Source organism: Lysinibacillus sp. 10T31 (assembly GCF_056394365.1).
In genome coordinates, this window is sequence record NZ_JBFTHS010000008.1 from 1 (window position 1) to 57,224 (window position 57,224).

Below are 57,224 nucleotides of genomic sequence, written 5' to 3' on the forward strand. Positions count from 1 at the left end.
GATTACAGTTTAGTTGTTCTTGCTCTTTTTTAGTAAATAATCTTTTCGTCATTTCATTTCGCTCCGACATCTTTTTTCTCATTATAAACAAAAGTACCCTATAGGATAGACTTTTTTCAAAGTGTCTATCTTATAGGGTACAGTTTAAAATAGGATGAGATTTGATTTTTTGGTTAGAATAAAAAAAGAAATAATACACTAGAAAGTATTGGAAAAATTCGGTGTTTTTCGTATGTAGTGGAGCCGGTGCAAAAACAAGACTGGTTCCATATTTTTATGTTATTATATAGATATAATATTTAAAAAATCCTCATTATTATATGAAAATGCTAGCCAATTTTAGGTCAATTATTCCATAAAACTTAAATAAAGGTTAGTCTTATTTGTGGTGGAATAGGAGGTTTTTCTCTTGATTTATTAAGGAAAAGGCTCGAAAAATGCACATAACTCTCATATAGATAGTTGATATTTTAATCTTTATGTAATTATGATACACTGCAATAAGGTAATAATTGATACAGAAAAGGTGTACTCCTAGGTTACTCTAAGGCTTACTGTGACATCTAAGTGGGAGAGCTTACATCCTTTCTGCAAATCTTAATATATAAGGAAGGTAAAAATGAGTAACAGACAAATTAAATCAGATGTTATCTTAATTGGTGCCGGAATCATGAGTGCAACTTTGGGGACAATGCTCAAAGAATTAGCGCCAGATTGGAAAATTACAGTGTTTGAGCAGCTTGATAAAGCTGGTGAAGAAAGTTCTCACGAATTAAATAATGCGGGAACTGGACATGCTGCACTTTGTGAGCTTAACTACACTTCAGAGAAAAAAGACGGATCAATCGATATTAGCAAAGCGATTAAAGTTAATGAGCAGTTCCAACTTTCAAAACAGTTCTGGTCTTATCTTGTGAACAACAAACTGATCAGTAATCCACAGGACTTCATTATGCCTTTACCTCATATGAGTTTAGTACAGGGGAAAGACAATGTAGAGTTTCTAAAAAAACGTCATGAAACAATGACAAAAAATCCTTTATTCCAAGGTATGGAATTTTCTGATAACCCAGAAAAACTAAAGGAATGGATTCCTCTTATTATGCAAGATCGTCCAGCAGATGAAGCTATCGCTGCGACAAAAATTGACACTGGTACAGACGTTAACTTTGGTTCATTAACACGTATGTTATTCGACCACTTAAAAAATAAAGACGTTGACATCAACTACAACCATAGTGTTGAAAGCATGAAACGTACTAGCGATGGTTCATGGGAAGTACGAGTGCACGACAAAAATGGCTGTAAAATGGAATACCATTCAGCAAAATTTGTCTTCCTTGGTGCTGGTGGAGGAAGCCTAGAATTACTACAAAAATCAGGTATTCCTGAAGGAAAACATATTGGTGGATTCCCAATCAGTGGATTATTCTTAGTATGTAAAAACCAAGAAGTTGCTGAACAACATCATGCGAAAGTATACGGAAAAGCTAAAGTTGGTGCTCCACCAATGTCTGTTCCGCATCTTGATACACGCTATATTGATAACAAAAAATCATTACTATTTGGACCGTTCGCAGGTTTCTCACCTAAGTTCTTAAAAACAGGTTCAAATATGGATTTATTTGCTTCTGTAAAACCGCATAATATTACAACGTTATTAGCGGCAGGGGTTAAAGAAATGGGATTAACAAAATATTTAATCCAACAACTTATGTTATCTAAAGAACAACGTATGGAAGAGCTACGTGATTTCATCCCGAATGCTAAGAGCGATGATTGGGATATTATTGTAGCTGGTCAACGTGTACAAGTTATTAAAGATACTGAAGCTGGTGGTAAAGGAACGCTTCAATTTGGTACGGAAGTTGTAAGTGCTTCTGATGGCTCAATCGCTGCATTACTTGGAGCTTCTCCTGGTGCTTCTACTGCTGTTCACGTTATGCTTGAGGTAATCAATAAATGCTTCCCTCAACATGTTAACGAATGGGAATCTAAACTAAAAGAAATGATTCCATCTTATGGCAAGTCATTAGCAGAAAACCCAGAGCTTCTTAAGGAAGTTAATGAATCAACAGACGAAGCGCTTCGTTTAAATTAAAATCTGATGTACTAACAAAGCATCTAAGCGTTTGTTTCTACAAAATATAATAAGAACCTTCATTCTAATTTTGGATTGAAGGTTCTATTTTTTTATTTCAATCATGTTTTTGCCAAAAATAGGGCTCTTCACCGTAACGTGCAGTTGATTTCCATTCAGACTGGGCGCTTCTCTGAAGTGTCCGATGAGCTGCTAATCCTCAAGGAGTCACCCGGTCTCCACTCCAATCGCTTTATATTCAACGGCATATGCTTTAACAATTTTCATCCCAAATTTTGATGATGAGTTAAAATAAGCTGTAGTAGGAATTTCCGAACATATTAACTAATATATTTAAATAGGCATTAATTAATGACAAAATCACAATGATCTAACGAAAAAAATTGAATGGAGAGTAAGATGAGAAAAATACTGATGAAGTATATGATGAAGTATTCGACTCTTAATGAAGAACAACAACAAGCGATTGTTGAAGAGATACAAATAGAGGAATTTAAAAAAGGAACAATCCTCCTTAGACAAGGAGACGTTCCAACTAAATGTTATTTTGTATTAAAGGGATGTATTAGGCAGCATGCTGTAGATGAAGCTGGAAAGGAAGTCACATCTAATTTCTATACAGAAGAACAAGCCATTTCGAATATGAATCATCATAAACAGGATAAGTCATCCTCGTACACCTTCTCCTGTTTAGAGAACTGTATATTGGTCGTAGGTGATCTTGAAACTGAAAAAGATATGTATCACAAATATACCCAATTGGAAGCAATGACTCGCATGATGATTGAGCATAGCTTTGGTGAGATGCAAGATGAATTAGCTTCATTTATTGCATCTACACCAGAAGAACGCTATAAATCATTATTACAGAAGCGACCTTATTTAGCTGATCGTGTACCCCAACATCAATTGGCGAGTTACCTTGGTATTACGCCAGAATCTTTAAGTAGAATTAAGAAGCGAATTAAATGTTAGAGGATGTTATACAGATTTAGAGACTTTTCCTCCTCTAATTAGCAACCATATACCAAAGCCCAACTCTCCTAAAATCATGGGTACATTAAATATAAATTTAAGAATTGAAATAACCTCATCATATTGTGAAAAAAACGAGATAAAAACATTAATAATGATATAGCCTATTGCGGCAAGCAACAATAAGATGCTAATGACTTTAGGGATTTCGGATGATTTGAAAGCAATAAGGCCAATAACCAGAAGATGCCCTCCAAAAATAATCAAATCAATAGCCCAAATTGTTTCAAATGCTTTAAGAAAAAGCATGACATGTGCCTGAAGTTGATCACTATTAAATGAAAAATTATCTGTGCCATTAGAAAGAAGTAATACAAAGACTAAGTTTAGAATGGTAACGCCTAATATAGTCGTGTAGGTGAGGCGGAACCATGCTGCGAGCAATGCAAGGCTTCTATTAATGGGCTCTAAAAAAGTATAAAACGCCCAGGTAACTATAATGTCAGTAATTAAGATGATCACCCAACCGAAAATTTCAGCTTCGAAAAGTGTATTTGATGACTTTAAGTTATTAAAAGTAGCAGTGGCATCTCCTTGCAGCACAAGGTTTTCATGGACAAATCCATAGGAAAAAAATGCGGCAAGTGCCAGGATGATGAGAGCAGTTCCTCCAATTAAAGCCGATTTTCGTCGGTTGGAATGTCCGAGTAGTATTGTATCCATATCAAATCCTCCTTTTAGTGTTGTTTTAATTTTAAAAGGATGATCATGATGCAGCATTGACTTAAATCAAGGAATAAAAATATTAAGATTCTTGCAATCACAACGGCAAGGGGCACATCTTTTGATTAACCAAAAGATGTACTTTTCGATGTTAATACCTAATCTTCGAAAGGCAGAATAGGGCAGAGCGTTTAACATATATTGAGCAACAAAACAGGAGTAAGGATACAAGGAGGGCTAGGGGAATGCTGAAGATGACTGGAAGCTCAACGCCATACCAAATGCCCATCTTTATTTGTTCAAGGCCAAATGTTCGCAAAATACCTGCTAGTATTGATAATAATGCACTTAAGACCAAACCAACATAGAGGACAGATAACACAAGAAGTGCCAGCGAGCAAAAAAAGATCTGAACGAATTTTTTTAAAATCATTCCTTCTCCCTCCGTACAATTTGTTGCACTTTAGCATTGGGAGCGATTGAATAGCTATCCATATAATAAAGTGTTTTTATTCTACAATTACTTCCCACGATGACAACATCTCCTTCCACAATTTCCGCATTTGTATCGGAAAGACGTACATTTTTTCCTTTTATACAATGACAAATTAATTTTTTCTTTAATAATGGAAGGACAGAGATTTTATCCTTTTCTATGCATATTTCATCTGCTATAAGTTCCCCAATTTTACTTTCACCAGACGTTTTTAAATGAAAAAGCTTGGCTAGTATTTCTGTTGCTTTCACAATACCGATTGCATCTACAGTTTCAGCCTCTAAATTTTGTTCAATGGTCAACTTCCCAGAACTATTCAATTTTGTTACTTGCCCATTACGCATATTTAAGCTCCCGGCACTTTTCATCTCATTAATTTCACAAAAATCTTTTAGAGTACAGGATCCTGTACTATTTAAAATCTGTGCTTTAACGCGGGAATGAAAAGAGCTATGACCATGAGTAGAGATTTTTTTTACACGTACCTCTTGATGTAAAGTAACGAATCCACGGATATTTAATTGCTCACAATCTGCTGCTAAATCTGTAATATGGCCATTTGTAAGAGTTACCGTGCGTTGTTTTTGAATCAAAAGAATCACCTCGTATAATTTAATTGTTATATATTTTAATTATTAAAACATATATTAATTAAAGTATATGTAACTTCATTTTGTCAAGAACCTAATGCGTTAAATTAGTTCTCGCATATTTTCTGGGCAATAAAAAAAGGACTTCAATTTTATGAAATCCTAAAAATTTTTTTTCATTAACTGATTAACCTCACGCAATATTGTTGCCATGTCTATCAGTTTTTCCTGTGGAAACTTTAAAAATAAATCTTGAACCTTCAATTCACCGTTATTAGTTAAAATCATTTTTACAACACGACGATCTTCTTTCTCTCTAACTCTCTCTACTAATTCTAATTTTTCCAGCTTATCGCACATCGATGTAACGGCTCCTGGTGTCACACTAAAGAATTCAGCAATTTCTGTTGCTTTCATACCACCATTAATCTTTAGTTGAAGTAGGAGGATCAGCTGGTTTTGAGATAATGATTCTCCCTCAGATAAAAGATTTACAAACATTTTCGATGTATACTGTATTTCAAGCATCTCTTTCATAATGATTTCCACATTGTGCAATTGATCATTTTTTGACATAGTATCACAGCCCATTAAAATATTTAATAACTAAATTATATAGTAAATAAATAATGTGAGCTACTATCGATATCCTTAAGGGAATTGATTTCTCGTCATTGTAAAACACAGAAGCGACTCTTCGGATGCCCCCAGGAAGCTTTGCTCTGTGCGAAAGCGAAGCGTCAGCAACAAATGTTTTATCTGTGCGAAAGCGAAGCGTCAGCAACAAATGTTTTATCTGTGCGAAAGCGAAGCGTCAGCAACAAATGTTTTATCTGTGCGAAAGCGAAGCGTCAGCAACAACAAAACACTCAGTCGGAACAGAAATCAAACACACGTTATGGTGCCATTTATTTCAAAAATGTATCGCACATCCATTCATAAAATTTTTCCTTCTCTTCAAATTGTGGATAATGAGCTGATTGTTCAAAGTCAATAAATTCTTTTTTATCGGCTTCAATCATATCAAAGTATTTTTTTGCTGCATTAGATGAAGTGTTATAATCATATTTACCCATAACAAAATAGAATGGTAATTCAAGTTTTTTTACTTTAGTAGGTAATGGGTTTTGCATTACTTCCTCTAATAGAGTTTTTTGAGAATTGGAAAGCCCATAGTTGTAACGAATCAAATCTAATAAGTTATACTCACGACTGAATAACATATTTATGATATTCCCATCAGGGTTATCAATAAGTCTCGAAGATCCACCATATTTTGCAACATAATTCCGTGGAGTTAACAGCTCACCATTTTTAATTTGTTCAGTTAACTCTTGTAAATATTGAACATCATCTGTATTGCCAGCTTTTTCTGCTTGCTGAATAACGTAGTTCAAACCGTCAATTTCGCTTCCTACTATATCACTCATCTGTCCAATTCCAACATAGGCTGTATATTTTTCAGGAGCTTTAGAGGCAGCTTGCGTTGCAATATACGTACCATAAGAATGGCCAATTAATATTACTTTTTCTTTGCCAAGACGATCTGATATATAATCCGTCAAGGCCAATAAGTCATCTACGAGTAAGTCTGACGAAAGATTAGAATAATCCTCAAAAAAATGATATGATTTTCCGCTTGCTCTTTGGTCGTAATTCACGACCGTAAAATTGTTTTCCAATAAGTTTTGATACTTACTGGCATACGGTATTTCCGAACATCCGGGCCCTCCATGGACAAAAATAATAACGGGATTATCTTTATCTTTGCCACGAATCATAACTTCATGATTACTTCCATTTATCTTCACTTGCTCTAATGCACTTACACTGTTATTACCTTTAATATGGGAAGTCCATGTAGGGAATAAAAGCGCTGTTATGAGTAATACGATTGTAATTATTACAGTGTATTTTATAAATTTCATTATCTTTTTCATCTAATTACCTCTGTGAAAGTGAAATATAATCGAAATTTTTAGACTTTTTTAGGAAGAGTTGTTGAATTGTACATTTTTCTTTTATAAACATAAAAGTACATGCTAAGGGGCCACCATAGGACTACAAATATTGGATAAAACGCCCATATTACGCCTGGTGAAGAGACAATATTTACTGTAATAAAAAAGATACTGATAAGAACTGTAGCGGTAACAGAGAATGCTACAAACGTTTTGCGTTGCGCGTGGTATAAAGCTAAGGGCCACCAAATTACTAAAAATGATGGATAGATCGCCCAAGGGTATGGATGGGATAAAATAATATTTAATAAGGAGTAATAAATAATGGTACTTGCACAGCCTATCAGTGCAATTTTTAATGTTTTTGCTTTTTCCTCTAAATACATAAGAATTGGCCACCAGATGATTGGATAAACCGCATAAATGAACCATATATAATCGGGTGAGTATAAATAATTTTCAATGATCAGAAAAGCAATAATCATGGCACTACAAACAAGAGAATATTGTTTATACATTTTTTTAGACATAAAGAATAGCGTTATTGGCCATAGCAAAACAAGTAAGCATGGGTAAATAAACCAAAGCTCCTGAGGTGACGTCGTATAATTAACGATTGCTAAAAAAATCATTGTCATCAAACTACCTACAATCGAAAAGCTAATAATGTTTTTCATGTTTTATTCACTCCATTTCTTACGTGACCAAACGAAGTACATAGATAATGGCCACCATAATATTGCGAAGATCGGATAGATTGCCCAAATTGTATTTGGTGTATAGTAAAGATTAATAAAAACAAAAAATGCAATAATTAAGCCACTACCCCATATAGAGAATTCTAAATTTAATTTAGACATGTTTTTCTTTCCGGGCTCCTTCACGCCTAATTCCTTTTTTAAATCCTCAATATCTCCAAACTCCACGATGGCTTTGTTGATGGCATCCTCTTGTTCTTTCCCTTGATCCATTAAATAAAATACTTTTTCTTCAAGGTTTTGAATGATTTCTTGTTTCACCATCTCTGTTTCTTTATTACGAGGAATGTCTTTAAAAAGCTCATCAATATGATTTTTTATTTTTTTCATTCTAAGCCCTCCATAAATAAGTCGATAATTTCTTTTACTTCCGACCACTCTTTTACTAGCTCATTTAAATAAGCTTTACCTAACGGGGTAATACGGTAATACTTTCTTTTGCCTCCGTGTGAAACATCACCATAATAGGCTTCAATAATTTCCTTTTTCTCAAGACGTTGAAAAACTGCGTATAAAGTTGCTTCTTTAATTTGAAATCGATTATTTGTGCGGATACTTATTTCCTGAGAAATTTCATAACCATAACGGTCTTTCTCTGAAATTAACCTTAAAATAATGGAATCCAAGTGTCCGCGGATGATGTCACTTCGAACCATAAGTCACCTACTTAATTTTTATTGCTCTATCTGTTAGAGTAATATTAGCAAACATTACTCTACCTGTCAAAGTAATTTTTCCAAATACGTCCAGTTTTTTGTCGGGTGTAATTATTAGGGGTTAAAAAATCCCCATTCACTTTAGAAGTAAAAGGGGATTGGAGATATTTATTTAGCATTGAATTGTGATGGTTACTTCGATTTCATAATTTGTTTTCACACGGCTCATTTTATTACATATACAATGCTGCAAGGAATATACCTAATGTTTCTTCATAGATGTCGTCGAATTGGCTGAGTGGAAGTGGATTTGTACCACTACCTAACTCAACAGTAAAGCCAGGTCTACGCCAATCTTGAATAAACCAATCTTTATAGCCCGCATAACTGCCTGCTGAATTGATAGGCTCGTAGCCGCTGACCCGGCTAAACTCATTAACAAGGATTTCTGACTCTGGTGGTTCGAGATTTTCGAAACCCCAATAAATCACTCTACCTTGTGTATGAAACGCAAGAACTCTGGCGAAATCGCGTTTTTTTGTTAAGTCAGCCATAGCAATGGCCTCTGGCTCGGACAAAGGTCGTTGTCCACTGAAATCTCTTGGTCCAGGTGCTTTCGGATTTCGTGCACGTTCGAGCTCCCATTTTGCAGGAAACTGATCGTTCAAATCGACACCATTTATATTAGCCTTCCAACCTGAGAAATCGGTGCTACCGTTATTCCAAGTAATAAGCTGATTTCTTAATGCGTCGTCATTAGGTGGTCCTTGTAATACTAAATCGACACCATCGGGATTGACCATTGAAACTATAGAAAGGGTTGTTTGCTGGTAAAGTGGTAATGGAGATAAACCGCGAATTGTACTTTGATTGGTGAGTGAGAGTAGGTAGTCGTTTATAAAAGTTAAAATAATCGGAGTCGTAATCCATTCATTCGCATGAAAGGAGCCGTTATAATGGACACGCTTAGTTCCGTTCCCGATAAGAAGCTCTGGAATTTCATGCTGTAAAACAGAATGTCCTATCGTAGAGCTTTGTAGAAATGGATAAGCATCGAGTAGCTTTTTGATATCATTCATCATAATCGTGTAAGAATAATTTTGTTTACCATTGACGAGCCTCCATGTGATTCGTTGGGGAATGCGAATTGTCTGTCCAATGTGTAATTGATTTGGATTAAGACCGGGATTGACAAGCAAGATAGCTCCTAATGGGAGATTTCTACTTTGGGCTATTTGCCAAAACGTATCTCCTTGTTTGATTTGATAATTGACTGTCACAAACCCTGGAATTCGAATGCGTTGTCCGACCCTTAAAAATTGAGATTTAATATTTCGATTCGAATCTATAATTAGTTGAAGAGGTATTTTAAACACTTCACTGAAACGCCAAAGAGAATCCCCTGGTCTTACGTAAATGTCCACAATTGTTCTCTCCTTAATATCAATTATGCCTTGGAAAAATTGGCCAATATAATATGTATATGAAAAGAATATGAGACTTATTAACTTTTAATGGATCATTACCGGAAGTTAGGTATGACATTTGTTAAAACGTATTCAATGAATAAAAGTTGATCTTCGTTCCGACTGGGCGACTCCTTGGGGATTAGCGTCACAGATGAGACCCTGCAGCGAAGCGGCTCATCGTACGCCCCCAGGAAGCTCTGCTCTGCGCAAAAGCGAAGCGTCAGCAACAAATGTTTTCTGTAGCGAAAGCAAACCGACAGCTACAAAGCGCCCAGTCGGAACGGAAATCAACCCCACGTTATGGTGATGAACTCTTTCAAAGTAAATTTTGTTAAGTATTTCTCGGAAAGAGATTACTCTCTTAACCTAAGAGGAAGAAACTTTGTTACTTTTTGATGTACAATGATACTAGTTATAGAGTTTATGACAGATAAAGGTAGGAAAACAAATGTTAAATAAATTTAAGATAGGTATACGAACTAAAATTACGTTAGGCTATATTGTTATCATACTTTGTTTACTTGCATCAGTGATCATCTTAAATAATCAAATTACCTCTCTACAAAAAGAAAGAAATTATATTATTAAGAATGACTCAAATGTACATGCTCTAACCAATCGCATTGAAAAAAACATTTTAGATATGGAGTCGAGCCTTAGGGGTTTTATTATTACAGGTGAATCAAGCTATTTAGAGCCTTATAACAAAGCTAGTGAAAGTTGGAAATCTGATTTTGATGAACTTTATCAGCTTTTAGAAAATAAACCAACACAACAACAGGAGTTAAATGAGATAAAGGCGACAATAGAGCATTGGATTACAACGTCAGAAGAGCCTTCTATTAAATTTAAAAAAGAAAACAATACAGAAGCGTTATATGAACTCTATAAAGTGGATATGGGTCGCAAAGATATGGCAACCGTACGAGATCAGTTTGAATCACTCCGTTCAGCGGAAATTGCAACTATGCAAGCTAAAGTAAATGAGTTGGACAAAAGGAATGGTATTGTAACACTTACACTGCTTGGCATACTTGTATTTATTTCAGTTGTTGCGATTATCATTGCAAGTGGTATTTCTCGTTCAATCGTAAAAACGTTAACAAAGGTTACGCAAACGATTCAAGAAATCGCAGCTTCTAAGAGCAGTCAGAAAGGAAGGATTCATGTTAGAACAAATGATGAGATCAATGACCTTGCAGCTGCTACAAATGAGTTGTTGGATACGCTTGAGAGAAGAGAATGGCTACAGCTGAATATCGCAGAAATTGTCACGAAATATCAAGGTATTTCAGCCATCACCAAATTAGCTGAAACCTTTCTTTCGGAAATAGCGCAAAAAACGCAGTCTTCTCTTGGTGCATTTTATGTTCGTGAAACTACTGATAATAACATACAGTTTGTAAAAAAAGCTGCTTTTGCTGATACAAGGGATGACGTTGGAATTGAGAGCTTTAAACTGGGACAGGGCTTAATCGGACAATGTGCTTTAGAAAAAAAGATTTTAATTTATAACGATATTCCAGAAGAGTTCCGTTTAATAGGCACTGGTTTAGGGGAAGTACCACCAAAAAGTATTTTTATCGTCCCTATTATATTTGAAAATGAAGTCATAGCTGTCGTTGAATTAGCTACAATGACTGGCTTTAATGAGTTACAGCAGCAATTAGTGAAACAAGTTATCGAAACCTTTGGATTAACGATCAATAGTGTCCTAGGGCGTATGGAAATTGTCCGTTTATTAAATGAATCAAGAGCTATGACAGAGGAATTACAGGTGCAATCTGAAGAGCTTCAGGCACAATCAGAAGAGTTGCAGATGCAAACAGAAGAACTGACAATGATTAATGAACAATTGGAAGAAAGAACAAAAGAGGCAGAGTTAAAGTCGAGAGAATTAGAACAAGCTAAAAAAGAATTAGAGGAAAGTACGGAACAGCTATTACTAAATTCAAAGTATAAATCTGAGTTTTTAGCCAATATGTCACATGAATTACGAACACCACTGAATAGCATATTAATTTTATCTGAAATGTTAGCCGAAAATAGCCAAAGCAATTTATCAGAAGAGGATGCTGAATTTGCACAGGTTATCCATTCTTCGGGAGAAGATTTGCTTGTGTTAATTAACGATATTTTAGATTTATCAAAAGTTGAGGCAGGCAAGCTAGATATTAGTTTTGGTGAAATGAATATGAGTGAGGTTCCTGTTCAAATCGAGCAAACCTTTGCACCCGTAGCAATGAAAAACAATCTGCAATTCCATATTTCGAAAGATAAAAATGTAACGGATGTTTTCTATACGGACGAAAAAAGATTCCAGCAAATATTGAAAAATTTATTATCAAATGCCTTTAAATTTACAGAACAAGGCTCTGTTAATCTTAAAATTAAACAGCTTGGTCAAGAACAGCTAACAAATAATATGCAGGATATTAGTGCTGACTGGTTAGAAATCACAGTTTCAGATACAGGTATAGGGATTCCGAAGGATAAGCATCAGCTAATTTTTGAATCATTCCAACAGGCTGATGGGGCAACAGTGCGTAAATACGGTGGAACAGGTCTTGGTTTGTCCATTTGTAAAGAGCTTGCAAGATTACTTGGTGGCTGGATTTCTTTACAAAGTGAAGAGGGGCAAGGCAGTACATTTACACTGACAATCCCAAGCTTGCCAAATGGAATTGAGGAGCAAAAATACCTTGAACTTGCTATTCATGAGGTAGGGGCTACTAATGAAGAACTTGAGTTAGAAGAGCAAGAGCAGCTATCGGAAATTCAGGAATTCTCTCAACATGAGGTAGAAGTTTTTCAAGGGAAGAATATTTTAATTGTAGATGATGATTATCGTAATATATATGCATTAAAAAATGCACTCGAAAAACGAGGCATGAATATCTTAGTTGCAAAAAATGGAATAGAGTGTTTAGATATTATGCAATCTAATGATGAGATTGACCTTATTCTGATGGATATTATGATGCCAAATTTGGATGGCTATGAAACGATGTCGATTATACGCAAACAACTGGAGATTACGGATTTACCGATTATCGCTTTAACAGCAAAGGCCATGAAAAATGATCGAGATAAATCATTAGAGGCTGGTGCTTCAGATTATATTAGTAAGCCATTAAATTTAGATCAATTAATATCCGTTTTAAGAGTATGGCTAGTTTCTAAAGGGAGTTAATAAGATGGACCAATTTCCTTTGCAGCAAAAAACGCAGACAGATTTAGAAATTGATTTATTACTCGAGGCAATTTATCGTTTGTCAGGATTTGATTTTCGACAGTATAATCGCTCTTCTATATCACGAAGAATTGATAATAGGATGAGGATGAATAATATCCCAACGATTTCTCGTGTACTTGAAAAAGCAATACACGAAAAAGGATTTTTAGAGCAACTATTGAACGATTTTTCTATAAATGTTACTGAAATGTTCCGTAACCCTAGTTTTTTTAAGGCTTTTCGCCAAGAGGTTGTACCGTATTTAAGAGATTACCCTGAAATTCGGATATGGCACGCAGGATGTGCCACAGGAGAGGAAGTATTCTCTATGGCTATTATGCTACAGGAAGAAGGGTTAATGGATAAAGCCGTTATTTACGCTACGGATATGAACGAACAAGTATTGGAAAAGGCAAAACAAGGAGTATTTCCGATTAATAAAATGCAGGCATATACTAAAAACTATATGCTTGCTGGTGGCATTCATGCTTTTTCCGAATACTATAAAACAGATTATCAATATGCTTATTTCCATCCGTCACTGTTAAAAAACATTATATTTGCACAGCATAATTTAGTAACAGATCAATCGTTTAATGAATTTCATGTCATTATGTGCCGAAATGTTTTAATTTATTTTTCATCTGAGTTACAAAACAAAGTTCATCATTTGTTTTCCGAAAGCCTAAGTAATAATGGTTTTTTATGCTTAGGAGATAAGGAGACGATACGATTTGAAGATATTATTCCAAAATATAAAGAAATCGTAGGCAATGAAAAAATATATCAGAAGATAGAGTGAGATGAAAAATGGGCTGTTACCAAGGTTTCTCCACAGTAGAGACTTAGGTAACAGCCCTATCTTATGTAGTTTTAAGCCTGTGCTTGAATATTTAATACACACATATCCTCTGATTGATTCTCTTGTTTCTCCTTAGGTAATAAATTGTCGATCAGACGTTGAGAATAATCCCATTTCGTAGATATTAGCGTTTGTAAATGCTTCTCGGATTCCATTTCACATGGTCCCATTGCCTCTAACACACCATCCGTATATAAAATAATTTGCACATCTTCATTGTATTGAATAAATTGCTTTTGCACGTCAATCTCATCGAAAAAGCCGACTGCACAGCTTCCTCGTTTTAATGGTACGAGCGTCATTTTATCAACTAGAGCATAGCCAGAAGGATGACCAGCGTTCACATATTCAATTATTTTTTGTTCAGTATCTATAACTAAATAAATAGCTGTGAAATAAAATAGATTGTCCTCATTTCCGTTTCGCAAAAGTGTCATATATCGGTTTAACTCTTTTATAACTAATTCAGGATCTACTAATTGTTTAACGGCTTCTCTTAGGACAGAGGAAATAAACATACAAACAAGTGCTGCAGGGATACCATGTCCCATCATATCAAGCAAAATGATGGCGTATCGGTGATCGTCTATTTTATGCCAATAATACATATCCCCTGCTAAATTAGAAGAAGGTAGATATGATACTTCTATTTGAATATTAGCCTCATTTAAAGGAGCGCTCAAAAGGCTTCTTTGTACGTGTGTTGCTAGATCTAATTCGTATTGTATTTTCTTTTCTTGCTGAGTATGCCAATCTAATTCAGCCTTCAATCGTAAAGCAACTCGAATTCTAGCAAGAAGCTCGGTTTTATTAATCGGCTTTGTAATATAGTCTACTCCTCCGATATCAAGTGCTTCTGCGAGTTTGTTTTTATCTTCTAGAGCTGTGACAAAGATAATTTGAATATCTTTTAATCGTTTATTTTGCTTAATACGTTTACAGGCTTCAATGCCATCGATTTCAGGCATCATAATATCTAATAAAATCAAATCCACTGAATTTCCTGTTGGATTTGGTGCATCTAACTGTAAATAATCAAAAAGCTCATAGGCAGATGTTAGAGAAACACAGTTATCATAACCTGCATTTTTTAATACTTTTTCAATGACAAATAGATTGACCTGATTGTCATCTACAAGAAGAATAGTCATAATTATTTCCCCTTATTCTGTTTGAATTAGTGCAGATTATTATGAATGTATTAACATTATTATTATACAAAACATTAGAGAATAACGGTATTTTAACTTCCTTCAGCAGAAGTCTCCCACCTCTGTAAGTATGAGATGAATGCGGGTTTATGTTACTTTTCAGCGGGTGCCTAAACACTTGTACCTGTCGCTACGCTTTGTCACGGAAATCGGAAAGGAGTACTTAAAGGATTTTAGGCTAACTGACCTGCATCATGCTGCTGACGCTACGTTAGCACTACGCTTTCGCGCAAAAGACATCTGCAGGCCTAAACACAAAGCCGAATCCGGACGCAATTAGGCGAAGCATAATTGATGAAGTATCTTAGTAGGGCGATAAATATATGAATAAGTAAAGAGCCAACAAAAAAGAGTCAGCTCTCAAAATTTCTAGTTCTTTTCAAATTCTAGCCTTTTTAAAGCCATTATAAATATCAAATGCATTTGCGATGATGGCAATAGCAATGCTTATGAATAAAATTCTGTCTATAGCAAACAAAATCTTAGCAGAGGTCGTTCCCGTAATTGCAGCAATATAAGGTACGGCTGGACTGTGTATGAGGTCAGGATGAATAGCCATGAGGATAAAAACAATGACTCCTGTACATTGAAGAAGTGCATTAGTTACGGCGATTAACATTGTCCATTGACCAGCCTTCAATTTCCATAATGTTAAAGCGACACTTAAAACGATACAACATAAAACGATTGGAGCGAAGGACAGTAAGACATCCTGATTGAATATAGGCATAACAAATTTCAACCCGCCTTTATTGGGAGAAGTATAGATTCCTAAAAGGTAATTAGCATTAAAATAGGCAAAGGAGAAAATAGCAATGCCTAAGAAGCTTAAAATATTATCATTCAGTGAAATCGTTTTTTCTTTAGGGATTATTTTAACTTTTGCTAAATCATCCGGTGTCCATTCTGGATTATTTTTAATAAGGGGGATTCGAACGTTTTTTCCTTCAGATCGTTCGATGACAATGAAAGCAACCGTAATCCAGAACAGTACGTAAATGATTACTGAAATAATATGAGAGATAGTTATAGAAATAGTGTTAATAATAGCAGTTAGGAGTGCACCTTCTCCGTTATAAAGCACAATACTTTCTATCATCTGTACAATAATTGTAATTAAAATTGCCCAGGGAATAACTATTTTTATTGTCCTAATATAAGTGTCAAACACTTCTGGACCAATTATAAAGCGTGGTGTTTTTTGATAGCTTGCTGCAACTTCTACAGGATTACCGAGTTTATTAAGAACGTCCTTTATATCTGATTCTGAATAATCTTCAGGTAACATATCTTCAATAGTAGATTTTAGTTCTAGACTGATTTTATCACGCTTATCCTTGCTTATCCTTTTAGTTACTTCATGAATATATGCATCAATCAGATTCACTCTTTCCGTCTCCCTTCAATAATTCATGCAGTCCATTCCTTTTTTAGTTGAGCCATATGTGTGCTCACATCATTTTTCTATGCTTTACCTTTAGTTGTATCCCACTTTGTAATCACTCCCTGATGCCCTAATCAACGAGCTAACGAGAATAGTGTACTCAGTTACTGCCGACTTGCTCGAGAAGCTGAAAGGGTATAGCTAAAAAAGGTATGCAAAACCAACAAGCACTAATATTCCACCAGCCTACCTCAAGTTTTAATACTGTCAACATACAGTACCATTTGTATGTGGTAATATATGTTATTATCAAGAGCTGAAATTAATGTAAAAAAATTATGAAAAGACGTGCCTTAAAATAATTTTAGTGTAGGATGGGGATGTACATGAAAGTCGTTGAAAAATTATTGAAGGAAGAGGATTTTTTACATTTTGTTGATATTGTGGTTGGTGCTTATCCAGGAAGGATGGGTAGTTCACAGCCAACTTTCTTCTTTGTCCTTGATAAACCAACTTGCATTACAGCATTTTAGGAAGATTAATAGTATAAAGCTATTGTTCTTTTTTCATAAAGAGTGATGAGCGTACAGGTCGTTCCAGCGGCGTAATATTAATAATAAAATAGCTTACAATTAATATTAAAATAATAAGTGAATAAATTAAGGTGTTAATGGGATGATCATGTTCTACGATAATTAATCGAATCATGGCCGTAATCCCTATATATATAAAGTACCTTAGTGGAAAATGATAATTCTCTTTAAAATATTTAATAATCATAGTGATAAATTCAAAATACAAAAAGAAAATAAGAATATTAGCGAGGAAAAGCTTATAGTCTCCGCCATCGTTGTTGAAAATTAAAATTTTAAGAAATTGGATGAGTTCTTTGCAAAGTAGGAAGGATAAAATAAGTGCTAAAAGTACAAGGCAAACATTTAAAAACAATTGTAAAGACTTAGGTATAGCCTTAATTAATTGTAAATAAGTCGTGTTCTTTTGGTTCATCGAAATCCTCCAATCTTGTAAATCGTTTTAATTGAATATAAAAAACTAAATAACACATAATCATATGGTTGAGCGTCATCGTTTTATGATTTGAATATAACATTTTATCGTAAATGTATTAGGTTTAATTTGTAAAGGTTTGGTATATATTGGATTATCACCAAAAGCTGTGGATGATATTTGTTAAAACGTATGTTAAGTATATAGGTTGATTGGAGTGAAGGCTGGGCGACTCCTTGGGGATCAGCGATATAGAGGAACAAAGGCTAAAAGCATCACGTCCTGTGATAACGCCTTCGTGACCAACATCCTGCTGTTGCTGACGCTACGTTTCACTACGCTTTCGCAAAGTCAAAACATGTTGCTGACGCTACGTTAGCACTACGCTTTCGCGCAAAAAAACATCTGTTGCCCCAAGCGGCTCATCGGACGCCCCCAGGAAGCTCTGCTCTGTGCGAAAGCGAAGCGTCAGCGGCAAATGTTTTCTGTAGCGAAAGCAAAGCGACAGCTACAAAGCGCCCAGTCGGAACGGAAATCAACCACATGTTATGGTGATGAGCCTATATAATCGCGAAAGAAAGTTTTCAAAATAAATTAGCTGTATGCTAAAATAGATGTGCATGAATATAAAATTCAAAAGGGGTTTTTAAAATGGCTAATGCAGCAAAAAAAGGAAAAATTACACCAGAGCGTTTAGAGGAAGCATTGATCGTACGTGATCGTCTTGTTATCGAGTTACTAGTACAAGTTCTTGATGAAAAGCTTGTAATTGAACGTCCAGTATTACGTGAGCGTGTAGCAAACCTTGTAGACCTTTCTGATCATGATGCAGAATTAAAAGAAACGATCCACGCTGTTATTAACAAGCTATAATCTTTAGGAAAATGCTACTCTTAATTGGTAGCATTTTTTCTTTTGTTGGAAAGCTACATTTTAAAATAAAGAACAGTCAGCCAAGAGTCAAAACTGCTCGGGTAGCCTGAAGAACTGATCAGGTAAAAGTCAAAACTGCTCAGGTTAGCCCGAAGAACTGATTAGGTAAGAACCAAAATCGCTCAGTATTTGCCCTATATAAAACTCCTACAGAATAGAAAAACGAAACCAAAAGAAAAACCCAACCAAGAATATGCTCCATTCTTGGTTGGGTTTCCTTAGTTGTTAATATACTTTATCTCCATTAAAAATAGAGTTTTTCACAATTACATAATCTACATTTCGAATGGCATCAAGTTTATTGCCACCTGCGTAGGAAATAGATGATTGAAGGTCTTGCTGCATTTCGATTAAAGTATCTTTGATGCTGCCTTTATGTTCAACAAACATCTTTTTACCTTCAACATTTTTACGCTCGCCTTTTTGGAATTCAGAAGCAGATCCGAAGTATTCCTTCACAGTTTTACCTTCGATTTCAATTGTTTCGCCAGGTGACTCTTCATGACCTGCAAATAATGATCCAATCATCACCATTGAAGCACCAAAGCGAACAGATTTTGCAATATCACCATGTGTACGAATACCACCATCAGCGATAATAGGCTTCGTTGCAGCTTTTGCACACCAGCGTAGTGCGGCTAGCTGCCAACCACCTGTACCGAAACCAGTTTTGATTTTAGTAATGCATACTTTACCTGGTCCAATACCAACTTTTGTTGCATCTGCACCAGCATTTTCAAGTTCACGTACTGCTTCAGGTGTTCCTACATTACCAGCAATCACAAAGCTATTTGGTAGATGTTTTTTGATATGTTGAATCATACGAATGACAGCATTTGAATGACCATGTGCAATATCGATTGTAATAAATTCAGGCACTAAATTAGCAGCCGCTAATTCTTCAATAAAAGGATATTCCTCATTTTTTACACCAACACTAATAGATGCAATTAATCCACGACCTTGCATATCTTTGATGAAATTGATACGTGTCTCTGGATTAAAACGGTGCATGATATAAAAGTAACCGTTTTCAGCAAGCTTCGCAGCAAGACTTTCGTCGATAATTGTTTGCATGTTTGCTGGTACAACAGGAAGTTTGAATGTATGACCGCCTAAAGTAACAGAAGTATCACATTCTGAGCGACTTTCTACAATACATTTTGCGGGAATTAGTTGAATATCCTCATAGTCAAATACGTTATCCATTATAAACACTCCTAAAATACGAATATTTTTTAAGTTTTGATTTAAATCGTTCGTCATTTGGTAATTTACATTATTTTTGAGCAAATGTCAAAGCTTTTATCTAAATAAATAAAAAAACGGCAGGAAAGAACAGGAATTAAGCGAAATATAAGGATATACTATTTTGTTGTTATAGTATGGAAAATAGGGTAAGCGAATTATTTCAAAAGGAAAGTATTTAGTAAAAATCCGCAATCTTTGTAGGAAGGTAAACTATTATTGAGTGTTTTAGCTAAAATTTGTATTATTATTTGCTATCCATGTAAAATAGAATTGTTTCGGAAAATGACAAAGGGAGTGTTGGAAATGGCAGTAGAGGTCTACTTAATTTTTAATGGAAATTGTCGAGAGGCTGTATCTTTTTATGAGAAAGTTTTTAATGCGAACAAACCTGAAATTATGACATTTGGAGATTCACCACAAAATCCAAGCTATCCATTACCAGAGGAAGCAAAAGATCTTGTGATGCATACACGACTTTCGATTTTTGGTAGCACGGTAATGTTCTCAGATACATTTCCAGGCAATCCATTCACGACTGGAAATAATATAACGTTAGCCGTTGTTTCTGACGATGAGGCTCAGATGCGAAAAGCTTTTGACGGTCTTAAAGATGGTGGCAAGATTAAAATGGAGCTGCAAGAAACGTTTTGGAGTAAATGTTATGGCTCCCTTACTGATAAATTCGGTATTGAATGGCAATTTAGTTATGAGGAAAATAAATAAAGATCAATTATGCCTCGGCATAACATTGTTAATATCGAAAAGCACGATGTTTGGAAAATCTCCATTAACATCGTGCTTTTATTTTTAGTATTTAAAACGATTTACATAGCTTTGTAATTCATCAGCCATATCGAGAAGTGCTTTTGAGGCTGCAGCCATTTCCTGCATCGAGGACAACGTTTGTTCAGTTGAAGCGGCAACTTCCTCTGACGCTGCAGCATTTAATTTTGCATGATCTGTTAGCTCGATAGCTGTTGCAGAAACTTCTTCGACTACTGCTGACATCTCTTGAGCAGATGCAGATATATCCTCCATTTTCGGAGCAATATCGTGTAGGCTCTTAATAATGTTTGCAAATTTTGTACTTGTATTTTCTGTTAGCTGTAAACCATCTTGGACATCCGCTGAAGCCTTAATCATTGTTTGAACAGATTTAGCGGTATCTTGCTGAATGCCGGTAATTAGTGTAGAAATTTGCTCTGCTGATTGATGGGATTGCTCTGCTAACTTCCGTACTTCATCGGCGACTACTGCAAATCCTTTCCCATGCTCTCCAGCTCGCGCCGCCTCAATAGCAGCATTAAGGGCAAGTAGATTTGTTTGGTCTGAAATAGCACTAATAATTTCTAAAATAGATCCAATTTCTTTTGTTCGATCATAGAGAGATTTAATCATTGTATCTGATTGTGTCACAGATTCATGGATAGAAATCATTTGATTCACAGTTTGTTCTACTGCTTGCCCACCTTCATCGGCCAATTTTATAGCATGGCTAGATAAATCTGAAACCTGCATAGAGCTATCGGCTACCTCGACTACGCCTTTTGCGATTTCTTCAATAGAAACAGCATTTTGGTCAATACCTGTTGTTTGTTTTTCTGTACTGATAGCAACCTGTTGCATAGCTTCTGTAACTTGCTCTGAAGCAGCTATATTTTGTTCGGCATTTGCAGATAATCCATGCGCAGAAGTCTGTACGTGTTGGGAGCTTTGATCAACGTTACGAATAAGGTTTATTAAATTAACCTTCATTGCGATAAAGGCTTCCCCGAGCTGTCCAATCTCGTCTTTAGAATGAATGTCAATAAACTCTGTTAAATCACCCTCGCTAATTTTTATAGCGCTTTGTTTAAGTCGATTGATCGGATTAACGATCGATTTTATCATGAATAGCATAAAAATAATGCCAATAATAATAGAAACAGCAATGATTATTAAGTTGATATTAAAGGTCGAAGCAGCGGCTTTTGCGGCTTCGGCTGTAAACATTGTACCAACAACTTTCCAGCCTGTTAGCTTATTTGTAACAAATTGTAGCTGGCGATCTTTTTCTATAATGGTACCACTATCTTGTTCATAGATTTTAGTAATATAGCTTTCTGTTGCTTCAGAGCCACTTTCTTTATCTGGTTGTGCAATATAAGTTTTATTGCTATCTAAAAGTGAAGCAAAGCCCGTTTCTCCAATGCGTATATCATTCGTGATGGTACTAAGTTTAGATATATTTAAATCTAACCCTATTACCCCTGAGCCATCTGGTAAAGCTTGAGTAATCGTAAGAACGATATCACCTGTAGTTTGTGTAATATATGGAGCTGTAATAGATACTTGGTTTTTGTTATCTAAAGCTTGCTTATACCAAGGTCTCGTACGCGGATCAAACCCACTAGGGTATTTTTGAGCAGGCTCATCTAGTAGTCTGCCATCAGAGGTTCCAATATAAATTAGCTCCACCTCTGGATGCATATTGATGTATTCGTGGAAAAGAGATTTAAGTTCTGGAATTTTACCTTCTTGTAAATAAGATTGATTGAGCTTTTTTGAAAAATATTGAACGTCCTTCACTCTTGGCTCAATCGTGTTAGTAATATTCGTATTAAGCATACGCACACTTTCGGCTGCGCTTGCTTGTTGTTCTTCTGAAATTTGCTTTCCCGCACTTTGGTAAGACAGAATTCCAATTAACAGTGTTGGGATGATAAGCATTGCTAAAAATGAAAAAATGAGCTTTTTTCTTAAACTTAGTTGTTTCACTTGAATGATCCTCACTATAATATTAGTATTTTAAAACTTTGTTTTATCACCGAAAATCGAGTATATGATGATGCCTTAGTGACCAATCTCTTGTCGCTTCGCTTTCGCACAGAAAACATTTGTTGCTGTCGCTTCGCTTTCGCACAGAAAACTTTTGATAATATGCTCCTATGTTATGGTGATAAGTCTATACTTTACCGTTTGAGGTAAATAATAGACAACTAGGCTCATTTTATCAGAAATAAAATAAAAGTTAAGTATTTTGTAATAACTGTTCTTTAATTGTAGATATCATCAACTTATAATCAATTATGCCTCGGCATAATTCGTCCGGAATCGGCTTTGTGCTTAGACTAACATCCTTTATGAACTCCTTTTCGATTCTGTGACATCCGCTGAAAGAAGTTAAAACGATAACCGTTAGATATGACATATAAAGCTACTTTTTGATATATACTAATGCTCAAAAGAGGAGGGAATTGTTTCATGATTCGACAAATTGGACAAGTGATGTTATATGTAAATGATCAGGAAACTGCCGTGAAGTTTTGGACAGAAAAAGTTGGATTTGTTGTAGTTGCTGACCAGGAAGAGGGAGGAGTACGTTGGATTGAAATTTCTCCAACTAAAGAAGCCCAAACTACCTTTGTCTTACACAATAAAGAAATCATTGCGAAAATGCAGCCTGAATTAAATTTAGGGACACCTTCTATTATGTTTTATGCCGATCATATAGAAAATTTATATCAGGATTTTCAAGCAAAGGGCGTTAAAGTAGGAGATTTAGTAATGATGCCAATGGGTAGGGTTTTTAATTTTGCTGATCACGAAAATAATTATTTTGCATTAGTAGAAAAATAAACCTTGTCCTATTAGTAGGAAAAGCAAGTTCGAATCTGTCCAATTTCGATTGTTCTGCATGAAAATCGGACAGATTCTTGCTTTTTCCCCTATATAAGTGCATGCAACTTACTTTAAATCTTCTCCAAAAATCCCTACAGTTTGACGGTCAACTATAAATTCATTGCCATCCCATTTCAAAATATTTTCTATATAACCTAATCCATCGGCATGAAATCGGCCTGCTATAGCTTGATAAGCTAAAATCTCATATATTCCATCACGTTCATAGTCAACGGGATACAATCCGCTGATTGGATCTACCCATCCTTCAATAGGCTGCTTTAGTGTACCGTCTTGATTATAAATTTCTGCTAAATAATCCGGACCTTTGTATTGTAAATCAATGATATATTGTTTTTTTGGATTCATGCTACGAACGGCTACTTTGTATTGATTTTGATGATTAACGCTGTACTTTAACTTATTATTAAAAGAAACTGCATCAAAAATTGAGCGTATTTTGCCGTTTATTGAGGCAAATATTTCACCGTTGATAATGCCTCCACTACCTCCTGTGTCAGAAATAGCTAGAATATCTTCTAGATGATTGCCTGTGAAGTCACCTAAAAAAATGGTTGGGTTATAGCCGACGCTTTGTTTTAGCATTATTTTTTCGAATTGGTGCGTCTGTCCATAAAAAATAGCAAGCGTTAGTTTTTTCCACAAAGGGCTATCTGGAGTTTTAGTTCCCATCAAAAGAACAGTTTCAAGTAAGCCATCTCCGTTAATATCTCCAAATTTCGTTTGAATAACCTGAGGGGTCATAGGTGAAATGGGCATATTATTTAAGGATGGATTTATATTATTAGTCATACATGCACCTCTTTCTTTAGTGTTAGCATATGTTGTAAATATGGCTTGGTGAAAAAAAGAAGACGTATTAGTAATGGATATAAAGCTTATAAAAAAACTTGTAATTAACCCATTGACATTTTTAAATGCGAAAAGTATTATAAATGTCAACGAATCAGAAAATTCAGTACCACTCATCCTCTCGCTACTAAAATGTAGTTAGAGATTTTTTTACAACTTTAATTCTTAGTAAATATATATGTTTTATATATTTTAGGAAGAAGGAGATTTTCTTGAAGAAATTATTTGTTAAAACAAAGCAACAGCAGTATTGGCTAGATCAGCTAGCATCTATTTCTGAGCCAATCAAGGCTGAGGCTAAAGAAGTAGATGAACAATCTCGTTTTCCATTCGAAGCACATAAACTACTTCTGCAAATTGGTTATCCAAAACTAACTTTACCGAAAGAATATGGCGGTGAAGGTTTATCAGTCTATGATATGGTACTCGTTCAAGAAACGTTAGCAAGCTATGACGAGAATGCTTCACTCTCACTAGGATGGACATTAGGCGTTGTAGGCGAAATATATGAGAAAAAGCTTTGGTCAGACGATTTACTAAGGTCATTTGCTCAGGAAATAAAGAACGGTGCCATTATAAATAGGGCCGTGAGTGAAGCGGCAACTGGGAGTCCAACACGTGGAGGGCGACCAGGAACATATGCTGTTTCAAGAGAGGAAGGGTGGCTCTTAAACGGACGTAAAATCTTTACGACAGCCTCTCCGGTGCTAGATTATTTCTTAACATCAGCGTGGATTGAGGAAAAAAATCAAATTGGTTTTTTCCTTATTCATAAAGATGCTCAAGGGCTTTCAATTGAAGAAAACTGGGAAATGTCTGCAATGCGAGGCACAAGTAGCCACGACCTAGTTTTAAAGGATGTAATTGTCCCTGCAAATCATTTAGTAGAGTTACCGAGTCACCCAAGTGGTGGAAAGATAAATGGTTGGATTCTACATATCCCAGCAACATACTTAGGTATTGCGCAAGCAGCTCGTGATTATGCACTGTATTTTGCAAATCATCATCAACCTAATAGCTTGAATGCTCCGATTAGTACATTACCAAATGTGCAGCAGCTTCTAGGCGATATTGAATTGAAGTTACAACAAGCACGTTTTGTACTATATGGAGTTGCCGAGGCTTATGATGACCCATCTAGACGTGAGCTTTTAGCAAATGAAATGGCAGTTGCTAAGCATACCGTAACAAATTTGGCGATTGAAATCGTCGATAAGGCAATGCGTGTAGTAGGTGCGAAAAGCTTACAATTAACAAATCCATTACAGCGCTATTATCGAAATGTTCGTGCAGGACTTCATAATCCACCGATGGATGATATGACAATTATTAAATTGGCAAATGCTGCAATAGAACAGCAAAAATCGAATGAAAATCAATGACAAAACCATGGAGAAAAAGGGGACATGATATATGTTTAAACATAAGAAAAAGATTTTTCAATTGGCAGCAATCGGGTTGGCTTCACTTGCTATTTTAGCGGGCTGTAATTCAGGTGAAGCTTCAGATAAAAATTCAGAGGATGGCGCGAAAGTACGTACAGTGAAGGTTGCATTTGACCAGGCGTCTAAGCCAATTAGTTATCTAGATGATAACGGAAATCCAACAGGCTACGATGTGGAAGTCATGAAGCTGGTGGATGAGATGTTACCTGAATATAAGTTTGAATTTGTAGGCACGACTAGTGATGATTTACTAATTGGCGTTGAGCAGGGGAAATATCAAGTAGGAGTAAAAAATGCCTTCTTTACGCAAGAACGTACAGAGAAGTTTATTTTCCCTAAAGAATTTTTAGGCTTAAGTAGTGCGGGTTTAGTATTACGTAAAGAAGATGAAGGTATAAAAACTTTAGCCGACTTTGCAAAAAAAGGTTATTCATTAGCACCAATTGCTGCGAATAATGCTCAATACACAATTATTGATGAATATAATAAAGCAAATCCAGATAATAATGTGAAATTACAGGCTGGAGATGCGTTCACTGTTGATGTTGTGCAATGGGTAAATGAAAAACGTGTCGATGGCGGTGTCATGATTGAAGGTCCATTTAAACAACAAGTTTTAGCAGAAGATGGCCCATATCATAATTTAAAGGATGACGTAGTTTACAACGAATTTGCCGTTATTAAAACATGGCCGCTGTTTAATAAAAAGGAACAAGAATTTGCAGATGCTTACGATAAAGCTATAGCGAAAATTAAAGAGCAAAAGAAAACAAATGAATTAAGCACTAAGTTTTACGGTCGAGATTTATTTGAAGTGTTAGATTCTGTAAAGCGCTAATAGGCGGTAGCTGATCAAAGGAGACTCCTCTTTAGAAGAGAAAGTGTTAGCAGCTACTACCAAATAAAAGGCTGTTGAGTCAGTATACTCAGCAGTCTTTATTAACTTCTTTCAGCTGAAGTCGAGGTGTCCAAACATCTGTACCTGTCGCTACGCTTTCGGTACAAAAAACATTTGTTGGCCTAAAGCCTCCGGCGGATGTCACAGAATCGGAAAGGAGTTCTTTGTGCAAACACAAAGCCGATTCTGGCCGCAATTATGCCGAGGCATAATTGATTAGAAAGAGAATTATATAAAAGTTGGTGAGGAAATGGAGAAGTATTTTGATGCATCATACATTTGGAACTCAATTCCTTTATTATTGCCGTTTTTAAAAGTTACCTTCTTGGTGGCAGGATCTTCCATTGTGCTAGGCACAATATTTGGCTTACTACTAGCTGCTGCTAAGTTAAGTTCAATAAAATTGCTGCGAAAATTGGCGAATTTATATACAACGATTATGCGTTGTACACCATCTATCGTCTTATTATTCCTCGTATATTATGGTGTTCCAGCGTTAGCGGAAAACTTCGGCATAAATCTCCATTCAATCGAAACAGCCATTTTCGTAGTCGTAACGTTCACTTTACAGTTTGCGGCGATTATGTCAGAAGTTATTCGTTCTGCTTATTTAGCGATTGATAAAGGACAATTTGAAGCGGCTGTTAGTGTGGGATTAACGCCATTTCAGGCCTATCGACGTATTATTTTCCCACAGGCACTCGTTATCGCTTTACCGAACTTCGGGAATGGAATGATTGCCTTATTACAAGAAGGAGCGCTCGCTTATACAATCGGCTTAATTGATATTGTCGGAAAGGCAAATTTAATTATTGCAAGTAATATTAATGCACATGCATTAGAAATATATATTGCTTTAGCGATTGTTTATTGGGTACTGTCGATTATTATAGAAAAATTCTTCGCTATGCTAGAAAGGTTCTTTGGTAAGGGGAAAAAGACATTAGAAACAACGTAAGGAGGCGTAACCATGAATTATCAATTTTTAGTTGAAACATTTTTTGTTGCATTATCAGGTGTACCTATCGCACTCCTTGTGACAATCGTTGCTATGCTTGTTGCTCTACCACTTGGCTTTCTACTAGCCCTAACACGAATCAATAAAATCCCTTTGATCCATCATATAGCAAAAATTTATGTCTCCTTTGTCCGAGGTACACCTATAATTATTCAAATCTTTATTATTTATAGTAGTATCCCATTACTACTTAAAATGATTTTTGAAAAATATAATATTGCTTACGATATTTATAAAATCAATCCGATTTGGTATGCATTTATCGTCTTCGCATTTAGTACAACGGCCATATTAATTGAGGTATTTCGTTCTGCTTTAAGTACGATTGAAAAAGGTCAGCTAGAGGCTGCTCATGCAGTAGGCTTAACGACATTTCAAGCCTATCGCCGTATTATTATTCCACAGGCTTTAGTAGTAGCCATGCCAAATATTTGTACAGCTACAGTCAATCTCATTAAAGCGACGTCTTTAGGCTATGCAATGTCCTTACCTGAAATTACATTAAAGGCTAAGGTGGCTGCAAATGTTGGCTACAATTACGTAGAAGCATATATTGATATTTTCATTGTGTACTTAATTTTATGTAGTACGATTGAATACATTTTTAAACGATATGAAAAACATTTAAGTAAATTCAAAGTGGCAAAAGCCTAAGGGGTGAACGAGTATGTTAGAAATTAAAAATATTCATAAATCATTTGGTGACAATGAAATTTTAAAGGGTGTCGATTTAGCCATTGATAAAGGTGATGTTGTTGTTATTTTAGGCCCAAGTGGCTCAGGAAAAACAACATTATTACGTTGCATTAACTTTTTAGAGAAGGCTGACCAAGGACATGCGACATTCGGTGATATCCAAGTAGATTTTCAAAATGTGAAGAAGAAGGACGTACATTCGATTCGTCAACGTGTAGCCTTTGTATTTCAAAACTATAATCTTTTCACGAATAAAACAGCGCTAGAAAATGTTACAGAAGGGCTTATTATAGGACGTAAAATTCCGAAGGCAGAAGCGATTGAAATTGGCAAAAAGGCGCTTGATAAAGTAGGCTTATCAGAAAAATATGATGCCTATCCAAGTCAATTGTCAGGAGGTCAGCAACAGCGAGTTGGTATAGCACGAGCAGTAGCATTAAATCCTGATATTATTTTATTTGATGAACCGACTTCTGCGCTTGATCCTGAACTAGTAGGAGAGGTCCTTCAGGTTATGAAGAACATTGCAGCAGAAGGAACAACGATGCTTGTGGTCACACATGAAATGGGCTTTGCGAAAGACGTAGCAAACCGAGTGATTTTTATGGACGGTGGTGTCGTTGTAGAAGAAGGAAGTCCTCATGATATATTTGTTAATCCGAAAGAGGAGCGCACGAAGAAATTCTTAAAACGTGTTCTTCCAGAGGATTATACGTACTACATTTAACTTCTTGCAGAAGTTAAAGCCTCCGGCGGATGTCACGGATTCAGCAAGGAGTTCTTTGTGCAAACACAAAGCCGAATCCGGACGCAATTATGCCGAGGCATAATTGATAGAACAAAAGAAGAGAATCTGTAAGCCTGCAATTGAGGCATGCAGATTCTCTTTTTGTAAAAATTAAAGATCTAAAAAATGTGTTAACTCGTTAATGGAATAGATATGCAATTCGTGCATAGCTCGTGTACAAGCTGTGTAGAAATAATTACGTTCTGTTTCTCTAGAATAATTAGCTGCGGAGGCATTGTATATCAAGACAGCATCGAATTCAATGCCTTTTGCCATATAAGCTGGTAACAGTAAAATGCCTTTTTTAAATTGCTTTGTATTATGGGTAATGAGTTGAATATCTACTTGGTCTTTCATTTTTTCAAAAACCATCGTACACTCTTGCTCTGTTTTACAGATGACTGCAATCGTTTCGAAATTTTGGGACAAGCTGTTAATCTTTTCAACAAGCTGTTCAATTAAATCTATTTCACTCGGCACAATTGTGATAGTTGGTTCGGGACCAGTTCTATTAAAGGCTTCTACTTTGGCGCCCTCATGTAAAATCTTCGAAGTAAGGTGAATAATTTGTTTTGTTGAGCGATAACTTTTCGTTAATATCATTTTTTCTGCTTGTTCACCATACAATTGTGGCGTTAGCAGTGAAGGGTTTTTAAAGGTATGAGGATGGATGGTTTGATGTCCATCGCCCAATATAGTCATACGTGCACGTGGGAATAATTGTTGTAATACAAATAGCTGAAATGGAGAATAGTCTTGGGCTTCATCAATTAAAACATGACGAATCATCGTATTTGTTCGTTGACCTTCTATTTTGTCCTGTAAGTATAAAAATGGAGCGGCATCTTCATACGAAATAATGCGCTTTGCTAGATTTGGGAGTGTATGTTGACAGATTTCTTCCCAATCGTCAGGTAAAAGGTTCTGCAATTGCTGATGAATAGATGTGTTTATTTCAAACAATTGACGATAAATGCCTAATATATGAACGAACTTTAATTGTTTCACAGATTGACGAAGTGGCTTGAACTGTTTTTTGACAATTTGGATGGCTAATTTCTTGCGTTCTTGCTCGAAATCATCAAAAGAGTTTTCTGAAAACCGACCTTCATGTAAAAGCTCGCTATAGGTTTTTGTATACTCTTCAATGTCTAAAAGTTCACTAGCTTCTTCTACCCATTCTTTCGCCCGTTCTGCCTTTTCTATTTTCGATAATTGTTGTAATAACCATTCTTTCACTAACTGCAGTCGATTTGGGATAGGCATTGTGGCGTTGAACGAATAAAAGTACTCAGCGATTTCTTGAGCTGTAATAACTCTTTCTCCGCGAAAAACAATATTTTTAAACAGCATACCTTCATGTGCAAGGTACTCTATATATTTGTCCATCAATTCTCTATAGTGAAGGCTAGCTTTAAAAGAAATAATCGAAAGCTTTGTTTGGTAGAGAGAGTCATCTTGCTCTGTTAAAAGTGACTCTAATTGCTCATAAGGATATTCCAATTGGAACTGTCGACCTAAACGTTTTGTTGCATATTCGGAGAAGGTTAATTGCTGCATATTATCTTCACCTAAATCCGGTAAAACGGTATTAACATATTGATTAAAAAGCTGATTAGGTGTAATTAATAAAATTTGATCCGCGCTAATTTGGTCTCGATAATGATATAACAAATAAGCAACACGTTGTAGAGCAACTGCCGTTTTTCCACTACCCGCGACGCCCTCTACGATTAGATAAGGCGTGTTGACATGTCGAATAATTTTATTTTGCTCAGCTTGAATCGTTGCTACGATGCTACGGATATGTTCATTTGCATTTTGAGCGAGAATATCGAGTAATAAATCATCACCAATAGTTAAACCTGTATTAAACATCGATTGTAATTGACCATTCTTAATGATAAATTGTCGTTTTACGAGCATCTCACCTTGAATTTCTTCAGTCGCCGTTTCATAAGTAGCTGGGCCAGGCGTGTAATCATAATACATACTTGCTATAGGAGCTCGCCAATCATAAATTAATATGTTTTCATCCTCTTCATCCATTAAGGTTGCTACACCGATATAAATCTTTAAAGGTTCATTATGATCATCCTGTAAAAAATCAATGCGAGCAAAATAGGGTGAATGCTGTAAACGATCATAAATTTTTACATCTTTGATGACACGTTTCTGAGCATGCTGGGAATCAGATAAGAGCTCTGCCTGCTGTTTAATAGCATAAAAGGTCTCGTCTAGATCCTCTGGCGTATCTAAATTTACTCTAACGTCGTCCCAAAAGGTTTTCTTTAATGTTAAAACATTGTCTCTAACATCTTTTTCCTTTTGTAGTAACTCCTCTTTTTTGTGACCAACTGTGTTTAAACAAAGAACAAGATACTGTTTTTCTTCTGTCCATTCATATTGCTTTTCCAACGTTACTCACATTCCTCTCAATATGGATTTAGAATCGGGAAATTTATCATACAGCTAGTTCAGAAAGAAGTATAGTCTAGTAATATTGGCAAATTTATGATATAATAAAGATATAAGAGAAAATCAATTTTTTAATAAAAAGGCTGTTCCAAAAAAAGTTGGAGCAGTCTTTTTTGTAGTCTGATTTCCCCTTTTGAAGAATGTTGCTTTTTATGGATAGTTTCCGAAATTTTGGTATGACATCATGTATATAAGTTGATCTCCGTTCCGGCAGGACGCTTTCCTTGGGTGTCTGGTGAGGTGTGGTGTTCTTAGTCGCCGTTCTCGTACTTGCTCGCTCCAGGGCCCCATCTGTGACCCGAGAAGTCGCTCAGCCTCTGCTTGACTTATGTTCGTGGTATACATTTCAAAAAAATATGTCGGATTTATATCATTTTTACCCTCAAAAATTAATCCCTATACGTTAGAGTTAAGTTGATGATTGATTTTTGATGAAAACAGCTTCATGAGTAAGGGGGGGCGTTTATCGCTAACTAAAGAATATGTTTCTAGAAACGATATAGACATTTGAAAGGGGGTGGGAAAATGAAGGTGATATTTACAGTTGGGTTACCCGGAAGTGGCAAGAGTACGTTTGTTAAAGGGCTAGCGAAAAGCGAAAATGCAGTTATTCTTTCAAGTGATGCTATACGTCAAGAGTTATTTGGTGACGTTTCAAGGCAAAAATCACGAATAGTATTTCGTGTTTTGTATGAGCGTTTAAATGAATTTGTGGCTAAAGGTCAATCTGTCATTGTTGATGCGACAAATATCGAACGGGAACGTAGGATGTTTGCACTGAGTAAATTGTCTGGTGATGTGAAGGTTGTATGCTATTATTTTGATACTCCTTATACTTTGTGTATATCAAGAAATCAACAAAGAAAGAGGAAAGTTCCGTTAGTGATAATGGATAAAATGAGAAAGAATTTAGAGTTTCCGATATTGGGAGAAGGGTTTGAAGAGGTGCATATTGTACATGAAGCGAGTCCATATGAAATCTCAAAAGAGCAATTTCTTTCACTAATCCAAAGCGAACCCACATATGAAGAGCTTTTTCAAAAGTTGAGAGCGGTCCAACCATTTAAAGAGATTTATCAATTTAATCAAGAAAATCCTTATCATCAATTTTTACTTTGCCAGCATACGTATTTTGTTTATGAATATATGAACGAATACTATATGGAGAGTGACAAGTTAGCGCTACAAATGGCTGCTTTATTCCATGATGTAGGCAAACCGTTTTGTAAAAAATATAAAGAATTACAACAAAGATATGGATATTATGGACATGAAAATGTATCTGCTCAAATGGTATGCCATTTTTTATTAGAGCTTGGCTTTGAAGAAGACTTTGTTTTAAAGGTTGTTAATTTAGTGCAATTTCATATGTTAATTCAATATGGGGGCGATAGGGGATCAAGTAAGATTTATCATTTATTAGATGGTGACTTATTAACAAAGCTTTATTTCTTTCGTGAAGCAGATCAATTTGCGAAGTAGATGTAAACAAAGGAAGTGAGTTTATGACCAATTTGATGAAGTATCCAAGAAGCTTTCATTTGCCGTGGAGTAGAGGATATACACATGATGACAAGGTTGCTAAAAATGTTGATCATTTTATTGGAAAAGAGGTAGTTGTAACCGAAAAATTAGACGGAGAAGGAACAACGCTTTATCAAAACTATATGCATGCTAGGAGCTTAAATTCAGGAGATCATCCGTCGAGGCATTGGGTGAAAACGTTTCATGCTACATTTGCCTTCCAGATTCCAGAAGGTTGGAGATTATGTGGCGAAAATATTTATGCAAAGCACTCCATTTACTACAATGAGTTAACTAGTTACTTTTATTTATTTAGTATTTGGAACGAAAAAAATATTTGTTTAAGCTGGGATGAAACAGTTCGTTATGCAGCTGAATGGGGGATTGAAACGGTACCTGTATTATATCGAGGTATTTTCGATGAAGAAAAAATAAAGAAGACGTTTACAGGAAGATCACTTCTTGGGGGTGAGCAGGAAGGATATGTTATTAGAAATGCGGATGCCTTCCATTATGATGATTTTCGATATAACCTAGGGAAATTTGTGAGACAGAATCATGTTCGAACAAGCGAACATTGGTTAAATGAAGAAGTGATTCCTAATCAATTGAAATAAGGATGATTTGAAAAGGTAAAGTATACCTAACTATAAAACAAAGGACTGAGAACAATGTAATTCTTAAATATGAAACTAATAATATATAATGAATATGAGGAAGTGCAGTGGTAGTGCGTCCCTTTATAGGATAGGGATTTTACAGGTTCGATTCCTGTCATCCTCACTAAATGAAATGCGTCGATATTGAAGCATGTCCACTATACAAAAAAAGAACTCCTGAAAAATGGGAGTTCTTTTTTGTAGCTTTTTATTTTGTATAGTTATCGAAATAACCTTGAATATAAATCATTGGTGTTCCTTTATCACCTGAACCAGAAGTTAGGTCAGATAGTGAACCAATTAGGTCTGTTAAACGACGAGGTGTTGTACCTTGAGCGGCCATTTGCCCAGTTAAATCTTCGTCTTTGTTTTGGATATACTCAGAAATTGCTGTTTTTAATTCTTCGCCGCGAAGATCCGCAAAATCGTTATCTGCTAAGTATTTTAGTTTTACTTCGTTTGGCGTACCATCTAATCCAGCAGTGTAAGCTGGTGAAACAACTGGGTCAGCTAACTCCCAAATCTTGCCTACAGGATCTTTAAATGCACCATCACCATAAACCATTACTTCAACTGTTTTCCCAGTTGCTTCTTTGATTTTTGCTTGGATGCCATCAACGATTGGTTGGCAAGTATGTGGGAATAATTTCACGTTATCTTCAGTAGCTTTATTTGAACCAAGTAGACCATACTCCGCATTGAAGCCAGAACCGTTATTAGATACAGATAAAATATTATCAAGACTGTATACTTTTTCAGCGCCATTTGCCGTTAAAATACGTTTCGTACGTAAGCGTGTATGTATATCACAAGTTAATACACTCTTCGTAAAGTCTAAAATTGTTTTTGGGTTATTTGAAAAGATAACTTCACAAGAAGCACCTTCAGCTTCGATCAGCTCTTTATAATATTCGATATAATCTACACCTGTAAATGTATGTTTTTTATAGCCGAAATGCTCACGGAATTCAACCTCAGTTAAAGTATCTGTCCAAGGATTAATCCCTTTGACATCTAGCTCATCGATATCAACTAGGTGATTCCCAACCTCATCAGATGGATAGCTAAGCATAAGAACAACCTTTTTTACGCCTTTTGCAATACCACGTAAGCAGTTAGCAAAACGATTACGGCTTAGAATTGGAAAAATAACACCAACAGTATCATCACCAAATTTAGCAGCTACGTCAGCTGCGATATCATCAATGGATGCATAGTTACCTTGTGCACGCGCTACGACAGATTCTGTTACTGTGACAATGTCACGATCTTCAATGGAATAGCCTTCAATCTTTGCTGCATTTAATACTGTATCAACAACGATTTGCTCAATATTATCGCCTTCGTTAATAATTGGACCACGAAGACCTCTTACTACTGTACCAACTACACGTTCCAAAATAATCTCTCCTTATTAATAAGTAAATGTATGATTAATAGTTATGCCTCGGCATAATTGCGTCTAGAATCGGCTGTGGGCTTCACAAAGCACACCTTGTCGATTCGTTTTCGCTAACTGAAAAAAGTTAAATATTGTGAAATTAAACCGATATGGTTTTACTATACGCCCCTTTAGTGATATAAGTAAAATTAATAGTTCGTATAATAGCTATAAGAGGTGCTTATATGATAGGGAAATTAGATTTATATCGTGTATTTAGTATTGTTGCTAAAAATAATAGCTTTTCAAGTGCTGCTAAAGATTTATATATGACTCAACCAGCTGTTAGCCAAGCTATGATGCAATTAGAAAAAGAGCTTGGCACACGTCTTTTTAATCGCACACCTAAAGGGGTGACGTTAACAACTGAAGGTTGTCTTCTATACGAGTATACGAATTCAGCGTTAGGCCTTTTAGATGCGGGTGAGGAAAAGTTGCTAGAATTTAAAAATTTAACAACAGGTCAGTTGAAAATTGGTGTAGGGGATACTATTTCGCGGTTCTTTTTAATGCCGTATCTAGAGGCGTTTCATACAATGTATCCAAATATAAAATTACAAATGTTAAATGGAACGACTTCGGAAATCTGTAACTTTATTAAATCTGGTGAGGTTGATATAGGACTTTGTAATTTTCCGATAGAAGATTCGACATTACAGTTAACCGCTTGCACAGAGGTTCAAGATATTTTTGTATGTGGTGAGAAGTACAAAACGTTGGCGTCAATAAGCATAAGCTTTGAGGATTTGTTAAAGTTTCCACTTGTTTTTTTAGAGAAAAAATCAAATTCAAGAAAGTACGTAGAAGATTATTTATTTGCAAGAGGAATCCGCATTGAACCTGAGTTTGAGCTTGGCTCGCATGATTTAGTACTGGAATTTGCACGTAGTAACTTAGGGATTGCCTGTGTAACGAAAGAATTTTCTAAGGATTATTTGCAGCGAGGACTTTTATATGAGCTGACATTAACAGAAAGTATTCCAACACGAAGCATTGGCATGTGTTATTTGAAAAGCGTACCTTTATCTCGAGCAGCGTTGAAATTTGTAGAAATTATTGAGCATAAGCAGGAGCGTAAACGTCTAAATCCAAGAATTATAAAATGAGCTTAGCGAGTAGTAAAACTCTAACATTCAAGTGCTGAAAAACAAAATGGACAAGGGAATCTTTGCGAATATTGAGGTTTAAATGAGGGTGTTTTCCGTTCCAGACTAATAGATTTCGTTTGGGTGAAGTCGAGCCCCTTCCTTTGGTTATGTTAGTTGCTGTCGCTTCGCTTTCGCACAAAACAAACTTGCTGAAGTTTAGTTCATCACTATAAATTAGAGTAACATGCTAGAAGGTACAACTAAGCAAAATTGGTTGATTGGAGTGGAGGCTGGGCGACTCCTTGGGGATCAGCGTCACAGATGAGACCCTGGAGCGAAGCGAAGCGGCTCATCGGACGCCCCCAGGAAAGCGCCCAGCCGGAACGGAAATCAACTCCTCGTTTTGCCGAAGAGCCATACTTTTAAGCCTTTTTTAATAGTGCCTCTAAAAGAATGTCGACATTGCGTTTATTTTTCATTGTAGGTGAGTACAAATAAGAAAATGTTCGTATAAAATGCTGTTCCTCGAGAGGTAAGATTTTTATATCGTCATTTTTTAATTCACGCTCAATGACACTAGCAGACAGTAATGAAAGTCCAAGCCCTTGAATAACGCTTTCTTTGACACCTTGATTGCTACTAATAGTAAGAAGTGAACCTACTTGGAGCCCATTTGCTCTAAATAAATGATCTAAATAATAACGTGTGCCAGAACCTTCTTCACGTGCAACCCAATTTTGCTGCTGCAATTCCGCAACCGTAATCGTTGACTCCTTTGCAAGAGAATGATTACTCGCACTGACAATAAATAACTCATCTTGCATAAACGGTTTAATAAGAAGTTCATGGTCATGGGCTTGTCCTTCAATAAGACCGATATCGACTTGTAATAATTTTGTATATTGAATGATTTCTTTCGTATTGCCAATAATAACTTGAAGCTCTAGCTGAGGGAATTGCTGCTGCAAGCTTGCTATGATAGGAGGCAATATATATTCGCCAATGGTAAAGCTAGCGCCAATTACAAGTGTACCTTGAATTTCATGGTGATAGGTTAAAATATCTTCCTTTGCTGCCTCGGCAATGGCCATCATTTGCTTAGCTCGTTTATATAAAATTTCTCCAGTTGGCGTAATTTGTACAGATTTTGGTGAACGGATAAATAAGGTCGTTTGAAATTCTTGCTCTAAATTTTTAATGTGTAAACTAACACTTGGCTGTGAAATATGAAGTATTTCGGAGGCTTTCGTAAAATTATTGACCTCCACCAGTGTGATGAACGTTCTTAAAGCATCAAATTGCATATCACCACTCCTATCATTAGAAATATTAATAATTATGATTATATATATGTATTTTACTGATGATTAACTTTCTAATAAAGTAAAATCATCAAGGATGAAAGAAGTGAACAACATGGATAATGGCCAGCAGAGGTTAAAAAGTTTCCTGACCCCAGCGTTTATGAAGGGGATATTGTTGACACTCATTATTGCCGTAGCAGCAAAGTATATTTCGACATTTCCGTTCTTCTCAATACTAGGGCAGCTTGTCATTGCCATTATATTAGGTATGGCTTGGAGAGCATCCTTTAAGGTGCAGGATTCTTGGCAAACGGGTATAACATTTTCAAGTAAAAAATTATTACGCCTCGGCATTATTTTTCTAGGTATGCGTTTAAATTTAGCGGATATTTACAATGCTGGAGCAAGTGTCTTTCTTATTGCGTTTATTAATCTGGTATTTGCTTTAGTGGTTGTATATGGCTTAACGAAGGTATTTCATGTAGATAAGAAGCTAGGCATTTTAACAGCTTGTGGAACAGCCATTTGTGGAGCAGCTGCTGTTGTTGCTATTGCTCCTCAAATTAAAGCAAATGAAAAAGAAACGGCAGTGGGCGCAGCGATAGTCGCATTACTAGGGACTGTATTCACATTAGTCTATACGGTGTTATACTCAGTATTTAACTTAACTCCTACTGAATATGGTATTTTTGCGGGAGGCACTCTACATGAAATTGCTCATGTAATTGCAGCAGCTTCAGCTGGTGGAAATGAAGCGATTGATATGGCGGTTATTGTGAAGCTAACACGTGTCGCATTGCTTGTACCGGTAGCTATTGTCATTGGTATTTTATATCGGAGAAATGAAAAGGGGCAGGAAAAAGAAGGATTTTCACTGTCAATAATTCCATGGTTTATTCTTGGGTTTTTAGCGATGAGTGCTATTAATTCGTTAGGGATTGTACCAGCTAATGTAGCGCAAACATTTGTAAATATCGCTTATATTTTAATTGGGATGGCGATGGCTGGACTAGGTTTAAATGTAGACATAAAAACCTTTAAACAATTAGGTGTAAAAGCGTTTATTGCAGGATTTATCGGTTCGGTTTGCTTATCAATACTTGGCTATTTTTTAGTTATATTCATGCAATAACTCAAAAAAACCCTGCATTTTTAAAAATGCAGGGTTTTTTTAGATAGAATCAGAAGATGTTTTAGTTTTTATCCCACTACATCATAAATAGTGGAGTTATGGTATACAAATCGAAAATTAGCGTGATGCTTCAATTGAAGAAGCTAATTCAGCTATAACTATTTTGCTACCAATCATCGGACTGTTTTCAGGTTTTCCTCCCTCAGAGCCTTGTCCAGGACGGTGATGAGCTGCAGCGAATGCATCGCTGTTACGCCAAGCTTGGAAATGCTCCTTAGACTCCCAGTACATATTGACGCTCATTTCGTCATAAGTCGGATCATCAGTTGAAACTAATACCTCCACTTTATGGAAGCCTTCAAACTGCTGTAGAGGACCTGGCTTTGTAAAGTTCGGTGCCATTTTTGCAGCAAAGCCGGGTTTTACTTGAATACGATTTGTAACAATAATCATGCTTTCCCCCCTAATCATTTTTTAGTTAACTATGCGAATGAATTATCAATGATTATCATTCGCAATCAATGATAATTCTCTTAGGAAGACATTGTCAATAGAAGAGCAATGTAAATTGCAAATAACTTGATATTTGATGTGTAGGAACTAGAATCTAAGCAAAGAAACACACTATAAGAATGACCAGACTCACTAGGTCCTGACATTTAACTGACATAATCCGATGATATACTGAAAACACGAATGAACTGGTGACGAGGTGAAAGGGCATGACAAAAATATTAGTAGTAGAAGACGAATATGCAATAAGCCAAGTTTTGAAGGCATATTTGAAAAAAGTAGGCTATGATGTTATGCAATGTTTTAATGGCAGTCAGGCATTGGATATATTTCAAGAGGCTCAGCCTGATTTAGTATTACTCGATATTATGTTACCAGAAAAAAACGGTTGGTTAATTTTAAAGGAAATTAGGGAAATTAGCTCTTGTCCAGTTATCATGTTAACGGCGTTAGGCGATGTAAATTATCGATTAGAGGGTTTTGATCAAGGAGCAGACGATTATATTGCCAAGCCATTTATAGCTGATGAGGTAGTGGCAAGAGTAAAGGCAGTTTTAAGACGCTCAAAAGGAAGCCGTGAATCTTCAGAAATAAAACGTTTTGGTGGTCTAGAGATTGATATGAAGGCCCATCGAGTGCTACTTAAGGGAGAAGAAATCATCTTAACGCCTAGAGATTTATCTGTACTTTTATTTTTGGCCGAGCATCCAAATCAAACATTTACACGTGATCAACTTATAGATCAAGTTTGGGGCTGGGAGTATGAAGGTAGTGATAGAGCGGTAGATTTAGCGGTGAAGCGACTAAGAAAGGTACTTAAGGAATGGGATGAGGAAGAGGGAGAAATAAAGACACTACGTGGATTGGGGTATCAGCTAAGTGTTCAAAAAAAATAAGCGAATATCTTTACGCAACTATTGGACAAGCCGCTATTTATTAACTCTCTTTGTAGGTCTAGCTATTATCTCTTTTATTTCTGCGGCATGGATTCGACATACGACGTTTCAAAATCGAATAGAGATGATGGAATTTATAGCAGATGAGACTGTATTTCGCCTAACAGATACTTCTGGCCAAAATATTGGACCTATGAGCGGTATTCCAGGGTTTATTGGTAATCGTGATCGATTTACTATGCGAGAAATTGATCCCGTTTTATATGTTGTAGATACGGCAGGCAATATAGTAAGTAGCAATCGACCGATGCCTCCGGGGAGTGAAAAAAATGTTGCCAATTTACTGGATGGTGAAGAAGGAACAAAGAAGATAACTGTAACGAGTGAGGGACAAGAGTTAGTTCAATATGTCGTAAAAAGAAAACTTGAAAGTAACAATAAGGACGTTGGCTGGGTGCTTGTCTTAGAGAAAAAAGAGAATTTAACGAAGGTTAACCAAGCATACGGGCTACTAGCATTACTTATTGGGGCACTTGCTGTATTGGGGTGGGGTGCTATTTATTTTTTATCAAAACGTTTAGCACACCCAATAAAACAAGTTGCCGAAGCCGCAAAGCAAGTGCAAGAAGGAAACTATACAGTTGATTTGCCTCTAAATATTAAGGAAGAAGAAATTTATGAGCTCGTTACTTCATTTAAGGAAATGGCGAATAAGCTAGAACAACTAGAAAAGACTCGGACAGAATTATTAGCAGGCGTCACCCACGAGCTAAAAACACCGGTTACGTCAATTAGTGGATTATTACAGGCGGTGAAAGATGGAGTCGTTACAGGTCAGGATGCTAGTGAATTTATTCAAATGGCATTAGTAGAAACGACGAAAATGAAAACGATGGTCGGTGATTTGCTAGCTTACAATCATTTTGCGGTAGACGCAATTCCAGTAAAGCTTGAAACAATGAATGTCAATCAATTAGTACGTGATGCTGTAGCACAATGGGAAGTAATGCAGGATGATGAAAATGTTAAAATACAAATGAATTTCCTTGCAGAATCCACTGATGTTCAGGCGGATGTTGTACGTATACAGCAAATAGTTACTAATTTATTGACAAATGCAAAGCAGGCAATGCAGGAAGGGATCGTTATCATTACGCTGGTGGAAAAAGAAGATGCTGTCTTCGTTATTGTAAAGGACACAGGACATGGTATTCCTCAGGAAGATCAGGCATTTATCTTTGAACGATTTTATAGAGGAGAAAATAAAAAATATGCAGTCCGTGGATTAGGTTTAGGATTATCACTTAGTAAAATGATGGCGCAATCTATAGGCGGTGATTTACGACTAATTGACAGTAATTCATCAGGAACATGCTTTGAAATAACACTAAAGAAGGCTACTACGCTCTAAAGGCGTGGTAGCTTTCTTAGTGTGGTAAACAAAATGACCAATGAGATCTTTATAAATGTAGTGGGCTTTAATTCTTTTAGCAAGTGTTTTATGTAGCGACGTGGACAGAAGTCTCCACCTCTATAGGTGGTGAGATGAATGCGGGTTTTAGTTAATTTTCAGCGAGTGTCCAAACAACCGCTGAAATAGAAGAATTCAGTCTAAGAACGCCACGTCCAGTGGCAACGACTGAGTGACCAACTTCGTGTTGCTGCCGCTACGTTAGCACTGCGCTTTCGCACAAAAAACATCTGTTGGCCTAAAGCCTCTGGCGGATGTCACGGAAATCGGAAAGGAGTTCTTTGTGCAAGCACAAAGCCGATTCCGGACGCAATTATGCCGAGGCATAATTGATAAGAGGGTATTTCCGTTCCAGGATACTTGCTTTTCTGTAGCGAGCATCGAGTCGCTTCCTCCGTTTATGTTGTTGCCGCGTCGCTTTCGCACAGATAAAACATTGTTGAAGTTTCGTATTATCACTATATATTAGAGTGACATGCCAGAAGATACATGCTAAGGGGAGTGGTTGATTGGAGTGGAGGCTGGGCGACTCCTCGGGGATCAGCGTCACAGATGAGACCCTGGAGCGCAGCGAAGCGGCTCATCGGACGCCCCCAGGAAAGCGCCCAGCCGGAACGGAAATCAACCAATTTTTTTTGCTGAAGGGCCATAGCTTTTCAACAACATGAGGGCTACTACGCTCTAAAAGGCGTGGTAGCTTTTTTTGTAAAGATTTTTTGAAGGAAATGTAAAGCTGACATCTGACTGACACATTAGGCCATTATAGTAAGCATTGTAAACAAGAAACCAACAGAAAGGACGGGATCAAGGATGGCCGAAAACAAAAGGTTTTTCCAAATGGCGACCTTACCTGCAGCATTATTAATATTACTATTCGGTTGTGGTGAGAGTAGTGATTATGTGGCGAAGGTTGATGGTGAAAAGATTTTACAAACAGAACTAGATGACGCATTGCGTGAACAATATGGTACAGAGGTACTAGATACACTGATTAACAATAAAATAGTCGAGCTAGAGGCGAAAAAAGAGGGTGTTTCTGTATCCGAGGACTCTATTCAGGAAGAGTATGAGGAGTTAGCGGAGTCGTATGGTGGGGAGGAATCGTTACAAAATGCACTAGAGGCGAATGGACTAACAGAGCAGAGTGTGAAGGATAGTATTAGCATGTATCAGCTTACCAAAAATGTTATTGCTGCAAGCATTGACATATCAGATGAGGAAGTAGCTCAATATTTTGAAAACAATAAGGATAGCTATGGACAAAAGGAAGAGGTTGTAGCTAGTCATATTTTATTGGAAGATGAGGCAACAGCAAAGGATGTGCTAGCAAAAATAAAAGCCGGGGAGGATTTTAAAGAGCTAGCAAAAACATATTCAATTGATTCATCAACGAATGAGGCTGGTGGGGAAATAGGCTATATTAGTCGAGGACAAATGGATGAGAAATTTGAAGAAGCTGCATTTGGCCTTGAAAAAGGTAGTGTCAGTGACATTGTTCAAACGTCAGAAGGTTATCACATCATTAAAGTAACCGAAAAAGTACCTGCAGAAGAGGCTGTATTCGAGGATGTAAAAGATGAAGTTTATGAGACTGTGCTGGAGGATCGCATAAATGAGGAATACTCATCTTGGTTAGCAGAAAAACAGGAGCAGTACAAAATAGAAAAAAAGTAAGGAGTTAACTATATGCCTACTATTACTTCGTTTAATCCTAACGGTCGAAAGGAGATTAAACAGGCTATCTCCTATCCGGACTATGCTTTATTAAAAACTAAGATACAACATGTAATGCAGTTAGACAAGAATGCTGGGATAAATGGTAAGTATTTAATTCGCAGCACATACTTTGATAATTTTGAAAACAAAGTTCTAAATGAAAAAAAAGAGGGTTATATCAATCGAGATAAATATCGAGTACGAATTTACGGTAAATCCACTACAACTATAAATTTGGAGCGAAAAAGTAAACGAAATAATTTAACCTTTAAAACGAAGTGTGCCATATCCCAAAAGGAATATGAAAAAATGCGTGGTGGGGATATCGCTTGGATGGAGGAAGATGAACGAGCGTTAATTCAAGATTTATATAAGGACATGAAGTATAACCAATTCAAACCAATGACAGTTGTCGATTACGAGCGTGAGGCTTACATCTATCCCTTTGGAAATGTGCGTGTCACATTTGATAGTAAAGTACAGTCGAGCCTACGTAATACAGATATGTTTAATCCGAAACTGCCGATGGTTGATGTTACTTGAGCCAAACTTAGTTATTTTAGAAGTGAAGTATGATGAGTACTTGCCGGATATTATTAAGTACTTATTACAATCAGTAGATACACGTGCTGAGGCATATTCGAAATATCAGCTTAGTCGTATGTATGTATAAAGGAGAATTAAATAATGGATACAATGAAATTTAACGATATTTTTAAATCCAGCTTTTTAGAGAAAACAACATCATTTTCATTAATAGATTCACTTTTAGGGTTAGTTGTAGCGTTCTTTGTGGGGCTGTTTATTTACGCTGTTTATAAGAAAACTTTTAACGGAGTGATTTACTCTCATTCCTTCAATATTTCGTTACTCATTATGACAATGGCAACTGCACTAGTGATTATGGGAATAAGTTCAAATGTGCTGTTATCGTTAGGTATGGTTGGTGCACTATCAATCGTGCGTTTCCGTACACCTATTAAAGATCCTATGGATTTAGTGTATATTTTCTGGGCAATAGTTTCTGGAATTCTTTGTGGTGCAGGATTTATTCCACTTGTTATAATCGGTGCCGTTCTAATTGGTCTCGTACTACTCGTGTTAGTGAACAAAATTACAGTGGAAAATCCATATTTATTAATTGTTAAATTTGAAGAAGATTTTGCTTGTGAGGAAGTGGAGCGTATTATTGCGGCACAATCGAAAAAATTCTCTTTAAAATCAAAATCTATTATGTCGGATGTTGAAATCGAAACAACCTATGAAATTCGTGTTAAACAAAATGATACAAAATTGATGGACAATCTTACAAAAGTACCTGGAGTAAAATCAGCAGTAATGCTTAGTTATGATGGTAATTTCACTGCTTAGTAACCACTCTAGAGGAGTTTTCTAACTATGAAGAGAGGTGCAGATAATGATAAAAACACGGGTTGTCTATATTAGTATGGCAATTCTGCTACTCCTCTTTGTTGTTGTACTTGCTGTGCTTCCAAACGCAGGCATTGAAACAAAAAATACCGAGTTTTCCTATGAGTCTATTGTGTTTAATAAAAATAAGGTAACAACGGTAGATATTGAAATAGCCGAGGAAGATTGGGCTGACATGCTAGAAAGTGCAACAGATAAGGAGTTGAAGCAAGCTAATATCACAGTAGATGGCAAGAGAATAGAGAATGTAGCTATTCGTACAAAAGGAAGTTCATCACTGAACTCGGTTGCAAATAGCGACTCGGATCGATATAGCTTAAAAATAGATTTCGATTATTACGATGATACACAAAGCTTATACGGCTTGAAAAAATTAAATTTAAATAATAATTTCAGTGATTCAACATTAATGCGAGAATATATTTCTTATGAGCTGATGGAACAAATGGGATTACCTACACCGGCTCATTCATATATGTATGTCACAGTGAATGGTGAGGATCGAGGCTTATTTTTAGGGGTAGAAGCGGTGGATGAAACATTCCTAGCAAATAACTACGGTTCTAATGATGGATTTTTGTTTAAGCCAGATGGGACAGGCAGTGATTTAAAATATATTAGTGATGATATTGCTGATTATACGGGAATTGGCTTAAAAACGAACGAAGGTAATGTCGATCAATCAAAATTCATTGAAATGGTTAAAGCCATCAATAATGGCGGCAATATCGAAAAATATATTGATGTCGATGAAATGCTGCGTTACTTTGCTATGAACACGGCAATTGTAAATCTTGATAGTTATCAGAGCAATATGAAACACAATTACTATTTGTATGAGAAGGATGGTGTGTTTTCTATCATACCTTGGGATTTTAATATGTCCTTTGGTGGCTTTGCTGGCCTTGGTGGAGGTGGTAGAATGGGTGGCAATATTCAAATGCCAGCCGATGCCAATATGAAAGCACCAGAAGATGCACAGACGAATGAGCAATTAGATAAACCAGACATGGAGTTTCCGAATAATGTTGTTCAACAACAGCAAGGAGAACGTCCTAATGGTGGTCTCAATAAGGGTGGAATCAATATGGGGATGGGTATATCCGGCGAACTTATGTCAGATAGCGCTATTAACTTTAGTGTGACTACCCCAGTATCTGACACAACATTAGAGGATAGCCCGCTATTAAATGCCTTACTCTCAAATGAAGAGTATCGTGCTAAATATGAAGGCTATTTAGAAGAGATCGCGACTAATTACTTAACAGAAGAAAACATACAAAATATTACCACAAAATTAGCATCGCTATTAACAACGTATGTGGAAGCAGATCCTACGAAATTCTCTACAACAGAGCAATTTATAGAAGCGGTAGAAGGGGAAAAAAGTCTCCCTGAATTTGCAAAGCAGCGCTCCGAATCTATTTTAAAGCAGCTGTCAGGGGAACTTGTTGTGGAAGCAACAACACAAGGGAATATGGAAATGCCTAATCCAGGCGAAATGGGTGACATGAACAATCCGATGCAAAGACCAGATGACTTTGATCCGAATCAAATGCCAGAGGATTTTGATCCTTCACAAGCCCCTCAATTTAATCAAAATGGCGATAATCAGGGAGAAAGACCAAATGGTGGTGGCCAAATGCCACGACCTGACAAAAATGGAGGACCCATGTGGCCTAACCAAGGCAATGAGCAACAGCAAGAAACTGTTATAGATAAAAATACAATTCTTACAGCGATTGTTTGTTTTGCCTTATTAATAGTTGCGCTGCTCTTGGTTTTTAAATTTAACCGAAGAGGTCGTTAAAAAATAACCATATCCAAAACTTTTGGGTATGGTTTTTGCTTTTTATCGTGCTAAAATTAATCAATCTTTTTTAAGGAGTAATAGTATGAATGAACATCAATTTGATAAATATTTACATATTAACACAGTAGGCGAACAATACGGCTTCCCTAAACTAGCTCATTATCATCGCTATGAGCCAACACCGTATGTTGGCTTAGAACAATTATTTTCGGAATATGAAATGCCTGATACTCCAGTGTTTATCGATATGGGATGTGGAAAGGGGAGAGTCCCTATTTATGTACATGATAAATTTCATATTCCGACAATAGGGGTAGAAATGGATGCAGGTTTTTATGCAGAGGCAGAGAATAATAAAAGGAACTATCTTCAAAAAAAGAGTGCTCAAGCTCCGATTTCCTTTGTTCATTCAATAGCGGAGGACTATGCTATTCAGCCAGGCGACACGGTTTTCTTTTTTTTCAATCCATTTTCAATTCATATTTTCCGTACAGTTATTCACAATATATGGAAGTCTTATGAACAGCATATGCGTGAAATTCATGTTATTTTATATTATCCACCGTATGATTATTTACAGTTTTTACATCACGGGACGCCTTTTGAATTAATCCATGAGGTTCATCTTGAAAATGAAACAAATATTAACGAACGCCTCTGTGTGTTTGCATTGAAAAAAGCTTAGAGCTGTAGAAATAACCCAGCTCTAAGCTTTTTTAATAAAATGTAGCAGCTAAGACGAATTAGAAAATCTTATTATAGATTATTAATTTTAGGATGTTATTTTATTTTCTGGGAAATAAATGGTTTGCAATTTCGAATTTATACTTCCTGAGAACGTGTTAGCCTTATATCCTCGATCTTGCAATTTTTGAAAATAGATTTCTTTTAACGAGTTATTTCGTAAAAAATAATAGTTTTGTAGTAATATTTATTGACAGTTAATAGAAAATTCTTAAATTACTAATTATACTGAAAAATCACGCTAGACTAAATATAAAGAATGCTTTACAATGTAAAAGGCTTAAATGAATAATAGTTTGATTTACTTATAGATAGTTTATAAATTGTCGTTTTGGTTATTTTTGTTATTGAGGAAATGCCGTGGATTGTTTATAATTATCAGAAATATCTAATATTTGAAAAAACTCAGGGGGAATAAAATTATGAGAGAGAACAAAAAGCTTAAAAAGTTTGGCTCACTTTTAGTTGCATCTTCACTACTTGCAGGTGTTCTTGCAGGCTGTGGTAATGGAGATAGTTCAAGTTCAGGAGGAGGGTCATCATCAGGCGGTGGCGGTTCTTCTGACGGTGATACTATTAAAATCGGTGCAAACTTAGAACTTTCGGGTAACGTAGCTTCCTATGGTTCTTCAATTGCTCTGGGTGCAGAGCTTGCTGTTAAAGAAATTAATGATAAGGGCGGGATTGACGGTAAAAAAATTGACCTTATTAAAGTAGATAACAAGTCTGAAAACTCAGAGGCTACTGCAGCAGCTCTTAAACTAGCAACACAAGATAAAGTAGTTGCAATGCTAGCGCCGGCAACTTCTGGTAATACAGTTGCTACTGTTCAAATTGCAAACAGCAATAAACTTCCAATCGTTACGGGCTCTGGTACAGCCCCAAACATTACAGTGAATGATGATGGTAGCGTTAATGAATATGCATTCCGTACTTGTTTCATCGATCCATTCCAAGGGATTGTAGCAGCAAACTTCGCTTCTAATGAATTGAAAGCTAAAAATGTTGCTATTTTTGCGGACAACGCATCTGATTATGCAAAAGGTTTAGCGAAATCATTTAAAGAAACAATTACAAAAAATGGCGGGAAAGTTGTAAAGGAAGAAGCATATGTAGCGAAGGATACTGATTTCCGTACACAATTAACAAACATTAAAGGAGAGAAGCCAGACTTTATTTTTATCCCAGGATACTATGAAGAGGTCGGTTTAATTGTTAAACAAGCGCGTGAAATGGGTATCGATGTACCACTGATGGGGGCTGACGGTTGGGATTCACCAACATTAGTAGAGTTAGCTGGTGCGAAAGCGTTAAATAACACGTACATCACTAACCACTACTCTGCAGAAGACCCGGATCAAAAAATTCAAGACTTCGTAAAGGCGTTTAAAGCAGCGAACAATGATAAAGCACCAGATGCATTCAATGCACTTGGCTATGACTCAATTTACTACATTGCTGATGCTATTAAGCGTGCAGGTTCTACAGATGGGGAAGCTATTAAAAATGCTTTAGCTGACACAAAAGATCTTTCTTTAGTAACAGGTACTTTCTCGGTTGACAAAAATCATAACCCAATTAAAACAGCAACAGTTCTTGAATTTAAAGACGGTAAACAAGTGTTCAACTCTAAAGTTAATCCTTAATGTTTTCTAGGCAAGGGGAGGCGGGTAAACACGCCTTCCCTTTAATGTTTTAAAGATCATGAAAAAAAATTTTAAAGAGGACACAATTTACCCTATTTTCAATAATAACATGTAGAAGTAAGTACTATTTTTGCACTTTTCAAAAAATAAAAAGGAGTGAACGCTCATGGAATGGATACAGCAGCTTGTGAACGGTATTTCACTAGGTAGTATCTACGCATTAATAGCGCTAGGGTATACGATGGTATACGGGATTATTAAGCTGATTAACTTTGCCCACGGCGATGTCTTCATGATTGGGGCATTTATTGGCTTTTATGCAATTGCTAAATGGGAGCTTGGCTTCTTTCCAGCGCTGTTATTGGCGATGGTGTTCTGTGCAATCTTTGGTGTTTTAATTGAACGTATTGCTTATAAGCGTTTGCGAAATGCCACACGTATTGCGGCTTTAATTACTGCAATCGGTGTATCACTATTAATCGAATATACAACTATTTTCTTCAGAGGCGCACAACCGGCGGCATATCCTGATGTCATTACTAATAAATCATTTGATGTTTTCGGTGTTCAAATCAGTAGTACATCAATATTAATTTTATCTGTCGCACTTGTACTGATGGTTCTTTTACAATTCATCGTACATAAAACAAAAATCGGAAAAGCAATGCGTGCGGTTTCTCATGATGCCGATGCAGCACGTTTAATGGGCATTAATGTAGATAATACAATTTCAGCGACATTCGCAATTGGTTCTGCTCTAGCTGGTGCAGCAGGTGTTATCTTTGGTGTTTACTATACAAAAATCGATCCATTAATGGGTGTTATTCCAGGGGTTAAAGCATTCATCGCGGCTGTACTTGGCGGTATTGGTATTATTCCTGGTGCCATGGTAGGCGGTATGTTGCTCGGTGTTGTGGAATCATTAGTAAGTGCACTTGGTTTCTCTCTATGGCGTGATGCAGCGGCATTCGTTATTTTAATTTTAATTTTAATATTCAGACCATCGGGTATCTTTGGTAAAAACGCCCGTGAGAAAGTGTAGGTGAGCGGTGATTATGAAAAAGTCTAAAGTTTTCTGGGGCTATGCCGTATTAGCGCTAGTCATCTATGCAGTTGTTCAGGTGCTTATTTCAACGAACATTCTCGATATTTACTATCAAAATATGTTGATTACTATGTGCATTAACATCATGCTTGCGGTCAGCTTGCATATTGTTATTGGGATTACTGGTCAGTTCTCGATTGGGCATGCCGGCTTCCTAGCAGTAGGGGCATATATTTCTGCCATTATTACAACTAAATTAATGCTTCCGTTCCCATTAGCCATTTTCTTAGGAGCACTGGCAGCAGCAGTAGCAGGTTTAATCGTAGGAATTCCAACATTACGCTTGAAGGGTGACTACTTAGCAATCGCAACGCTAGGTTTTGCGGAAATTATACGTATTGTCTTTTTAAATACGGATTATGTTGGTGGAGCAGCAGGGATGCAGGTTAAATATTTATCGAATTGGACTTATGCGTTCATAGGTGTAGTTTTAACAATTCTTGTAATCTCTAACTTTACAAATTCGCGTCATGGACGTGCATGTATTTCGATTCGTGAGGACGAAATTGCGGCAGATGCAATGGGTATTAATACAACCTACTATAAAGTTGTAGCTTTCGCGATTGGTTCCTTCTTTGCTGGTCTTGCAGGAGCTATTTTCGCACATAACTTTTACATTATTCAGCCGACAACTTTCGGTTTCTTAAAATCATTTGATATTTTAATCTATGTAGTTCTTGGTGGCTTAGGAAGTCTTTCAGGATCTGTCATAGCTGCGGTTTTCTTAACAGTAGTCTCAGCATATCTAGCAAACTTCCCAGAAACACGTATGATTATTTACAGTTTAGTATTAATAGTCGTAATGCTTTACCGTCCAACAGGATTGATGGGAACAAAAGAAGTTACGGATTTATTTAAGTTTGGTAAAAAAGGAGGTACAAAATAATGACTGGAAACCTTCTTATCAATGTTGAAAATATGGGGATTCAATTCGGTGGTTTAAAGGCGGTACAGGGCGTTAATATGTACCTAAATCAAGGAGAACTAGTAGGTCTTATAGGGCCTAATGGTGCTGGTAAAACAACAAGCTTTAACATGCTTACCGGAGTATATAAGCCAACTGAAGGCACGATTATATTTGATGATAAAAAGTTGAACGGGCTTGCACCATATCAAGTAACACAAAAAGGTATTAGTCGTACGTTCCAAAATATTCGTTTATTTAAAGAGCTATCTGTTTTAGATAATGTTAAGGTAGCGAACCATTCACTTGCAAAGCATTCCATGTGGTCTTCTATTTTCCGTTTGCCTAATCATTTTAAAGGTGAGGCAGAAATGGAGCATCAATCTATTGAGTTTTTGGAAATCTTCGGCTTAGATGTTTATAAGGATGAGCTTGCGAAAAATTTACCTTATGGGATGCAGCGTCGTTTAGAAATTGCTCGTGCCCTAGCTGCGAAACCTAAGCTACTTTTATTAGATGAGCCAGCAGCAGGGATGAACCCACAGGAAACGCATGATTTAATGGAATTAATAGCGTTTATTCGTAAAAAATTTGGCTTAACAATTCTTCTAATTGAGCATGATATGAGCTTAGTTATGGGAATTTGTGAACGTATATACGTGCTCGATCACGGTCAATTAATCGCTGATGGGACACCAGAAGAAATTCGCAACAATCCAAAGGTAATTGAAGCTTACCTTGGTGAGGAGGTTATCGGCTAATGCTAAAAGTACAAAATATAGATGTATTTTACGGTAATATTCAAGCATTAAAGGGCCTCTCTTTAGAAGTAAATGAGGGTGAAATTGTAACGTTAATCGGGGCAAATGGTGCTGGTAAAAGTACATTATTAAAAACATTGTCAGGTTTATTAAAACCAAAGGGTGGCATTATTGAATATGAAGGCTTCTCTATCGCAGGGAAGGCTGCACAGACAATTGTAAAATCAGGCATTTCACATGTTCCGGAGGGGCGCCGTGTTTTTGCCAATATGTCTGTTGAAGAAAACTTAGAGCTTGGAGCATATCTCCGTAACGATAAAGCAGGCATCAAAAAAGATCTAGATCATGTGTATGATTTATTCCCACGTCTTTTGGAACGTCGTAAACAGCAATCAGGTACATTATCTGGCGGTGAGCAACAGATGCTAGCGATGGGGCGTGCATTAATGGCAAAACCGAAATTGTTATTAATGGATGAACCTTCAATGGGACTTGCGCCACTCATGGTAAAAAATATTTTTAATATTATTGAGCAGGTCAACAAAGAGGGTACAACCGTATTGCTTGTTGAGCAAAATGCCAATATGGCTTTATCAGTAGCAAATCGTGCGTACGTACTTGAAACAGGACGTATAGTATTATCAGGCACAGCAAAAGAGCTACAAGAGAGTGAACAAGTAAAGGCAGCTTATTTAGGCGGTTTATAGAGGGAGAAGGCGTCTCAATTTTCGAGGCGTCTTTTTTGTATGAGCGAAGGGAGTGAGCAGACGGATAGAAAGGCTAGAACGACGGATAGAACAGTCAAGATGACGGAAAGAAAGAGCAAAACGACGGATGGAATGATCAAAGTGACGGAAAGAAGTCAAAGCGACGGATAGAAAGGCTAGAACGACGGAAAGAACAGTCAAGGTGACGGAAAGAATGGCCAGAGCGACGGATACACTTATCAAAGTGACGAATAGCAGTAGCATTCGTCGTTTATTATTTGGTAATGTGGACGAAAGGAGTGATATTTTATGAAGTATTCAGCACAATATTTTATTGAGAAATTAAATTTAGCAGAGCATCCAGAGGGAGGGTATTATATATCCTCATTTAGAGCATCTGAAGATATGGCTGTAAGGGATGTACAAAGACCAATTTATACGAGTATTTATTTCTTACTTCGTTCACAGGATGTATCGCATTTGCATCGTTTGAAATCGGACGAGCTTTGGTATTATCATGCTGGCAGTCCGCTAACAGTCCATATGATTTTCCCAGATGGTACATATGAGGCGAAGAAGCTTGGATTAAATGTTGAGGCAGGAGAAGTACCGCAAATAGTAGTACCGAAAAATACTATATTTGGCTCATCAGTAGAGGATGCAGATACATTTAGTTTAGTAGGCTGTATGGTTGCACCAGGCTTTGATTTTGAAGACTTCGAATTATTTACACAAGATGAGCTTTTAGCAGACTATCCACAGCACGAGGAAGTTATTCGAAAAATGGCTTATAAGAAAATTTAACTTATTTCAGCCTGCTGAAATAAGTTAAAGCCGAATTCGGACGCAATTATGCCAAGGCATAATTGATTAAAAGAAAAGGAGCCGTCTCAAAATTAGTTGAGACGGCGCTTCCTATTTACCACAAAATGGTTTCGGGGTATTTAGCTTTAATTTCGATTTCATGTAACGATTTTTTTGTAGTAATCGCCGCTTCCAGGAGTTGTGATTTTAGCATTACATACTCATCGTCTTCTAACATTAATCGGAGAGCAAATGCTGCTAAATGAGCTTTACGTTCCTCCAAGCTTAGTTGAATATACTCTAAGTTCAAAACATCGACGTACTGTGTTGCATAACGGAATGTTAATGGACTTTTAGTGTGCAGCATTCTTAAAAATACTAAGTATTCTTCCTCATTAAGCTCCTGCTCTAAACATTCAGCAACCGCTGCCTGGAATTTACGAATGGCGGCAACGTCAATATTCCAATCAGAAGAATCAATTAGCTCCTGATGTAGGCGAATGAAATCGTTTAATGCGATAGCAGTAAAGATCAGTTCAGGCCAAAGAATCTCTGCTGCGAAATAAACATTTTTGTTTGGGAAAATTAGTTCATGCTGTGTCAGTACACTTTTATTGAGACCATTGCTAACAAACTCAAGCTGATGCTCTCCCTTGGCAGCTTGACGTAGATTATAACAAACACTAAGAATACGAAGGCGCGCTCCTTGATAATCATAATACTTGTTTTCATCACCAGTTATTTTGTAAATGGCATTAATAAGCTCATCTAAATCCCAAAAATCACCGCTAATACGTACGCCAGTTAACTGCTCAGTACTTTGAATTGACAGCATAGTTCTATCCCCTTAAAGTGCTTTATTTTGGTGTGTATTTAAGTAGTTTGAATAGTTCTGTTCGTTCTTTATCTGTTAAATCGCGCCACTGTCCAACTTTTAAATTGCCAAGCTTAATATTCATAATACGAATGCGTTGTAGACGCTTAACGGAGTAGCCAAGAGCCGAACACATACGACGTATTTGACGATTTAAGCCTTGCTCTAAAATGATTTTAAAGACTTTATCAGATATTTTTTCAACATGACAAGGTAGGGTTGTCGTATCTAAAATATCTACACCAGCCCCCATTTTTTTGATAAATTGCTCCGTAATAGGTTTATCAACTTGCACGATATATTCTTTTTCGTGATGGTTTTCTGCACGTAAAATTTTATTGACGATGTCACCATCATTTGTCAGTAATAATAGTCCTTCTGACTCTTTGTCTAGTCGTCCAATATGGAAAATGCGAAGAGGGTGATTGACAAAATCAACGACATTTCCTTTTATATGACGTTCTGTTGTGCTTGTAATTCCCACTGGTTTGTTTAAGGCAATATATACGAGTTGTTCTTCTTTCTTTACCTCTTTTCCATCAACACAAACCAGATCACCAGCTTCTACTTGACTACCGACTGTAGCAAGTTCACCATTAATTGTTACTTTACCTTCTTCTACCCATTTATCCGCACCGCGACGAGACACGATACCTGTTTCACTCAAATATTTATTAATGCGCATACTGTTCTCCTATACATTTATATTATTTTTAAGTATACATTATAGTTGGTCACACCGTGAATCTTAGAAGCTTTTCTAGCAAAAATAGCTCTTCGCCACTGCTTACACAAGCCACTCCTGGAAAATGTTTTTCATGAGTCTCCTCTTCACTCCTACTTCGTTCCATGTGCTTTCATACCAACCTACTTTTATAGATTCTAGTATTAATTTAAAAAAATTAAAAAAAGTTGAAATTATTTTTCGTTTCTGACAATATATTGTGTAAGAGGGTATCTATGAAAATATCGTTATTTCGATAAAAAATGACGATATTTGTAGATTATTTTCTCATTATTTTGTGTAAAGGGGAGAAGTAAAATGGTTTATGCATTTCCAAACACTGAAGGGTCGGTAGTTCAATTCAAGGAGAAATATGATAATTACATTGGTGGGGAATGGACACCGCCAGTGAAAGGACAATACTTCGATAATGTTACACCTGTTACTGGACAAGTTTTTACACAAGTATCTCGTTCTACTGCTGAGGATATTGAACTTGCGCTTGATGCAGCACATGCCGCAAAAGATGCATGGGGAAAAACATCCGCAACAGAGCGTGCAAACATTTTACTTAAAATTGCGGACCGCATAGAACAAAATCTAGAAAAGCTTGCCGTTGCCGAAACATGGGATAACGGAAAAGCGGTACGTGAGACATTAAATGCAGATATCCCTCTTGCAATTGATCACTTCCGTTATTTTGCGGGGGCTTTACGTGCACAAGAAGGTTCAGTAAGCCAAATCGATAATGATACTGTTGCTTATCATTTCCATGAGCCAATTGGGGTAGTAGGTCAAATTATCCCTTGGAACTTCCCATTATTAATGGCTGTTTGGAAACTAGCACCTGCCCTTGCAGCAGGAAACTGTGTAGTGTTAAAACCTGCAGAGCAAACACCAATTTCGATTATGTTGCTCGTAGAATTAATAGAAGATTTATTGCCATCAGGTGTACTAAATGTTGTCAATGGCTTTGGCTTAGAGGCAGGAAAACCGCTAGCGTCGAATCCACGCATCGGTAAAATTGCCTTTACTGGTGAGACAACGACAGGTCGCTTAATTATGCAATATGCTTCACAAAACCTTATTCCAGTTACACTAGAATTGGGCGGCAAATCGCCAAACATTTTCTTTGAGGATATTATGGACGAAGATGATGCCTTTTTAGATAAAGCAGTTGAGGGCTTTGTATTATTCGCATTAAACCAAGGTGAAGTATGTACATGTCCTTCTCGTGCATTAATTCAAGAGTCTATTTACGATAAATTTATGGAGCGTGTCCTACAGCGTGTTGAAGCGATTAAAGTTGGGAATCCACTTGATCCGAATACGATGATGGGTGCGCAAGCTTCAAGTGAGCAAATGGAAAAAATCCTTTCTTACTTAGATATTGGTAAGCAAGAAGGTGCCGAATGTCTAATTGGAGGAGAGAAAAATAATGTAGGATCAGGTTTTGAAAATGGTTACTACATTAAGCCAACTGTCTTCAAAGGACACAATAAAATGCGTATTTTCCAAGAAGAAATTTTCGGGCCAGTTGTAGCTGTAACAACATTTAAAACAAAAGAAGAAGCATTAGAAATTGCGAATGACACATTATACGGTTTAGGTGCAGGTGTATGGACACGTGATATGAATACAGCTTATCGCTTCGGCCGTGGTATTGAAGCAGGACGTGTTTGGACAAACTGCTACCATGCTTATCCTGCACATGCAGCGTTCGGTGGCTACAAAATGTCGGGTGTTGGTCGCGAAAACCATAAGATGATGTTAGCTCACTATCAACAAACGAAAAACCTATTAGTTAGCTACAGCGAAAACAAACTTGGTTTCTTCTAATCAATAGGGAGGTGCATGAGCGTGGTCGAGCGCGTTACAGCAACAGAAGAAGCGCTAGCACTAATCGAATTATTGAAAGAAAAGCATGGACCCGTTATATTTCATCAATCAGGTGGATGCTGCGACGGCTCTTCGCCAATGTGTTATCCAGAGGGCGACTTGCTATTAGGTGATCAAGATGTTTGCCTAGGAGAGATTGGTGGTGCTCCCTTCTATATGCATAAAAATCAATATGACTATTGGAAGCATACACAAATAATCTTGGACGTTGTCGAGGGTAGAGGTGGTATGTTTTCACTTGAAGGCGTTGAAGGTAAACGATACTTAACAAGATCAAGAGCCTTTTCAACAGAGGAGTTAAAGGAATTAGGGTTAATTTAAAGACTTTAGTGACAGCGGCAAGAAGTATTGTCGCTGTTTTTCTATGTTAATTTTTCTGGGAGAATGTATGTAAGGCTATATTTCTTGGAGCGAAGCGAAGTGGCTCATCGGACGCCCCCAGGAAGCTTTGCTCTGCGCAAAAGCGAAGCGTCAGCAACAAAATGTTTTATCTGTGCGAAAGCGACAAAGCGTCCAGACGGAATGGAAATCAACCCCTCATTATGGCGATGAGTCAAAATGGATGAATCCTTTTTTTATTTAATTACGTAAATATGGAAA

The 57,224-nt window shown here is 36.6% G+C and carries 60 protein-coding genes and 1 tRNA gene; 41 read left to right on the forward strand and 20 right to left on the reverse strand.

All coding sequences use genetic code 11. The annotated features are described in order from the left end of the window. The first annotated feature begins 619 nt into the window (after positions 1-619). Positions 620-2,101, forward strand: coding sequence for a malate:quinone oxidoreductase (locus AC1DCY_RS06250; RefSeq protein WP_477348455.1), 1,482 nt, complete (start codon positions 620-622; stop codon positions 2,099-2,101). 399 nt (positions 2,102-2,500) lie between these two features. Next, entirely contained in the window at positions 2,501-3,076 is a 576-nt protein-coding gene (locus tag AC1DCY_RS06255; RefSeq protein ID WP_477348457.1) for a Crp/Fnr family transcriptional regulator, read from the forward strand. A 6-nt stretch (positions 3,077-3,082) separates the two neighbouring features. Here AC1DCY_RS06255 and AC1DCY_RS06260 read toward each other — a convergent pair whose 3' ends face one another. Continuing rightward, entirely contained in the window at positions 3,083-3,799 is a 717-nt protein-coding gene (locus tag AC1DCY_RS06260) for a DUF4386 domain-containing protein (RefSeq protein ID WP_477348459.1), read from the reverse strand. Between the two features lie 245 nt (positions 3,800-4,044). Between AC1DCY_RS06260 and AC1DCY_RS06265 the strand changes: the two genes are divergently transcribed. Continuing rightward, the gene (locus AC1DCY_RS06265; protein ID WP_477348461.1) at positions 4,045-4,167 is read left to right on the forward strand and encodes a hypothetical protein; all 123 of its coding nucleotides are present in this window, start codon (positions 4,045-4,047) and stop codon (positions 4,165-4,167) included. Between the two features lie 61 nt (positions 4,168-4,228). Here AC1DCY_RS06265 and AC1DCY_RS06270 read toward each other — a convergent pair whose 3' ends face one another. Together AC1DCY_RS06270 and AC1DCY_RS06275 are read right to left on the reverse strand one after the other, a co-directional pair. Then, positions 4,229-4,888 (reverse strand): hypothetical protein, encoded by a 660-nt coding sequence (locus AC1DCY_RS06270; RefSeq protein WP_477348463.1) that lies wholly within the window; start codon positions 4,886-4,888, stop codon positions 4,229-4,231. A 159-nt stretch (positions 4,889-5,047) separates the two neighbouring features. Next, entirely contained in the window at positions 5,048-5,461 is a 414-nt protein-coding gene (locus AC1DCY_RS06275; protein WP_477348464.1) for a MarR family winged helix-turn-helix transcriptional regulator, read from the reverse strand. A gap of 84 nt (positions 5,462-5,545) precedes the next feature. On the opposite strand from AC1DCY_RS06275, the gene AC1DCY_RS06280 reads away from it, so the two are divergent. Then, the gene (locus AC1DCY_RS06280) at positions 5,546-5,827 is read left to right on the forward strand and encodes a hypothetical protein (protein ID WP_477348466.1); all 282 of its coding nucleotides are present in this window, start codon (positions 5,546-5,548) and stop codon (positions 5,825-5,827) included. Here AC1DCY_RS06280 and AC1DCY_RS06285 read toward each other — a convergent pair. The 5 genes from AC1DCY_RS06285 to AC1DCY_RS06305 form a co-directional block, all read right to left on the reverse strand. Then, positions 5,794-6,825, reverse strand: coding sequence for an alpha/beta fold hydrolase (locus tag AC1DCY_RS06285; RefSeq protein ID WP_477348468.1), 1,032 nt, complete (start codon positions 6,823-6,825; stop codon positions 5,794-5,796). The genes AC1DCY_RS06280 and AC1DCY_RS06285 overlap by 34 nt on opposite strands. A gap of 38 nt (positions 6,826-6,863) precedes the next feature. After that, on the reverse strand, positions 6,864-7,523 hold the full coding sequence (locus tag AC1DCY_RS06290) for a hypothetical protein (protein WP_477348470.1): 660 nt from the start codon (positions 7,521-7,523) through the stop codon (positions 6,864-6,866). 3 nt (positions 7,524-7,526) lie between these two features. Then, on the reverse strand, positions 7,527-7,934 hold the full coding sequence (locus AC1DCY_RS06295; protein WP_477348472.1) for a permease prefix domain 1-containing protein: 408 nt from the start codon (positions 7,932-7,934) through the stop codon (positions 7,527-7,529). After that, positions 7,931-8,260 carry a PadR family transcriptional regulator gene (locus AC1DCY_RS06300; protein ID WP_197142914.1) on the reverse strand — a complete coding sequence of 110 codons (330 nt, stop codon included), beginning with the start codon at positions 8,258-8,260 and terminating at the stop codon, positions 7,931-7,933. Before AC1DCY_RS06300 ends, AC1DCY_RS06295 begins: the two co-directional genes overlap by 4 nt. 233 nt (positions 8,261-8,493) lie before the next feature. Then, complete coding sequence (locus AC1DCY_RS06305; RefSeq protein WP_477348474.1) at positions 8,494-9,684, reverse strand: M14 family metallopeptidase; 1,191 nt, start codon at positions 9,682-9,684, stop codon at positions 8,494-8,496. A gap of 196 nt (positions 9,685-9,880) precedes the next feature. Between AC1DCY_RS06305 and AC1DCY_RS06310 the strand changes: the two genes are divergently transcribed. The 3 genes from AC1DCY_RS06310 (at position 9,881) to AC1DCY_RS06320 (ending at position 13,766) form a co-directional block, all read left to right on the forward strand. Then, the gene (locus AC1DCY_RS06310) at positions 9,881-10,036 is read left to right on the forward strand and encodes a hypothetical protein (protein WP_477348476.1); all 156 of its coding nucleotides are present in this window, start codon (positions 9,881-9,883) and stop codon (positions 10,034-10,036) included. Between the two features lie 141 nt (positions 10,037-10,177). Further along, on the forward strand, positions 10,178-12,922 hold the full coding sequence (locus AC1DCY_RS06315) for an ATP-binding protein (protein ID WP_477348479.1): 2,745 nt from the start codon (positions 10,178-10,180) through the stop codon (positions 12,920-12,922). A 4-nt stretch (positions 12,923-12,926) separates the two neighbouring features. Continuing rightward, the gene (locus AC1DCY_RS06320; RefSeq protein WP_477348481.1) at positions 12,927-13,766 is read left to right on the forward strand and encodes a CheR family methyltransferase; all 840 of its coding nucleotides are present in this window, start codon (positions 12,927-12,929) and stop codon (positions 13,764-13,766) included. A 71-nt stretch (positions 13,767-13,837) separates the two neighbouring features. On the opposite strand, the gene AC1DCY_RS06325 is transcribed toward AC1DCY_RS06320, so the two are convergent. After that, positions 13,838-14,977: a SpoIIE family protein phosphatase gene (locus tag AC1DCY_RS06325; RefSeq protein WP_477348483.1), complete on the reverse strand. Its 1,140-nt coding sequence runs from the start codon at positions 14,975-14,977 to the stop codon at positions 13,838-13,840. Between the two features lie 439 nt (positions 14,978-15,416). Then, on the reverse strand, positions 15,417-16,424 hold the full coding sequence (locus tag AC1DCY_RS06330) for an HAAS signaling domain-containing protein (RefSeq protein WP_477348485.1): 1,008 nt from the start codon (positions 16,422-16,424) through the stop codon (positions 15,417-15,419). 383 nt (positions 16,425-16,807) lie between these two features. Here AC1DCY_RS06330 and AC1DCY_RS06335 point away from each other — a divergent pair, with 383 nt between their 5' ends. Then, positions 16,808-16,954, forward strand: coding sequence for a hypothetical protein (locus AC1DCY_RS06335; RefSeq protein ID WP_477348487.1), 147 nt, complete (start codon positions 16,808-16,810; stop codon positions 16,952-16,954). A gap of 19 nt (positions 16,955-16,973) precedes the next feature. On the opposite strand, the gene psiE is transcribed toward AC1DCY_RS06335, so the two are convergent. Beyond that, positions 16,974-17,429: a phosphate-starvation-inducible protein PsiE gene (gene psiE / locus AC1DCY_RS06340; protein WP_477348489.1), complete on the reverse strand. Its 456-nt coding sequence runs from the start codon at positions 17,427-17,429 to the stop codon at positions 16,974-16,976. Between the two features lie 408 nt (positions 17,430-17,837). On the opposite strand from psiE, the gene AC1DCY_RS06345 reads away from it, so the two are divergent. Further along, entirely contained in the window at positions 17,838-17,984 is a 147-nt protein-coding gene (locus AC1DCY_RS06345) for a hypothetical protein (protein ID WP_477348491.1), read from the forward strand. A gap of 96 nt (positions 17,985-18,080) precedes the next feature. After that, positions 18,081-18,302 (forward strand): phosphate-starvation-inducible protein PsiE, encoded by a 222-nt coding sequence (locus AC1DCY_RS06350; RefSeq protein ID WP_477348493.1) that lies wholly within the window; start codon positions 18,081-18,083, stop codon positions 18,300-18,302. 285 nt (positions 18,303-18,587) lie between these two features. On the opposite strand, the gene guaC is transcribed toward AC1DCY_RS06350, so the two are convergent. Beyond that, positions 18,588-19,571: a GMP reductase gene (gene guaC, locus AC1DCY_RS06355; protein WP_477348495.1), complete on the reverse strand. Its 984-nt coding sequence runs from the start codon at positions 19,569-19,571 to the stop codon at positions 18,588-18,590. Positions 19,572-19,916: 345 nt separating this feature from the next. Between guaC and AC1DCY_RS06360 the strand changes: the two genes are divergently transcribed. Further along, positions 19,917-20,336, forward strand: coding sequence for a VOC family protein (locus tag AC1DCY_RS06360; protein WP_477348497.1), 420 nt, complete (start codon positions 19,917-19,919; stop codon positions 20,334-20,336). A gap of 84 nt (positions 20,337-20,420) precedes the next feature. On the opposite strand, the gene AC1DCY_RS06365 is transcribed toward AC1DCY_RS06360, so the two are convergent. Further along, positions 20,421-22,370, reverse strand: a complete 1,950-nt coding sequence (locus AC1DCY_RS06365; RefSeq protein ID WP_477348499.1) for a methyl-accepting chemotaxis protein — start codon at positions 22,368-22,370, stop codon at positions 20,421-20,423. A gap of 486 nt (positions 22,371-22,856) precedes the next feature. On the opposite strand from AC1DCY_RS06365, the gene AC1DCY_RS06370 reads away from it, so the two are divergent. Then, positions 22,857-23,231, forward strand: coding sequence for a VOC family protein (locus tag AC1DCY_RS06370; RefSeq protein WP_400937570.1), 375 nt, complete (start codon positions 22,857-22,859; stop codon positions 23,229-23,231). Positions 23,232-23,339: 108 nt separating this feature from the next. Here AC1DCY_RS06370 and AC1DCY_RS06375 read toward each other — a convergent pair whose 3' ends face one another. Continuing rightward, the gene (locus AC1DCY_RS06375; protein WP_477348502.1) at positions 23,340-24,086 is read right to left on the reverse strand and encodes a hypothetical protein; all 747 of its coding nucleotides are present in this window, start codon (positions 24,084-24,086) and stop codon (positions 23,340-23,342) included. Between the two features lie 272 nt (positions 24,087-24,358). On the opposite strand from AC1DCY_RS06375, the gene AC1DCY_RS06380 reads away from it, so the two are divergent. The 5 genes from AC1DCY_RS06380 (at position 24,359) to AC1DCY_RS06400 (ending at position 28,930) form a co-directional block, all read left to right on the forward strand. Next, the gene (locus tag AC1DCY_RS06380) at positions 24,359-25,528 is read left to right on the forward strand and encodes an acyl-CoA dehydrogenase family protein (RefSeq protein WP_477348504.1); all 1,170 of its coding nucleotides are present in this window, start codon (positions 24,359-24,361) and stop codon (positions 25,526-25,528) included. A gap of 31 nt (positions 25,529-25,559) precedes the next feature. Beyond that, positions 25,560-26,429: a transporter substrate-binding domain-containing protein gene (locus AC1DCY_RS06385; protein WP_477348506.1), complete on the forward strand. Its 870-nt coding sequence runs from the start codon at positions 25,560-25,562 to the stop codon at positions 26,427-26,429. A 310-nt stretch (positions 26,430-26,739) separates the two neighbouring features. Further along, positions 26,740-27,447, forward strand: coding sequence for an amino acid ABC transporter permease (locus tag AC1DCY_RS06390; protein WP_477348508.1), 708 nt, complete (start codon positions 26,740-26,742; stop codon positions 27,445-27,447). 12 nt (positions 27,448-27,459) lie between these two features. Continuing rightward, positions 27,460-28,161 carry an amino acid ABC transporter permease gene (locus AC1DCY_RS06395; RefSeq protein WP_477348510.1) on the forward strand — a complete coding sequence of 234 codons (702 nt, stop codon included), beginning with the start codon at positions 27,460-27,462 and terminating at the stop codon, positions 28,159-28,161. A 13-nt stretch (positions 28,162-28,174) separates the two neighbouring features. Then, positions 28,175-28,930: an amino acid ABC transporter ATP-binding protein gene (locus AC1DCY_RS06400; RefSeq protein WP_049662729.1), complete on the forward strand. Its 756-nt coding sequence runs from the start codon at positions 28,175-28,177 to the stop codon at positions 28,928-28,930. Positions 28,931-29,101: 171 nt separating this feature from the next. Here the strand turns inward: AC1DCY_RS06400 and helD are convergent, their stop codons facing one another. After that, positions 29,102-31,408, reverse strand: a complete 2,307-nt coding sequence (gene helD, locus AC1DCY_RS06405; protein WP_477348513.1) for an RNA polymerase recycling motor HelD — start codon at positions 31,406-31,408, stop codon at positions 29,102-29,104. A gap of 585 nt (positions 31,409-31,993) precedes the next feature. On the opposite strand from helD, the gene AC1DCY_RS06410 reads away from it, so the two are divergent. The 3 genes from AC1DCY_RS06410 to AC1DCY_RS06420 all read left to right on the forward strand — a co-directional run bounded on the left by AC1DCY_RS06410 (position 31,994) and on the right by AC1DCY_RS06420 (position 33,775). Further along, positions 31,994-32,950: an AAA family ATPase gene (locus AC1DCY_RS06410; protein ID WP_477348515.1), complete on the forward strand. Its 957-nt coding sequence runs from the start codon at positions 31,994-31,996 to the stop codon at positions 32,948-32,950. Positions 32,951-32,973: 23 nt separating this feature from the next. Continuing rightward, on the forward strand, positions 32,974-33,609 hold the full coding sequence (locus tag AC1DCY_RS06415) for an RNA ligase family protein (protein ID WP_415731941.1): 636 nt from the start codon (positions 32,974-32,976) through the stop codon (positions 33,607-33,609). Between the two features lie 96 nt (positions 33,610-33,705). Further along, a tRNA-Tyr gene (locus AC1DCY_RS06420) sits at positions 33,706-33,775 on the forward strand. Between the two features lie 84 nt (positions 33,776-33,859). Here AC1DCY_RS06420 and AC1DCY_RS06425 read toward each other — a convergent pair. Beyond that, complete coding sequence (locus tag AC1DCY_RS06425; protein ID WP_477348518.1) at positions 33,860-35,050, reverse strand: coenzyme F420-0:L-glutamate ligase; 1,191 nt, start codon at positions 35,048-35,050, stop codon at positions 33,860-33,862. Positions 35,051-35,277: 227 nt separating this feature from the next. Here AC1DCY_RS06425 and AC1DCY_RS06430 point away from each other — a divergent pair, with 227 nt between their 5' ends. Next, positions 35,278-36,198 carry a LysR family transcriptional regulator gene (locus AC1DCY_RS06430; RefSeq protein ID WP_477348520.1) on the forward strand — a complete coding sequence of 307 codons (921 nt, stop codon included), beginning with the start codon at positions 35,278-35,280 and terminating at the stop codon, positions 36,196-36,198. 284 nt (positions 36,199-36,482) lie between these two features. After that, positions 36,483-36,617, forward strand: a complete 135-nt coding sequence (locus AC1DCY_RS06435; protein ID WP_477348522.1) for a hypothetical protein — start codon at positions 36,483-36,485, stop codon at positions 36,615-36,617. On the opposite strand, the gene AC1DCY_RS06440 is transcribed toward AC1DCY_RS06435, so the two are convergent. Beyond that, entirely contained in the window at positions 36,603-37,484 is an 882-nt protein-coding gene (locus tag AC1DCY_RS06440; RefSeq protein WP_477348524.1) for a LysR family transcriptional regulator, read from the reverse strand. The genes AC1DCY_RS06435 and AC1DCY_RS06440 overlap by 15 nt on opposite strands. Positions 37,485-37,596: 112 nt before the next feature. Between AC1DCY_RS06440 and AC1DCY_RS06445 the strand changes: the two genes are divergently transcribed. Beyond that, on the forward strand, positions 37,597-38,616 hold the full coding sequence (locus AC1DCY_RS06445; protein ID WP_477348663.1) for a YeiH family protein: 1,020 nt from the start codon (positions 37,597-37,599) through the stop codon (positions 38,614-38,616). A 117-nt stretch (positions 38,617-38,733) separates the two neighbouring features. Here the strand turns inward: AC1DCY_RS06445 and AC1DCY_RS06450 are convergent, their stop codons facing one another. Beyond that, complete coding sequence (locus tag AC1DCY_RS06450) at positions 38,734-39,069, reverse strand: heme oxygenase (RefSeq protein WP_053482858.1); 336 nt, start codon at positions 39,067-39,069, stop codon at positions 38,734-38,736. A gap of 269 nt (positions 39,070-39,338) precedes the next feature. Here AC1DCY_RS06450 and AC1DCY_RS06455 point away from each other — a divergent pair, with 269 nt between their 5' ends. The 15 genes from AC1DCY_RS06455 (at position 39,339) to AC1DCY_RS06525 (ending at position 53,127) form a co-directional block, all read left to right on the forward strand. Beyond that, positions 39,339-40,025, forward strand: a complete 687-nt coding sequence (locus AC1DCY_RS06455; RefSeq protein WP_477348526.1) for a response regulator — start codon at positions 39,339-39,341, stop codon at positions 40,023-40,025. Further along, positions 40,009-41,436, forward strand: a complete 1,428-nt coding sequence (locus AC1DCY_RS06460) for a HAMP domain-containing sensor histidine kinase (RefSeq protein WP_477348528.1) — start codon at positions 40,009-40,011, stop codon at positions 41,434-41,436. The genes AC1DCY_RS06455 and AC1DCY_RS06460 overlap by 17 nt, the downstream gene beginning before the upstream one ends. Before the next feature lie 569 nt (positions 41,437-42,005). Continuing rightward, a complete protein-coding gene (locus AC1DCY_RS06465; protein ID WP_477348530.1) occupies positions 42,006-42,164 on the forward strand; it encodes a hypothetical protein in 159 nt (52 codons plus the stop codon). A 142-nt stretch (positions 42,165-42,306) separates the two neighbouring features. Beyond that, positions 42,307-43,170 carry a peptidyl-prolyl cis-trans isomerase gene (locus AC1DCY_RS06470; RefSeq protein WP_477348532.1) on the forward strand — a complete coding sequence of 288 codons (864 nt, stop codon included), beginning with the start codon at positions 42,307-42,309 and terminating at the stop codon, positions 43,168-43,170. Positions 43,171-43,182: 12 nt separating this feature from the next. Then, on the forward strand, positions 43,183-43,755 hold the full coding sequence (locus AC1DCY_RS06475) for a polyphosphate polymerase domain-containing protein (RefSeq protein WP_477348534.1): 573 nt from the start codon (positions 43,183-43,185) through the stop codon (positions 43,753-43,755). A gap of 144 nt (positions 43,756-43,899) precedes the next feature. Beyond that, positions 43,900-44,583, forward strand: a complete 684-nt coding sequence (locus AC1DCY_RS06480) for a DUF4956 domain-containing protein (RefSeq protein ID WP_477348536.1) — start codon at positions 43,900-43,902, stop codon at positions 44,581-44,583. A 46-nt stretch (positions 44,584-44,629) separates the two neighbouring features. Then, a complete protein-coding gene (locus tag AC1DCY_RS06485) occupies positions 44,630-46,453 on the forward strand; it encodes a CotH kinase family protein (protein WP_477348538.1) in 1,824 nt (607 codons plus the stop codon). Positions 46,454-46,538: 85 nt separating this feature from the next. After that, entirely contained in the window at positions 46,539-47,141 is a 603-nt protein-coding gene (locus tag AC1DCY_RS06490; protein WP_477348540.1) for a class I SAM-dependent methyltransferase, read from the forward strand. Between the two features lie 481 nt (positions 47,142-47,622). Next, positions 47,623-48,846, forward strand: coding sequence for an ABC transporter substrate-binding protein (locus tag AC1DCY_RS06495; RefSeq protein ID WP_477348542.1), 1,224 nt, complete (start codon positions 47,623-47,625; stop codon positions 48,844-48,846). A 166-nt stretch (positions 48,847-49,012) separates the two neighbouring features. After that, positions 49,013-49,888 (forward strand): branched-chain amino acid ABC transporter permease, encoded by an 876-nt coding sequence (locus AC1DCY_RS06500; RefSeq protein ID WP_477348544.1) that lies wholly within the window; start codon positions 49,013-49,015, stop codon positions 49,886-49,888. A 13-nt stretch (positions 49,889-49,901) separates the two neighbouring features. Next, the gene (locus tag AC1DCY_RS06505; protein ID WP_427505313.1) at positions 49,902-50,837 is read left to right on the forward strand and encodes a branched-chain amino acid ABC transporter permease; all 936 of its coding nucleotides are present in this window, start codon (positions 49,902-49,904) and stop codon (positions 50,835-50,837) included. Continuing rightward, on the forward strand, positions 50,837-51,616 hold the full coding sequence (locus AC1DCY_RS06510; RefSeq protein WP_477348546.1) for an ABC transporter ATP-binding protein: 780 nt from the start codon (positions 50,837-50,839) through the stop codon (positions 51,614-51,616). Before AC1DCY_RS06505 ends, AC1DCY_RS06510 begins: the two co-directional genes overlap by 1 nt. Then, positions 51,616-52,323, forward strand: a complete 708-nt coding sequence (locus AC1DCY_RS06515) for an ABC transporter ATP-binding protein (protein ID WP_477348548.1) — start codon at positions 51,616-51,618, stop codon at positions 52,321-52,323. Before AC1DCY_RS06510 ends, AC1DCY_RS06515 begins: the two co-directional genes overlap by 1 nt. A 39-nt stretch (positions 52,324-52,362) precedes the next feature. Further along, the gene (locus AC1DCY_RS06520) at positions 52,363-52,494 is read left to right on the forward strand and encodes a hypothetical protein (RefSeq protein ID WP_477348550.1); all 132 of its coding nucleotides are present in this window, start codon (positions 52,363-52,365) and stop codon (positions 52,492-52,494) included. A gap of 138 nt (positions 52,495-52,632) precedes the next feature. Beyond that, entirely contained in the window at positions 52,633-53,127 is a 495-nt protein-coding gene (locus AC1DCY_RS06525; RefSeq protein WP_477348552.1) for a cupin domain-containing protein, read from the forward strand. A gap of 115 nt (positions 53,128-53,242) precedes the next feature. Here AC1DCY_RS06525 and AC1DCY_RS06530 read toward each other — a convergent pair whose 3' ends face one another. Both AC1DCY_RS06530 and rluF read right to left on the reverse strand, forming a co-directional pair. Beyond that, positions 53,243-53,962, reverse strand: coding sequence for a DUF6904 family protein (locus AC1DCY_RS06530; protein ID WP_477348554.1), 720 nt, complete (start codon positions 53,960-53,962; stop codon positions 53,243-53,245). Positions 53,963-53,984: 22 nt separating this feature from the next. Continuing rightward, positions 53,985-54,686 carry a 23S rRNA pseudouridine(2604) synthase RluF gene (gene rluF, locus AC1DCY_RS06535; protein WP_477348556.1) on the reverse strand — a complete coding sequence of 234 codons (702 nt, stop codon included), beginning with the start codon at positions 54,684-54,686 and terminating at the stop codon, positions 53,985-53,987. A gap of 357 nt (positions 54,687-55,043) precedes the next feature. Between rluF and adh the strand changes: the two genes are divergently transcribed. The 3 genes from adh to AC1DCY_RS06550 all read left to right on the forward strand — a co-directional run bounded on the left by adh (position 55,044) and on the right by AC1DCY_RS06550 (position 57,176). Further along, on the forward strand, positions 55,044-56,564 hold the full coding sequence (gene adh / locus AC1DCY_RS06540) for an aldehyde dehydrogenase (RefSeq protein WP_477348558.1): 1,521 nt from the start codon (positions 55,044-55,046) through the stop codon (positions 56,562-56,564). 21 nt (positions 56,565-56,585) lie between these two features. Continuing rightward, the gene (locus AC1DCY_RS06545; protein WP_477348560.1) at positions 56,586-56,945 is read left to right on the forward strand and encodes a DUF779 domain-containing protein; all 360 of its coding nucleotides are present in this window, start codon (positions 56,586-56,588) and stop codon (positions 56,943-56,945) included. Positions 56,946-57,008: 63 nt separating this feature from the next. Beyond that, positions 57,009-57,176 carry a hypothetical protein gene (locus tag AC1DCY_RS06550; RefSeq protein ID WP_477348562.1) on the forward strand — a complete coding sequence of 56 codons (168 nt, stop codon included), beginning with the start codon at positions 57,009-57,011 and terminating at the stop codon, positions 57,174-57,176. Positions 57,177-57,224 lie beyond the last annotated feature (48 nt).

Bases quoted from the DNA above. Each gene is read 5' to 3' on its own strand.
- AC1DCY_RS06250 (WP_477348455.1), top strand. From the start codon at position 620: ATGAGTAACAGACAAATTAAATCAGATGTTATCTTAATTGGTGCCGGA.
- AC1DCY_RS06255 (WP_477348457.1), top strand. From the start codon at position 2,501: ATGAGAAAAATACTGATGAAGTATATGATGAAGTATTCGACTCTTAAT.
- AC1DCY_RS06260 (WP_477348459.1), bottom strand. From the start codon at position 3,799: ATGGATACAATACTACTCGGACATTCCAACCGACGAAAATCGGCTTTA.
- AC1DCY_RS06265 (WP_477348461.1), top strand. From the start codon at position 4,045: ATGCTGAAGATGACTGGAAGCTCAACGCCATACCAAATGCCCATCTTT.
- AC1DCY_RS06275 (WP_477348464.1), bottom strand. From the start codon at position 5,461: ATGTCAAAAAATGATCAATTGCACAATGTGGAAATCATTATGAAAGAG.
- AC1DCY_RS06285 (WP_477348468.1), bottom strand. From the start codon at position 6,825: ATGAAAAAGATAATGAAATTTATAAAATACACTGTAATAATTACAATC.
- AC1DCY_RS06290 (WP_477348470.1), bottom strand. From the start codon at position 7,523: ATGAAAAACATTATTAGCTTTTCGATTGTAGGTAGTTTGATGACAATG.
- AC1DCY_RS06295 (WP_477348472.1), bottom strand. From the start codon at position 7,934: ATGAAAAAAATAAAAAATCATATTGATGAGCTTTTTAAAGACATTCCT.
- AC1DCY_RS06300 (WP_197142914.1), bottom strand. From the start codon at position 8,260: ATGGTTCGAAGTGACATCATCCGCGGACACTTGGATTCCATTATTTTA.
- AC1DCY_RS06310 (WP_477348476.1), top strand. From the start codon at position 9,881: ATGAGACCCTGCAGCGAAGCGGCTCATCGTACGCCCCCAGGAAGCTCT.
- AC1DCY_RS06315 (WP_477348479.1), top strand. From the start codon at position 10,178: ATGTTAAATAAATTTAAGATAGGTATACGAACTAAAATTACGTTAGGC.
- AC1DCY_RS06320 (WP_477348481.1), top strand. From the start codon at position 12,927: ATGGACCAATTTCCTTTGCAGCAAAAAACGCAGACAGATTTAGAAATT.
- AC1DCY_RS06325 (WP_477348483.1), bottom strand. From the start codon at position 14,977: ATGACTATTCTTCTTGTAGATGACAATCAGGTCAATCTATTTGTCATT.
- AC1DCY_RS06335 (WP_477348487.1), top strand. From the start codon at position 16,808: ATGAAAGTCGTTGAAAAATTATTGAAGGAAGAGGATTTTTTACATTTT.
- psiE (WP_477348489.1), bottom strand. From the start codon at position 17,429: ATGAACCAAAAGAACACGACTTATTTACAATTAATTAAGGCTATACCT.
- AC1DCY_RS06350 (WP_477348493.1), top strand. From the start codon at position 18,081: ATGGCTAATGCAGCAAAAAAAGGAAAAATTACACCAGAGCGTTTAGAG.
- guaC (WP_477348495.1), bottom strand. From the start codon at position 19,571: ATGGATAACGTATTTGACTATGAGGATATTCAACTAATTCCCGCAAAA.
- AC1DCY_RS06360 (WP_477348497.1), top strand. From the start codon at position 19,917: ATGGCAGTAGAGGTCTACTTAATTTTTAATGGAAATTGTCGAGAGGCT.
- AC1DCY_RS06370 (WP_400937570.1), top strand. From the start codon at position 22,857: ATGATTCGACAAATTGGACAAGTGATGTTATATGTAAATGATCAGGAA.
- AC1DCY_RS06375 (WP_477348502.1), bottom strand. From the start codon at position 24,086: ATGACTAATAATATAAATCCATCCTTAAATAATATGCCCATTTCACCT.
- AC1DCY_RS06385 (WP_477348506.1), top strand. From the start codon at position 25,560: ATGTTTAAACATAAGAAAAAGATTTTTCAATTGGCAGCAATCGGGTTG.
- AC1DCY_RS06390 (WP_477348508.1), top strand. From the start codon at position 26,740: ATGGAGAAGTATTTTGATGCATCATACATTTGGAACTCAATTCCTTTA.
- AC1DCY_RS06395 (WP_477348510.1), top strand. From the start codon at position 27,460: ATGAATTATCAATTTTTAGTTGAAACATTTTTTGTTGCATTATCAGGT.
- AC1DCY_RS06400 (WP_049662729.1), top strand. From the start codon at position 28,175: ATGTTAGAAATTAAAAATATTCATAAATCATTTGGTGACAATGAAATT.
- AC1DCY_RS06410 (WP_477348515.1), top strand. From the start codon at position 31,994: ATGAAGGTGATATTTACAGTTGGGTTACCCGGAAGTGGCAAGAGTACG.
- AC1DCY_RS06415 (WP_415731941.1), top strand. From the start codon at position 32,974: ATGACCAATTTGATGAAGTATCCAAGAAGCTTTCATTTGCCGTGGAGT.
- AC1DCY_RS06430 (WP_477348520.1), top strand. From the start codon at position 35,278: ATGATAGGGAAATTAGATTTATATCGTGTATTTAGTATTGTTGCTAAA.
- AC1DCY_RS06440 (WP_477348524.1), bottom strand. From the start codon at position 37,484: ATGCAATTTGATGCTTTAAGAACGTTCATCACACTGGTGGAGGTCAAT.
- AC1DCY_RS06445 (WP_477348663.1), top strand. From the start codon at position 37,597: ATGGATAATGGCCAGCAGAGGTTAAAAAGTTTCCTGACCCCAGCGTTT.
- AC1DCY_RS06450 (WP_053482858.1), bottom strand. From the start codon at position 39,069: ATGATTATTGTTACAAATCGTATTCAAGTAAAACCCGGCTTTGCTGCA.
- AC1DCY_RS06455 (WP_477348526.1), top strand. From the start codon at position 39,339: ATGACAAAAATATTAGTAGTAGAAGACGAATATGCAATAAGCCAAGTT.
- AC1DCY_RS06470 (WP_477348532.1), top strand. From the start codon at position 42,307: ATGGCCGAAAACAAAAGGTTTTTCCAAATGGCGACCTTACCTGCAGCA.
- AC1DCY_RS06475 (WP_477348534.1), top strand. From the start codon at position 43,183: ATGCCTACTATTACTTCGTTTAATCCTAACGGTCGAAAGGAGATTAAA.
- AC1DCY_RS06480 (WP_477348536.1), top strand. From the start codon at position 43,900: ATGGATACAATGAAATTTAACGATATTTTTAAATCCAGCTTTTTAGAG.
- AC1DCY_RS06485 (WP_477348538.1), top strand. From the start codon at position 44,630: ATGATAAAAACACGGGTTGTCTATATTAGTATGGCAATTCTGCTACTC.
- AC1DCY_RS06490 (WP_477348540.1), top strand. From the start codon at position 46,539: ATGAATGAACATCAATTTGATAAATATTTACATATTAACACAGTAGGC.
- AC1DCY_RS06495 (WP_477348542.1), top strand. From the start codon at position 47,623: ATGAGAGAGAACAAAAAGCTTAAAAAGTTTGGCTCACTTTTAGTTGCA.
- AC1DCY_RS06500 (WP_477348544.1), top strand. From the start codon at position 49,013: ATGGAATGGATACAGCAGCTTGTGAACGGTATTTCACTAGGTAGTATC.
- AC1DCY_RS06505 (WP_427505313.1), top strand. From the start codon at position 49,902: ATGAAAAAGTCTAAAGTTTTCTGGGGCTATGCCGTATTAGCGCTAGTC.
- AC1DCY_RS06510 (WP_477348546.1), top strand. From the start codon at position 50,837: ATGACTGGAAACCTTCTTATCAATGTTGAAAATATGGGGATTCAATTC.
- AC1DCY_RS06515 (WP_477348548.1), top strand. From the start codon at position 51,616: ATGCTAAAAGTACAAAATATAGATGTATTTTACGGTAATATTCAAGCA.
- AC1DCY_RS06520 (WP_477348550.1), top strand. From the start codon at position 52,363: ATGAGCGAAGGGAGTGAGCAGACGGATAGAAAGGCTAGAACGACGGAT.
- AC1DCY_RS06525 (WP_477348552.1), top strand. From the start codon at position 52,633: ATGAAGTATTCAGCACAATATTTTATTGAGAAATTAAATTTAGCAGAG.
- AC1DCY_RS06530 (WP_477348554.1), bottom strand. From the start codon at position 53,962: ATGCTGTCAATTCAAAGTACTGAGCAGTTAACTGGCGTACGTATTAGC.
- rluF (WP_477348556.1), bottom strand. From the start codon at position 54,686: ATGCGCATTAATAAATATTTGAGTGAAACAGGTATCGTGTCTCGTCGC.
- adh (WP_477348558.1), top strand. From the start codon at position 55,044: ATGGTTTATGCATTTCCAAACACTGAAGGGTCGGTAGTTCAATTCAAG.
- AC1DCY_RS06550 (WP_477348562.1), top strand. From the start codon at position 57,009: ATGTATGTAAGGCTATATTTCTTGGAGCGAAGCGAAGTGGCTCATCGG.